At 60.1% G+C, this 48838-nt stretch carries 52 protein-coding genes and 1 pseudogene; 20 read left to right on the top strand and 33 right to left on the bottom strand.

Annotation, left to right across the window (positions count from 1 at the left end):
• Positions 1-344, top strand: a 344-nt coding sequence (locus tag AC1ECN_RS26075; protein WP_477954522.1) for an AMP-binding enzyme, incomplete at its 5' end; no start/stop codon positions are given.
• 186 nt (positions 345-530) lie between these two features.
• On the opposite strand, the gene AC1ECN_RS26070 is transcribed toward AC1ECN_RS26075, so the two are convergent.
• The 10 genes from AC1ECN_RS26070 to AC1ECN_RS26025 all read right to left on the bottom strand — a co-directional run bounded on the left by AC1ECN_RS26070 (position 531) and on the right by AC1ECN_RS26025 (position 9356).
• Positions 531-1505 (bottom strand): ABC transporter substrate-binding protein, encoded by a 975-nt coding sequence (locus AC1ECN_RS26070; RefSeq protein ID WP_245278459.1) that lies wholly within the window; start codon positions 1503-1505, stop codon positions 531-533.
• 149 nt (positions 1506-1654) lie between these two features.
• Positions 1655-1810: a hypothetical protein gene (locus tag AC1ECN_RS26065; protein WP_204329801.1), complete on the bottom strand. Its 156-nt coding sequence runs from the start codon at positions 1808-1810 to the stop codon at positions 1655-1657.
• Between the two features lie 11 nt (positions 1811-1821).
• On the bottom strand, positions 1822-2400 hold the full coding sequence (locus AC1ECN_RS26060; RefSeq protein ID WP_477954520.1) for a YceI family protein: 579 nt from the start codon (positions 2398-2400) through the stop codon (positions 1822-1824).
• Between the two features lie 44 nt (positions 2401-2444).
• On the bottom strand, positions 2445-3314 hold the full coding sequence (locus AC1ECN_RS26055) for a hypothetical protein (protein WP_163861974.1): 870 nt from the start codon (positions 3312-3314) through the stop codon (positions 2445-2447).
• 253 nt (positions 3315-3567) lie between these two features.
• A complete protein-coding gene (locus AC1ECN_RS26050) occupies positions 3568-4377 on the bottom strand; it encodes an ABC transporter permease (RefSeq protein WP_024323659.1) in 810 nt (269 codons plus the stop codon).
• Between the two features lie 9 nt (positions 4378-4386).
• Positions 4387-5592: an ABC transporter permease gene (locus tag AC1ECN_RS26045; protein ID WP_024323658.1), complete on the bottom strand. Its 1206-nt coding sequence runs from the start codon at positions 5590-5592 to the stop codon at positions 4387-4389.
• A 112-nt stretch (positions 5593-5704) separates the two neighbouring features.
• Entirely contained in the window at positions 5705-6745 is a 1041-nt protein-coding gene (locus AC1ECN_RS26040) for an ABC transporter substrate-binding protein (RefSeq protein WP_024323657.1), read from the bottom strand.
• A gap of 76 nt (positions 6746-6821) precedes the next feature.
• A complete protein-coding gene (locus AC1ECN_RS26035) occupies positions 6822-7937 on the bottom strand; it encodes an ABC transporter ATP-binding protein (RefSeq protein WP_050574289.1) in 1116 nt (371 codons plus the stop codon).
• A 112-nt stretch (positions 7938-8049) separates the two neighbouring features.
• The gene (locus AC1ECN_RS26030) at positions 8050-8433 is read right to left on the bottom strand and encodes a carboxymuconolactone decarboxylase family protein (protein ID WP_003577023.1); all 384 of its coding nucleotides are present in this window, start codon (positions 8431-8433) and stop codon (positions 8050-8052) included.
• Complete coding sequence (locus tag AC1ECN_RS26025; RefSeq protein ID WP_024323655.1) at positions 8433-9356, bottom strand: fumarylacetoacetate hydrolase family protein; 924 nt, start codon at positions 9354-9356, stop codon at positions 8433-8435. The genes AC1ECN_RS26030 and AC1ECN_RS26025 overlap by 1 nt, the downstream gene beginning before the upstream one ends.
• Positions 9357-9535: 179 nt before the next feature.
• On the opposite strand from AC1ECN_RS26025, the gene AC1ECN_RS26020 reads away from it, so the two are divergent.
• Positions 9536-10240 carry an IclR family transcriptional regulator gene (locus AC1ECN_RS26020; RefSeq protein WP_477954516.1) on the top strand — a complete coding sequence of 235 codons (705 nt, stop codon included), beginning with the start codon at positions 9536-9538 and terminating at the stop codon, positions 10238-10240.
• A 47-nt stretch (positions 10241-10287) separates the two neighbouring features.
• Here AC1ECN_RS26020 and AC1ECN_RS26015 read toward each other — a convergent pair whose 3' ends face one another.
• Entirely contained in the window at positions 10288-10875 is a 588-nt protein-coding gene (locus tag AC1ECN_RS26015; RefSeq protein WP_003577030.1) for a VOC family protein, read from the bottom strand.
• Between the two features lie 126 nt (positions 10876-11001).
• On the opposite strand from AC1ECN_RS26015, the gene AC1ECN_RS26010 reads away from it, so the two are divergent.
• Positions 11002-11565, top strand: coding sequence for an NADPH-dependent FMN reductase (locus AC1ECN_RS26010; RefSeq protein ID WP_130665047.1), 564 nt, complete (start codon positions 11002-11004; stop codon positions 11563-11565).
• Between the two features lie 91 nt (positions 11566-11656).
• On the opposite strand, the gene hpaI is transcribed toward AC1ECN_RS26010, so the two are convergent.
• The 7 genes from hpaI to AC1ECN_RS25975 all read right to left on the bottom strand — a co-directional run bounded on the left by hpaI (position 11657) and on the right by AC1ECN_RS25975 (position 18669).
• Positions 11657-12469: a 4-hydroxy-2-oxoheptanedioate aldolase gene (hpaI, locus tag AC1ECN_RS26005; RefSeq protein WP_477954514.1), complete on the bottom strand. Its 813-nt coding sequence runs from the start codon at positions 12467-12469 to the stop codon at positions 11657-11659.
• An 11-nt stretch (positions 12470-12480) separates the two neighbouring features.
• Positions 12481-13284, bottom strand: coding sequence for a 2-oxo-hept-4-ene-1,7-dioate hydratase (hpaH, locus tag AC1ECN_RS26000; protein ID WP_018073561.1), 804 nt, complete (start codon positions 13282-13284; stop codon positions 12481-12483).
• A gap of 2 nt (positions 13285-13286) precedes the next feature.
• Positions 13287-14156 (bottom strand): fumarylacetoacetate hydrolase family protein, encoded by an 870-nt coding sequence (locus tag AC1ECN_RS25995; RefSeq protein WP_130665046.1) that lies wholly within the window; start codon positions 14154-14156, stop codon positions 13287-13289.
• Between the two features lie 20 nt (positions 14157-14176).
• On the bottom strand, positions 14177-15631 hold the full coding sequence (gabD, locus tag AC1ECN_RS25990) for an NADP-dependent succinate-semialdehyde dehydrogenase (RefSeq protein WP_130665045.1): 1455 nt from the start codon (positions 15629-15631) through the stop codon (positions 14177-14179).
• 65 nt (positions 15632-15696) lie between these two features.
• Complete coding sequence (gene hpaD, locus AC1ECN_RS25985; RefSeq protein ID WP_130656140.1) at positions 15697-16677, bottom strand: 3,4-dihydroxyphenylacetate 2,3-dioxygenase; 981 nt, start codon at positions 16675-16677, stop codon at positions 15697-15699.
• A gap of 38 nt (positions 16678-16715) precedes the next feature.
• The gene (gene hpaE / locus AC1ECN_RS25980) at positions 16716-18233 is read right to left on the bottom strand and encodes a 5-carboxymethyl-2-hydroxymuconate semialdehyde dehydrogenase (RefSeq protein WP_130656139.1); all 1518 of its coding nucleotides are present in this window, start codon (positions 18231-18233) and stop codon (positions 16716-16718) included.
• Between the two features lie 43 nt (positions 18234-18276).
• Complete coding sequence (locus tag AC1ECN_RS25975) at positions 18277-18669, bottom strand: 5-carboxymethyl-2-hydroxymuconate Delta-isomerase (protein ID WP_024323647.1); 393 nt, start codon at positions 18667-18669, stop codon at positions 18277-18279.
• Between the two features lie 122 nt (positions 18670-18791).
• On the opposite strand from AC1ECN_RS25975, the gene hpaR reads away from it, so the two are divergent.
• The gene (gene hpaR / locus AC1ECN_RS25970; RefSeq protein WP_477954510.1) at positions 18792-19265 is read left to right on the top strand and encodes a homoprotocatechuate degradation operon regulator HpaR; all 474 of its coding nucleotides are present in this window, start codon (positions 18792-18794) and stop codon (positions 19263-19265) included.
• Positions 19266-19279: 14 nt separating this feature from the next.
• Here the strand turns inward: hpaR and AC1ECN_RS25965 are convergent, their stop codons facing one another.
• Genes AC1ECN_RS25965 through AC1ECN_RS25940 form a run of 6 tightly spaced genes read right to left on the bottom strand, consistent with a single transcriptional unit; the run spans position 19280 to position 25670 of the window.
• The gene (locus AC1ECN_RS25965; protein WP_477954508.1) at positions 19280-20293 is read right to left on the bottom strand and encodes a phosphotransferase enzyme family protein; all 1014 of its coding nucleotides are present in this window, start codon (positions 20291-20293) and stop codon (positions 19280-19282) included.
• 8 nt (positions 20294-20301) lie between these two features.
• Positions 20302-21585, bottom strand: coding sequence for an aspartate aminotransferase family protein (locus AC1ECN_RS25960; protein WP_163861985.1), 1284 nt, complete (start codon positions 21583-21585; stop codon positions 20302-20304).
• A 1-nt stretch (position 21586) separates the two neighbouring features.
• Positions 21587-22948, bottom strand: coding sequence for an aspartate aminotransferase family protein (locus tag AC1ECN_RS25955; RefSeq protein ID WP_024323643.1), 1362 nt, complete (start codon positions 22946-22948; stop codon positions 21587-21589).
• A 17-nt stretch (positions 22949-22965) separates the two neighbouring features.
• Positions 22966-23616, bottom strand: coding sequence for an HAD family hydrolase (locus AC1ECN_RS25950; RefSeq protein WP_024323642.1), 651 nt, complete (start codon positions 23614-23616; stop codon positions 22966-22968).
• Positions 23613-24884 carry a Tm-1-like ATP-binding domain-containing protein gene (locus tag AC1ECN_RS25945; protein ID WP_024323641.1) on the bottom strand — a complete coding sequence of 424 codons (1272 nt, stop codon included), beginning with the start codon at positions 24882-24884 and terminating at the stop codon, positions 23613-23615. Before AC1ECN_RS25945 ends, AC1ECN_RS25950 begins: the two co-directional genes overlap by 4 nt.
• Positions 24885-25670: an IclR family transcriptional regulator gene (locus AC1ECN_RS25940; RefSeq protein ID WP_024323640.1), complete on the bottom strand. Its 786-nt coding sequence runs from the start codon at positions 25668-25670 to the stop codon at positions 24885-24887. It abuts the gene before it with no gap.
• Positions 25671-25992: 322 nt separating this feature from the next.
• Between AC1ECN_RS25940 and AC1ECN_RS25935 the strand changes: the two genes are divergently transcribed.
• Positions 25993-27444: an APC family permease gene (locus AC1ECN_RS25935; RefSeq protein WP_018073574.1), complete on the top strand. Its 1452-nt coding sequence runs from the start codon at positions 25993-25995 to the stop codon at positions 27442-27444.
• A gap of 58 nt (positions 27445-27502) precedes the next feature.
• Positions 27503-28981, top strand: coding sequence for an aldehyde dehydrogenase (locus AC1ECN_RS25930; protein WP_477954504.1), 1479 nt, complete (start codon positions 27503-27505; stop codon positions 28979-28981).
• Between the two features lie 121 nt (positions 28982-29102).
• Here AC1ECN_RS25930 and AC1ECN_RS25925 read toward each other — a convergent pair whose 3' ends face one another.
• Both AC1ECN_RS25925 and AC1ECN_RS25920 read right to left on the bottom strand, forming a co-directional pair.
• On the bottom strand, positions 29103-29615 hold the full coding sequence (locus tag AC1ECN_RS25925) for a flavin reductase (RefSeq protein ID WP_018073576.1): 513 nt from the start codon (positions 29613-29615) through the stop codon (positions 29103-29105).
• 9 nt (positions 29616-29624) lie between these two features.
• The gene (locus tag AC1ECN_RS25920; protein WP_024323638.1) at positions 29625-31187 is read right to left on the bottom strand and encodes a 4-hydroxyphenylacetate 3-hydroxylase N-terminal domain-containing protein; all 1563 of its coding nucleotides are present in this window, start codon (positions 31185-31187) and stop codon (positions 29625-29627) included.
• Between the two features lie 53 nt (positions 31188-31240).
• Between AC1ECN_RS25920 and AC1ECN_RS25915 the strand changes: the two genes are divergently transcribed.
• The 11 genes from AC1ECN_RS25915 (at position 31241) to AC1ECN_RS25865 (ending at position 42835) form a co-directional block, all read left to right on the top strand.
• On the top strand, positions 31241-32176 hold the full coding sequence (locus tag AC1ECN_RS25915) for a helix-turn-helix domain-containing protein (protein ID WP_024323637.1): 936 nt from the start codon (positions 31241-31243) through the stop codon (positions 32174-32176).
• A 170-nt stretch (positions 32177-32346) separates the two neighbouring features.
• The gene (locus AC1ECN_RS25910) at positions 32347-33291 is read left to right on the top strand and encodes a helix-turn-helix domain-containing protein (protein ID WP_477954524.1); all 945 of its coding nucleotides are present in this window, start codon (positions 32347-32349) and stop codon (positions 33289-33291) included.
• Positions 33292-33417: 126 nt separating this feature from the next.
• The gene (locus AC1ECN_RS25905; protein ID WP_024323635.1) at positions 33418-34824 is read left to right on the top strand and encodes an aldehyde dehydrogenase family protein; all 1407 of its coding nucleotides are present in this window, start codon (positions 33418-33420) and stop codon (positions 34822-34824) included.
• Positions 34825-34827: 3 nt separating this feature from the next.
• Positions 34828-36423 carry a GMC family oxidoreductase gene (locus tag AC1ECN_RS25900; protein ID WP_130665037.1) on the top strand — a complete coding sequence of 532 codons (1596 nt, stop codon included), beginning with the start codon at positions 34828-34830 and terminating at the stop codon, positions 36421-36423.
• 69 nt (positions 36424-36492) lie between these two features.
• Complete coding sequence (locus AC1ECN_RS25895; RefSeq protein ID WP_477954502.1) at positions 36493-37749, top strand: ABC transporter substrate-binding protein; 1257 nt, start codon at positions 36493-36495, stop codon at positions 37747-37749.
• 84 nt (positions 37750-37833) lie between these two features.
• Entirely contained in the window at positions 37834-38700 is an 867-nt protein-coding gene (locus tag AC1ECN_RS25890; RefSeq protein WP_024323632.1) for a branched-chain amino acid ABC transporter permease, read from the top strand.
• A complete protein-coding gene (locus AC1ECN_RS25885; RefSeq protein ID WP_024323631.1) occupies positions 38697-39734 on the top strand; it encodes a branched-chain amino acid ABC transporter permease in 1038 nt (345 codons plus the stop codon). Before AC1ECN_RS25890 ends, AC1ECN_RS25885 begins: the two co-directional genes overlap by 4 nt.
• Entirely contained in the window at positions 39731-40435 is a 705-nt protein-coding gene (locus tag AC1ECN_RS25880) for an ABC transporter ATP-binding protein (RefSeq protein WP_163861992.1), read from the top strand. Before AC1ECN_RS25885 ends, AC1ECN_RS25880 begins: the two co-directional genes overlap by 4 nt.
• Positions 40435-41154 (top strand): ABC transporter ATP-binding protein, encoded by a 720-nt coding sequence (locus AC1ECN_RS25875; protein WP_024323630.1) that lies wholly within the window; start codon positions 40435-40437, stop codon positions 41152-41154. The genes AC1ECN_RS25880 and AC1ECN_RS25875 overlap by 1 nt, the downstream gene beginning before the upstream one ends.
• Before the next feature lie 15 nt (positions 41155-41169).
• Positions 41170-41886 (top strand): SDR family NAD(P)-dependent oxidoreductase, encoded by a 717-nt coding sequence (locus tag AC1ECN_RS25870; RefSeq protein ID WP_130675703.1) that lies wholly within the window; start codon positions 41170-41172, stop codon positions 41884-41886.
• A 10-nt stretch (positions 41887-41896) separates the two neighbouring features.
• Entirely contained in the window at positions 41897-42835 is a 939-nt protein-coding gene (locus AC1ECN_RS25865) for a helix-turn-helix domain-containing protein (protein ID WP_024323628.1), read from the top strand.
• A gap of 21 nt (positions 42836-42856) precedes the next feature.
• Here the strand turns inward: AC1ECN_RS25865 and AC1ECN_RS25860 are convergent, their stop codons facing one another.
• From AC1ECN_RS25860 to AC1ECN_RS25850, 3 genes are read right to left on the bottom strand one after another with little or no spacing between them, the layout of a single operon-like run.
• On the bottom strand, positions 42857-43246 hold the full coding sequence (locus tag AC1ECN_RS25860; RefSeq protein WP_024323627.1) for a nuclear transport factor 2 family protein: 390 nt from the start codon (positions 43244-43246) through the stop codon (positions 42857-42859).
• 9 nt (positions 43247-43255) lie between these two features.
• On the bottom strand, positions 43256-44035 hold the full coding sequence (locus AC1ECN_RS25855) for a MoaF C-terminal domain-containing protein (protein WP_477954498.1): 780 nt from the start codon (positions 44033-44035) through the stop codon (positions 43256-43258).
• 13 nt (positions 44036-44048) lie between these two features.
• Entirely contained in the window at positions 44049-44834 is a 786-nt protein-coding gene (locus AC1ECN_RS25850; protein WP_024323625.1) for an SDR family NAD(P)-dependent oxidoreductase, read from the bottom strand.
• Positions 44835-45282: 448 nt separating this feature from the next.
• Between AC1ECN_RS25850 and AC1ECN_RS25845 the strand changes: the two are divergent.
• Positions 45283-45630 (top strand): annotated as a pseudogene (locus AC1ECN_RS25845) (IS3 family transposase); the annotation flags it as partial.
• A gap of 124 nt (positions 45631-45754) precedes the next feature.
• Positions 45755-46288 carry a hypothetical protein gene (locus AC1ECN_RS25840; RefSeq protein ID WP_130673817.1) on the top strand — a complete coding sequence of 178 codons (534 nt, stop codon included), beginning with the start codon at positions 45755-45757 and terminating at the stop codon, positions 46286-46288.
• Positions 46289-46306: 18 nt separating this feature from the next.
• Here AC1ECN_RS25840 and AC1ECN_RS25835 read toward each other — a convergent pair whose 3' ends face one another.
• From AC1ECN_RS25835 to AC1ECN_RS25820, 4 genes are all read right to left on the bottom strand, one after another.
• A complete protein-coding gene (locus AC1ECN_RS25835) occupies positions 46307-46483 on the bottom strand; it encodes a hypothetical protein (RefSeq protein ID WP_163861996.1) in 177 nt (58 codons plus the stop codon).
• Positions 46484-46627: 144 nt separating this feature from the next.
• Positions 46628-47020: a PIN-like domain-containing protein gene (locus tag AC1ECN_RS25830; RefSeq protein ID WP_130673816.1), complete on the bottom strand. Its 393-nt coding sequence runs from the start codon at positions 47018-47020 to the stop codon at positions 46628-46630.
• The gene (locus AC1ECN_RS25825; protein WP_197727445.1) at positions 47017-47730 is read right to left on the bottom strand and encodes a hypothetical protein; all 714 of its coding nucleotides are present in this window, start codon (positions 47728-47730) and stop codon (positions 47017-47019) included. Before AC1ECN_RS25825 ends, AC1ECN_RS25830 begins: the two co-directional genes overlap by 4 nt.
• Positions 47731-48113: 383 nt before the next feature.
• Entirely contained in the window at positions 48114-48359 is a 246-nt protein-coding gene (locus tag AC1ECN_RS25820) for a helix-turn-helix domain-containing protein (RefSeq protein ID WP_130674118.1), read from the bottom strand.
• Between the two features lie 213 nt (positions 48360-48572).
• Between AC1ECN_RS25820 and AC1ECN_RS25815 the strand changes: the two genes are divergently transcribed.
• A partial coding sequence (locus AC1ECN_RS25815) for a LysR family transcriptional regulator (RefSeq protein WP_477954494.1) occupies positions 48573-48838 on the top strand: 266 nt, incomplete at its 3' end.

Below are 48838 nucleotides of genomic sequence, written 5' to 3'. Positions count from 1 at the left end.
ATCTGGTCTCGGAAGCCGCGGTCGTCGGTTACCCGCATCCGATCAAGGGTCAGGGCATTTATTGCTATGTGACGTTGATGGCCGGCCACGAGGGATCAGACGCGCTTCGCCAGGATCTGGTGAAACATGTTCGTGCTGAAATCGGCCCGATTGCTGCGCCTGACAAGATCCAGTTTGCGCCCGGCCTGCCGAAGACACGCTCCGGCAAGATCATGCGCCGCATCCTGCGCAAGATTGCCGAAGACGATTTTGGTGCTCTCGGCGACACTTCGACGCTTGCCGATCCGGCAGTGGTGGACGATCTGATCGCCAACCGGCAAAATTGGACAGGTGGCGGCGCATAACAAAGGCGATGGAGCAATGTCTGTCGGCAGGCTTCATCGCCTTAAAGTTCCATAAATTAGGATTATCCCACACGATCGGGATTGCGGGTCGTCGGTTCAGATGCGTTTCAAGGCGCTCAGCGGAGGCCTCTCGGTCCAGCGGAACGACGAGGTCGGAGGTTTGTCTCCTGATGGCGATATAGCCGTTCAGTGCGGAAGGGCTTTTTCCGGGTAGAGGCCAGGGTGGCCGGGAGAGGGTTCGCCCTTGGATTCACCGAGATAGAGACCGATCTGCGCGCGGAAGCGCTCCACGGCTCCCCGGTCTGAAAGGAAACGACCAAAGGCGGTCGGATCGCCGTTGCTATATTCCCAGATCCGCTTGTAGCCCGCCGGCGGGGCCACATCCGTGCGCACTGACCACATGTACCAGACGTTTTTCTGGGTGTCCTTGTCCAGCAGCCAGCTGAGATAAAGCTTGGCTGCCTCGGGATGCGGAGCGCCCTTCAGGATTGCGGCTTGCTGTGGCCATGCGACAAAAGGATCTTCCTTGGGCAGCACAAAACGGGAGACCGTGCCGTCGAATGGCACCAGACCGCCGTCGGTGGAGAAGGTCGCGGTTGCAGCGCCGCTTTCCACCATGTCTGCCGGAGCCTGCGTGCCACGCACATAAATCGGCTCCTGCTTCGCTAGCGCCTCGACATAATCCCAGCCGTATTTGTCGACGACCTGCTTGAACCAGAAGAGCACGGCGTCATCGTCGGTGGGATAGGTCAGAACCAGCTTGCCCTTGAATTCAGGGCGGAGGTAATCCTTGGCTTCGCGTGGCCAGGTTTTTTCATCCGGCATGAGCTTCGAATTGACCACATTCGAAAACGCATCAACAAACACGCCCGTATAGGCGCCATCCGGATCGCGGAATTTTGCATAGACCTTGTCCCAGCCGATGGGCTTGTAGGGCATCAAAATGCCTTCCGCCTTCCAGCGAGGGAAGTTCTGCAGGGTCTGGATCTGGATGACGTCGGCAACGTGCTTGCCGGTCGCGACCTGGTTGTCGATGCGGGCCTCGTGGAACTTGCTGTAGTCTACGACCACGTCCAGTGTGACGCCCGGAAAGCGTGTTTCAAAGGCCTTCTTTATGCCGTCCTGCTGGCCGGGCGTGTCGCCGCCCGCATAGACGATCACGCGGCCACCTTCCTTCAGGGCTGCCTTATAGAGGTCATCAAGACCTCGTGTCTCTGTCGCCTTGGAATTTGCCGCCTGTGAAACAGCAGCGCTGCCCGCCAGCGTTGCTGCTGTGGTGAATGCCAATACGGTTCTTCGGGTCAGTTTCATTACATGTCCTTGCTGATGTTCTTGCAGCCTTGCACGGTGTCTGGCCTGGAGAGGGGGCTGCGAAGGAGCGCCGTCATTTCCATGAATGCGGCGACCTTCGCGGGACGAAGCAGGCCGCCGGGATGCGCATCCCAGCGGCTTTCGGTAAAATCCAAGAAGAATTTCGTTACTTCTTGATGGCTTCGATATCGATGTCGAGCGCAAGGTCCGGACCGAGGCCGAAATCCGTAAGTTTCTTCAAGCCGAAATCCAGGCCGTTGAACTTGCCTGTGGCGGAGAAACCGGTCTTGACGGTCTTGGCATCCCAGGGAAGCGGAGACTCGGCATTCCAGACGACATCCAGGGTGACCGGCTTGACGGCGCCGGCAAGCGACAGGTCGCCGGTGACCATGGCGGTCTTGTCACCGGTCTTTTCGATCTTCGTGCTGGTGAAGGTGACATCGGGAAATTCCTCGACATTGAGGAAATCGGGGCTCTTCAGGTCGGAATCACGCTGATCGAAGTTCGTGTCGATGCTGTTGGCATCGAGCTTCAGCGAGATCGAGCTTTTCGCAATGTCTTCCTTGTCGAAGGAGATCGTGCCCCCAACGGTCTTGAAGATCCCGTGGGCATTCGACCAGCCGGCATGATTKATCTTGAACGAGACCCAAGCGTGAGTCGGGTCAACATCATAAGTATCTGCTGCAAAAGCAGATCCTGCAAAAAGCGCGCCGGTCAGGGCCGMGACTAGAGCTGCGAATTTCATTGGTACTCTCCTTTGATTGGGCCGGCCCGTCCTGGGTCGAATGTTCATCCCTGAAAGAGGACGGCGGCGATGGTGATGGCGATGGTGGCCGGAACCGCGGTGGCAATGCCGGCAGCAATGGGTCGAAGGAACCGCGGAAGGCGATGGAAAGCGATGCCTCCGAGAAGAATGAAAGCGCCGACGACAAGGGGGAGAACCGCGAATATGATTGCGGCGGGCGCCGCCTTCGGCGCAAAGAGTGCTGTCATAATCAAATGCACCGAGATCACGGCGGCAAAGGCAAGCCCCTCGAAACCGCGCAGTGCGAGCGCATGGTCGTCGCCCCTGAAATAGCTGATATAGTTGACCAGCAGCCAGCCGCTGGTGAGCGCCGCAAGCGCACCATCGATTTGAGCCATGCCGACGAACGCGCCTAACGCGGCCGAAAGCGCAGCCGCGATGGAAACGCTAAGCAACGCAGTCGCCAACGCCGATGGCTCCCCGCGGCGAGCACCGGCCGGCTTTGCGATCGCTGGGCCGATCGCGGCGGTCGTGACCACAAACACGGCGAGAACGACGATGGATTTGGTGGAATTGGCAACGAGCACGTTCTTGCCCAGCAACCAGCCTGACAGGGCGAGCGCGACGCCAACCAGCATCGTGCTGACCGCCACCGGAAGCGGCCTGCGCACAAGTGCCGGGATCGCAAAGATGCCGGCGCCGAAGAGCAGAATTATCGGGAGCTTCTGCTTTGCGGAAACGGGAGGAAGCACCGGCATACCTTCGAGCATCAAGTGGATGACAACAGCAGCCAGCGGGATCAGCAGGGCGATGATGAACCCGCGCCTGGCTGGAAACACCATCGAGGCCAACGCAACGGCCATGCCGAGAAAAAACGGCACGCCGACAGTCGTCAACAGAAGCTGCTTCATCATGGTTGTATTTCCCCGAAGCCGGATCAAGATTATCGGTCGGCACGCTATAAGCGCCCATTTTATTTAACAAGTGTACTATCTGTGGCGAGGCAACACAAATTCGTGATCAAATCCGAAACACAAGGCGGCAAACTGTTCAAAAATAGTGAACGAGCAAACCCGTTCTCGCCGATGCTGGGGAGGCCCAATCGACTCCCCTCGCGACTGGAACTGGGGATGAGGTAAATGCTTGAACGGGGCTCTGTCAGATCACCTATTTGTCCTTGTCGATCAGCCTGTTGCCACGCTGCTGAAGGGCGGTGAAAACCAGAAGCAGGATGACCGACAGCGTAATCAAGAGTGTTGCCACGGCCATGACCGTCGGGTCGAGGTTCTCGCGCGTGCCGCTTAGCAGTTCGCGCGGCAGGGTGCGTTGGTCGGGGCCGGTGAGCAGGATTGCTACCACCACCTCGTCAAAGGATGTGGTGAAGGCAAAGATTGCGCCCGAAACGATACCGGGCATGATCAATGGCATGGTCACGCGCCGGAAGGTCGTCAGCCCGCCGGCGCCAAGGCTGGCGGATGCCCGCAACAACACTCGGTCAAGCTGGCTCAGCGAGGCGCTGACGGTGATCACCACGAAGGGCACGGCAAGGGCTGTATGGGCGAGCACCAGTCCAGTCAGGCTGTTGGCGAGGCCAAGCCGCGAGAAGAGGAAATAGATGCCGACGGCGGTGATCACCGTCGGAACGATCATCGGCGACATGAAGCTCGCGATGAGGAAGGACTTACCGCGAAAGCTGGAGATGGACAGCCCGAGCCCTGCCAACGTGCCGAGTGGCGTGGCGATGCAGACGGTCGCGGTCCCGACAATCAGGCTGTTTTTGATGGCGATCCACCAGCGCGGGTCGGCGAAGAACTTAGCGTACCATTTGAACGAGAAGCCCTCCAGCGGATAGGCGAGAATGCTCGACGTGTTGAAGGAAAGCGGGATGATCGCAATGATCGGTGCGATCAGGAAAAGCAAGACGATGAAGCCAAATGTCCTGCCCGCTAGTTTCCACCAATATGTGCTGTCGGTCATGACGGGCTCCTATCCCAATCCGATGCGCTGGACGCCGACCAGCCGGATATAGGCCGCGTAGAGCAGGAAAGTCGCAGCCAGCAGTACGGAGCCAAGCGCGGCAGCAAGGCCCCAGTTGACGGTCTGGGTGGTGTTGAACGCGATGTAGTAGGGCAGCAACTGATCGCCCGCACCGCCGAGAAGCAGGGGGGTGATGTAGTAGCCGAGTGAAAGAATGAAGACGAGAAGTCCACCAGCGGAAATGCCCGGCAGGATTTGAGGCAGGTAGACGGAGAAGAAGGTTCTGAGCGGGCCGGCGCCAAGCGAGTTCGCCGCCAGCGTCTGGTTTCTGGGAACGTTGCGCATCGCGCCGAGGATCGGCAGAACTGCATAGGGCAGGAGAATATGGGTCAGCGCGATCAGCACGCCCGTCCGATTGTAGATCAGTTCCAGCGGCTGTCCGATCAGGCCGATGTTGATGAGCAGCGTATTGATGAGCCCATTCTTCTGCAGGATCACCATCCAGGCGGCAGAGCGCACCAGAACGGAGGTCCACAGGGGCAGCAGCAGGACGATCATCAGCAGGCTGGATACGCCGGCACCGGTCGACATCAACAGAAAAGCGGCCGGCAGGGCAAGGACGATGCAGATGACCGTGACGGTGAAGGCAATGGTGAAGGTGCGGATCAAGACATCGACATAGAGGCCGCCTTCATCCCGCGCCGCGTGGAGGCGGCCGGCGGGGTCACGGCGCAGGTCGAAGGCAGAGAGCAGATAGAAATCACTCCATGGTCCTCGTGCCCGGGCGATTGCCTGCCAAATCTCGGGCCTGCCCCAAGCCGGGTCGATGACGGGCAGTTCCGCCGCCCAGTCGGTTCCGGTGCCGGCTGTTTCCGGCAGGCTGCGCACTGTCGCGGTGATAACGGTGCGCAGCGAGGGAGTATCGTAGTTGAGCCGTCTTGCTGCGACCCCTGCGGTGCGTGTCTTCTTGGCAGCCATCAAATCCAATGCAACCGCGTCGTAGACAGCCGGTGCCGGCAGGCCGGTTCCATCCCATCGCTTTATCGCCTCCGCCGTCAAAGGCATGACGCTGGACAGGTCCCTATCCTCTATCGACAGCCGTAACATTCCTGCCAGCGGCACGAAGAACACTGCCAGCAAAAACAGAACAAGCGGCAGGACGAGGAAGAGGCCCGCAGCCTTGATGGAAAACCCGGTAGTCGTCGTCTCGCTCATGGCATCGGCTGCTTCTGTTGCAAGGGAATGGCCGGAAGGCAGCTCCGGGACAAGGAGCCTCTTTGCCGTATGGAAAGCCCCCGGGCTCTGGACGTGCCAGGGGGCCTCGCGTTTACTTCGCTGCCCAGGCGGAGAAGCGCTCGGTCAACTGGTCGATATGGTTGACCCAGAAGCCGGCATCGAGCGTGATGGAGGCTGCCAGATTTTCCGGTGCCGTCGGTAGGTTTGCTGCGAGTTCTGCAGGCACCAGCTTCTGTGCCTCGGTAACACCGACACCGTAGTTCAGCTTGGCCGGCCAATTGGCCTGCACGGCGGGCTTGGCCATGAATTCGATCAGCTTGTAGGCGCTGTCGGCATTGGGCGAGCCTTTCATGATGACCCAGCTGTCGACGTTCAGCATCGCGCCTGGCCACATGATCTTGAAGTTGCGCTTGTCTGCAGCGTTGGCTGCGGGAATGCGGCCATTGTAGGAAGTGGTCATGGACACTTCGCCCGAGCCCAGCAGTTGCATCGGCTGATTTCCAGAGGTCCACCAGACGATATTAGGCTTCAGCGCGTCGAGTTTGGCGAAGGCGCGATCGACGCCCTCAGGCGTTGCCAGCGTTTCATAGACCTTGTTTGCAGCAACGCCATCGGCCATCAGCGCGAATTCGAGATTCATCTTCGGACCGCTGCGCAGCGCGCGCTTGCCCGGAAATTTCTTCACATCCCAGAAGTCGGCCCAACTTTTCGGACCATTGGCGAACTTTTCGCCGTCATAGGCAACCGCGATGCTGAAGATGTTGGCCGGAACACCGCACTCCGATGCCGTGCCCGGAAGGTATTTCTCCGCGCCACCGAACTTTGCGGGATCGAGGACCTCGAACAGGCCCTCCTCGCAGCCTATCGTCAGCTCTTCCGCCTCTACCTCGACAAGATCCCAGGTGTTGCTGTCGCCAGCCTGGGCCTTGGAGCGCAATACGCCGACGCCACCATCCCAGCTGTCTTCTGAAAGCGGCGCCTTGGTTTCCGTCTTGAACGGCGTGAAGAACACGTCACGCTGCGCGTCTTGAAAGATCCCACCCCAGGACACAATGGTAAGGTCACGCGCAGCGGCCATCCCAGGTAAGGCAAGTGCGGCCGCCAGTGCGGCCAGATGGACTATTTGTTTCATGTTGGCATTCCCCTTGTTTTTAGGTTCGTTTTCACACTTGAGATCGCACGGCACCGGTGACCGGTTGTCGCCATGCCTATTCCTTCGGCAGGACCCGGCAGGCGCCGGCCGAGAGTTCGATGTCGATCCGCTCTCCTTGCGCGATCGGCTTTTCGCCGCCAGCACTCGTCTTGAAGACCAGCCGGCCGATGCCGTCGGCCTCGACGAGGATGCGCCTCTGGTCACCGAGATAGACGATGTCGATGACAGCGGCGGAGACGTGCTGGCCGGCATCGGCTGACGCACGGCGAATGTTTTCCGGTCGGATGCTGAGGATGATTTCGTCGCCGGACCTGCACGAAGTCTGGCACCGAGCCCGCAACAGGCCTCCGCCTGCGAAACGGATCGCAACCTCATCGCCGTCCTTGGCTTCAATACGGCCCGGCAGCATGTTGTTCTCGCCGATGAAGGAGGCGACGAAAGGTGTCGCAGGCCGTTCATAGAGAGCTTCCGGGGTGTCTATCTGCTCGATCCGTCCCTTGTTGAATACGGCGACYCGGTCGGAGAGCGTCAGGGCCTCGGATTGATCGTGGGTGACGAACACCATGGTCGTGCCGAGGTCGCGGTGGAGCGCCTTCAGTTCCGCCTGCAAGTGCTCGCGCAGATTTTTGTCGAGCGCGCCGAGCGGTTCGTCGAGAACGATCAGGCGCGGCTTGAAGATGATGGCGCGAGCAAGCGCCACGCGCTGTTGCTGTCCGCCGGACAGCTGCACCGGCTTGCGGTCGCCCAACCCTTCCAGATGCACCATGGCCAGCGCAGCATCCACCCGGCTTCGAATGTCTGCGGCCTCCACCCGGCGCACGCTGAGCGGAAAAGCCAGATTGTCGCGCACCGACATATGCGGAAAGAGCGCGTAATTTTGAAAGACAACACCAATGTTGCGTTTGTGTGCCGGCAGCCTCTCGATGCGGCGTCCATCCATCTCGATTGTGCCTTCGCTCGGCGTTTCGAACCCGGCCAGCATCATCAGCGTCGTGGTCTTGCCCGATCCCGACGGGCCTAGAAACGTGATGAACTCGCCCGGCACAATATCGAGATCGATCCCGTCGATGGCCTGGTAGATTCCATAGTTCTTGGAGACACCGCTGAAGCGGACGATCGGGCTCGCCGTTGCAATGGCCATCAGCGCGACCTCCGGCTCGCGGCAATCCATGCGGACAGCCGGCCTTCCCGCTGAACTCTGGCTTCACGCATTTTCATAGGCGGTGCCCTCTTGGGGGTTAGTGGTCTGTTCGGTCTGCCATCCGGTGCCTGGCGTCAGATGATCATTCGGCGGCCTCGATCTCGGCGAAGACTTCACGGGCCAGGCGAAATGCCTCCACACCGGCCGGTATGCCGGCATAGATGGCGAGTTGGATAAGCGTGTCCTTGATTTCGTCCCGGCTGCAGCCGTTCGTCAGCGCACCTTTCAGGTGCAGCTTGAACTCCGTGCTCCGGTTGAGCGCGCCGAGCATGACCAGGTTCAGCAGGCTTTTGTCGCGCAGACTGAGCGCGGTGCGCCCCCAGCCGGCGCCCCAGCAATACTCCGTGACGAGATTCTGGAAGTCACGGTTGAAATCATCGGCCGCGTCTAGCGATTTCTCGACATAGGCCGCGCCCAGCACCGCCTTGCGAATATCGAGGCCACGTTCGAAGACGTCCTGTCCCATTACGCAGTTCCTTCATCGATAACGGGGTTCGACAGCGTGCCGATACCGGGGATTTCAACGGTGATCCGGTCTCCATGTTTCAGAAAGATCGGTGGCTTGCGCTTGAAGCCGACACCGGCCGGCGTCCCCGTCGGGATCACATCGCCCGCTTCCAGATCGATGAAGTCGGAAATGTGCTCGAGGATCGTCGGAATGTCGTAGATCATCGTTTCGGTGTTGGCGAATTGCATCACTTCGCCGTTCAGCGTCGTGCGGATGTCAAGCTTGTGCGGATCTGCAATCTCGTCGGCCGTGACGATCACCGGACCGAAAGGTCCGGAGGCGCGGAAGTTCTTGCCCGCCGTGTATTGGGTAACCCGGAACTGATAGTCGCGCACGGTCACGTCGTTGAAGATGGAGTAGCCGAAGACGTAGTCCATGGCCTCTTCCTTTTTCAGGCGGCGACCATTGGTATTTTTGCCGATGATGATGGCCAGCTCGCCTTCCCAATCGAGATGGGTGGAGACAGACGGCACGATGACCGGGCCGCCGTCAGCGACAAAGGTGTTGGCGAAGCGCGCGAAGATGATCGGAATCGGTGAGATTTCGAGGCCGGCTTCCTTGGCGTGCTCAGCGTAATTGCGCGCTACGCAGATGATCTTGGGCGGGCGGCCGATCGGCGGCAGCAACTTCACGTCCGAACGCAGCTTCGAGATCGCATCGTTCGCAATGTGGTCCGCTTCGAAACGAGCGATGACTGCACGCGCCGATTCAGAGAAAACATCCGGCTCCTCGAAGAACGTCTCGATGCGTGAAGGGATGATTTCGATCGTCTCGTCGTCTGCGGCGTAAAGTTCACTGGCGCCGGCAAGGTCGATCACACGATCGCCACAGAGGGCGCCAAAGCGTGGGGTGCCATTTTCATCGTAACTGACGAGTTTCATTTTTTTGTTCCGTTATTTGAACATTTATGTTCGTATTTAGATCATATTGTGCGATACTCGTCAATGATCCGCTTGCTACAAAAACGGTGTCGAAGTAGTAGTCTTCTGATCATTTCCGGCCAGAAACCGGTATGACCTACGCAGCGGAACGGGCGGCTCGACCTTCACAGGAGTTGAAATTGGCGGAAATCTCATCGACGGGAGACCAGATGCTGACCGTTCTCGAAACGGTGGCGGGGCAGGGGCCCGTCAGCGCGTCCGACGTGGCGCGAATGTGCGACATCAACCGCACGGTGGCCCATCGTCTGCTCGTGACGCTGGCGCAACGCGCTTATGTCCGCCGAAGCGACGAGGGCTATATCGTCGGGCCTGCCGTCTTCAGTCTTGCACGACAGACCGGCACGGATCTGCGCAGCGTCGCCAAACCCGTCATGCAGAGACTGGCGGCGGAAATAGGCGAGACTGTCGTTCTGCACGGGCTGGACAATTGGGAGGCCGTCGTCATCGACCAGGCCGTCGGCCAGCGGCATCTGGTGCGCGTCGAACACAGTCCCGGTTCGCGCCACCCGCTCTACAAAGGAGMCAGCGGCTGGTCTATCCTGGCGTTCCAGGGCGAAAAAGCGATCACTCGTATCCTGAAGAAAACCGACGACCCGGTTGCGGCCCTTGCACGGATCGAAACGACGAAGGCCGATGGCTGCTCCATTTCTCATGACGAGCTGCAGATGGGCGTTCACGGGATCGCCGCGCCCCTTCTCGAAAAGAACGGGCGCTGCGAAGCAAGCCTTGGCGTTCTTGTGCCAAGTACGCGTGCCCATTTGCTTTTGTCGGTGCAAAAGCCGCTCCTCGAGGCGGCCGCGGAGATCATGAAAGGCCTCAACTGACCGATTGAAGATGCGCATCATCGCGTTGAGGCCCYTCTGTTCAGTTGTCAGGTGTTGAGACCGGAGCGAATGCCCTTGCGTGCCTCGGCTGCATCACGTTCGCGCCGGTCGACATAGGCTTCGAAATCGAAGTTGAGGAGGTCGATTTCCTCGATCGGGTCGTATGCGCGCGATGCGCCTTCCCAGCCGATCTTGTCGATGCCCCAGTAGAATTCCAGCAGATTGCCGTCGGGGTCGCGGGCATAGAAGCGCGGCTGGTTGCCGGGTCCGCCTTTGCGGCTGTTGACGATCTCGACGCCCCCGTCCCGCATCTTCTTGAAGAGCCCTTTCAGGTCTTCCGGCGTATTCAGCTCAAACGCGATATGGTGCAGTCCGAAACCATAGCGCGGCGCATCCGGTGCATCGGCGGCGAGAATGTCGCGGCGCATCCGGAAGATCGACATTTCATGATGAGTGACGTCACAGCGCAGGAAGGCTCCCGCGGCGACGGCCACGCCATGGCCGATCTTCTCTTCCGGATATTCGAACTTTTCCGTCAGACGCATACCCAGATACGTCGAATAGAAATCGATCGTGCGATCGATATCCCTGACTGTGAGGCCAACATGACCGAGCCTGACAACGCGAACCTCCATTCGATGATCCTCCTTTACATTATCCGTTAATTGAACATATATGTTCTTTATACGAACATCATCGTTCGCGCAAGAGGCGCGAAACAGGCAATGTCATCGCTGACAAATGAATGAAAACGAGGGAAAATGACCGATACAATCAGCATCGCGGTAATCTGCGGAAGTCTTCGCCAAGGATCGTTCAATGCGGCGATCGCGCGGGAATTTTCGACGCTTGCGCCAACCGGGATCTCTTTCCACCCGCTGGACGGCATGGAAAGTATTCCTCACTACAATGCGGATATTCAGTCTCAGGGCTGCCCCGCCATCGTACTTGACTGGGCCGAGATCATCCGGTCTTCGGATGCCGTTGTGTTCGTCACACCGGAATACAATTACTCGATCCCCGGCGTTTTGAAGAATGCGCTCGATTGGCTGTCACGGCTGTCTCCGCCGCCGTTCTCGGGCAAGCCGGTCGCTATCCAGACGGCTTCGGTCGGCATGCTCGGCGGTGCGCGGGCGCAATACCATCTGAGACAGGTGCTGCTTTATCTCGATGCACTGGTGCTGAACAAGCCGGAGATCATGATCGCAGATGCAGCCAGCAAGATCTCGCCGCAGGGCGAGCTTACTGACGACACGACACGGCGGCTGATCGCAGAACAGCTCGCCGCGCTTCAGGGGCTTATCCGGAGAGTAGCGGCGTCTTAAGCATGTGCCGCAAAACTGCGCGGCGATCACGACATGGGGACAACCAAAGACTTAAAGCGCCGGCAGCGAATCTGATAGATTGCGACGCGCGTTAGTAAACCTTTGCCGTGTCAAAACTTCCGGCGGTGGTCGCTCCAGCACTCCGAAAATCGGAAAGCTGGCGTGAAGCACCGTTTGCCAGGAGGCCGACATCGTTGCCGATGGCGACGAAGGTGGCGCCAAGTTCCACATAGCGGTTGGCAAGCGACTGGTCAGCGGTCAGGATACCGGCGGCCTTGCCGTGCGACTGGATACGGATCAGCGCCGCTTCCACCGCCTGCTGCACCTCGGCATCGCCAGGCCTGCCGAGATGGCCCATGTCGGCGGCAAGATCGGCCGGTCCGATGAAAACACCATCGACGCCGTCGGTGGTGGCGATGTCATCGAGTGCGGCCAGCCCGGCGCGGCTTTCGATCTGCAGCAGCAGGCAGACCTCGTCATTGGCGGTCTGCAGGTAGTCGGGAATACGATTGAATGCCGAAGCTCGGGCAAGCGCTGCCCCGACGCCTCGCACGCCGTGCGGCGGATAGCGCACCGCGCGCACCATGGCTCTTGCCTGGTCGCCGCTCTCGATCATCGGCACCAGCACCGTCTGCGCGCCGATATCGAGGATCTGCTTCAAGATCCAGGCCTCGCCGATCGGTGCCCGCATGATCGGATGGCTCGGCGAACCCCGGAGCGCTTGCAACTGCGCCATCATCAGAGGGATATCGTTCGGCGCATGCTCGCCATCGATCAGCAACCAGTCATAGCCCGCGCCTGCGCAGACCTCGRCCGCATAGGGGTTGGCGAGCGCCAGCCAGAGGCCGATCTGCGGACGCTTCTCCATCAAGGCCGCCTTGAATGTGTTTTTTGGCGCCGGCATGGGCATCGCTCCTATGCGAAATAGCTGCTAACGGTGCCGTAGGGTCCGAAATCGGCAACGATCGTATCGCCGCGACGTGCTTCGACCGGGCGAATGAAGGAGCCGGCAAGGACGATCTGGCCCGCCTCGATGCCGTCGCCATAATCAGCCAGCCGATTTGCAAGCCAGGCAACGCCGCGCGCCGGCTGGTTGAGAACTCCGGCACCCAGACCGGTTTCCTCGACCTCGGAGTTGCGACTAACAATTGCGCCCATCCAGCGCATGTCGACAGTGTCGGGTCGCATCATGCGTCCGCCGAGCACGATGCCGGCATTGGCCGCATTGTCGGAAATCGTGTCGACGATGGTCCGGGCCTTCTTCGTTTCCGGATCGACACGCAGGATCCGCGTATCGAGAATTTCCAGCGCCGGCGTCACATAGTCGGTGGCATTGAGCACGTCGAAGACCGTGGCGTTTGGGCCCTTCAACGGCGCCTTCATGATGAAGGCGATTTCCGCCTCGATGCGTGGCTGGATAAAACGATCCTGCGGAACCGTCTCGCCGTCCTCGAATATCATGTCGTCGAACAGGACGCCGGAATCGGGAATGTCGATATTCAGCGCATACTGCATCGCCTTGGAGGTAAGGCCAATCTTCCAGCCGATCACCTTGCGACCGGAAGCGACCTTCTTCTTGACCCAGGCCGACTGCACAGCATAGGCGTCGCCCATCGTCATGCCGGGGTACTGCAGCGACAAAAGACCGGTCTGGACGCGTGTCCGCTCTGCGATGTCAAGCCTTTCGGCCGCTTGGCGGATCTCATCGGGTGTCAACATGGTCAAACCTCGTCTGTGATCGTGTTGCGCAAGATGCCGATACCATCGGCCTCGACCTCGACGACATCGCCCGGCTTCAGCCAGATCGGCGGATCGAAGCGGGCACCGGCACCGGTTGGCGTGCCGGTGACGATCACATCGCCGGGAACCAGCGTAGTGAAGGTCGAGATGTAGTTGATGATCTTGCGAAAGGAAAAGATCATCCGGCTGGTGCGGTCGCTCTGGCGGACGTCTCCGTTGACGCGGGTTTCGAGCCTGATGTCGGCGATCTGCGCCTCGTGCGTGAACGGGATCAGCCAGGGGCCGATCGAGCCGGTGCGGTCGAAGTTCTTGCCCTGGGTGACGTTGAACTTGGCGTGGCGGACCCAGTCGCGGATCGTGCCCTCATTGCACAGAGACAGCGCCGCGATGTGGGATAGTGCCTCAGCCTCGGGAATGCGCCGGCCGGTCTTGCCGATGATGATGACGATTTCACCTTCGTAGTCGAGCTGCGGGCTTTCCGGCGGTCGGATCAGCGGCTGATCGTGGCCGGTGAAGGAGCGCGGAAAGCGAGTGAACAGGGAGGGATTGGAAGGCGCTGCCTGCCCATCCTTATATTCCTCGTTGCGGTCGGGGAAGTTCACGCCGACGCAGATGATCTTCTCCGGGGCGGGAACAGGGATTTCGTAGCGGATGTCCGACACCGGGAAATCGGGCTCCAAGCCCGCCGCTTCCTCAGCGAGCTTCAGCAGCACGCCGTCGGCAATCACCTCGCGTAGCGTTGGCCACTTCGTGCCATGGCGGGCGGAAAGGTCAATGATTCCATCTCCGGCAAGAACGCCGTATCCACTGTGGCCGTTGCGGGTAAAGCTGACAAACTTCGGGTGGGACATGGTTTTTCTTCCTATTCAGTTCAGCCGATGCCGCCGAGGCAGACATATTTGATCTCGGTGAATTCCTCGATGCCATATTTCGAGCCCTCACGGCCGAGACCCGACAGTTTGACGCCGCCAAACGGCGCTTCGGCTGTCGAGATCAGGCCGGTATTGACGCCGACCATGCCGTATTCCAGSGCCTCRGCCACACGAAATACCCGGGCGAGATCCTTGGCGTAGAAGTAAGAGGCGAGGCCGAACTCGGTGTCGTTTGCCTGCTCGATGACGTCGGCTTCGTCCTTGAAACGGAACAGCGGCGCTAACGGCCCGAAGGTTTCCTCGCGCGCCACCGCCATGTCCTTGGTGACCTCGCCCAAGATGGTCGCCTCGAAGAAGGTGCCGCCCAGCGCATGCCGTTTGCCGCCTTGCACGACGCGCGCGCCCTTGCCCACCGCGTCTGCGATATGCTCCTCGACCTTGGCTAGGGCGGCCTTGTCGATCAGCGGTCCGAGGATGACGCCTTCGTCAAAGCCGTTGCCGGTTTTCAGCTTGCCGACGGCCGCCGCCAGCTTCGCGGCGAAGGCATCATAGACGCTGTCCTGGACATAGATGCGGTTGGCGCAAACGCAGGTCTGGCCGTTGTTGCGGTATTTGGCAATCAGCGCGCCTTCGACCGCAGCATCGAGGTCGGCATCGTCAAAGACAATAAACGGCGCATTGCCGCCAAGCTCGAGGCCGAGTTTCTTAATGGTCGGGGCGCTCTGCTTGTAGAGCTCGGTGCCGATTTCGGTCGAACCGGTAAAGGTCAGCTTGCGCACCACCGGGTTCGAGGTCATCTCGGCGCCGATGGCCGCGGCCGAGCCGGTGATGACGCTGAAGAGGCCCTTCGGCAGGCCGGCGCGTTCTGCCAGGATCGCAATCGCGATCGCCGAGAACGGCGTCTGCGAGGCAGGCTTCAGCACCATGGCGCAGCCGGCGGCAAAGGCGGGACCGGCCTTGCGGGTGATCATCGCATTGGGGAAGTTCCACGGCGTGATTGCCGCGACGACGCCGATCGGCTGCTTCATCACCATGATGCGCTTGTCGGGCTGGTGGCCGGGGATCAGGTCGCCGTAGATGCGGCGGCCTTCCTCGGCAAACCATTCGATGAAGCTCGCACCATAGACGATTTCACCGGTCGCCTCCGCCAGCGGTTTGCCCTGTTCCAGGGTCAGAATACGGCCAAGATCGTCCTTGTTTTCGATCATCAGCTCGTACCATTTGCGCAGGATCGCGCAGCGTTCCTTGGCAGTGCGCCCAACCCAGCCCTTCTGGGCCACGCGGGCAGCCTCAATGGCCGTCCTGGTCTCGGCGGCGCCCAGCTTCGGCACCCGGCCGATGATCTCGCCAGTCGCCGGGTTGTTCACCTCTATCGCGTTGTTCGGATCGGCCTCGATCCAATTATCGCCGACAAGAGCGGCTTGGCGGAACAAGGAAGGATCTTGCAATTTCATGGCTGGCTCCTCACCAAGCATTAAAAAAACGGCGGACGCTTTCGCGCCCGCCCAGCTGGGGAAATTCAGGGCGCGACGATCGGCTGGGCCTTCAGCACGGAATCACGCACCTCGGTACCGGCAAAGGTGCTGCCTTCCTCGAACCAGGATTTCGGCGCCGGAGCCCCCCAAAGCGTCTGGCGCTGCGGATCCTTGAGATCCCATTTGATCGGCTCGAGATCGGGATCGACCGTCTGATAATCCGAGCAATAGATCTCGATGCGGTGGCCATCCGGATCGCGGATATAGAGGAAGAAGGCATTCGAAATACCGTGACGGCCGGGGCCGCGCTCGATATTGGGCAGCCAACCGGTGGTCGCCATCAGATCGAGCAGGTCGATGATGTTGAGCGGCGTCGGAACCCAGAACGCGGTGTGATGCAAACGCGGACCGCGACCGTTGGTAAACGCGATGTCATGGACGCCACCCTTGCGATGCGTCCATGCCGCCCAGAGCTTCCCGGTTTCCTCGTCGGCAGTGTATTCCGTCACGCGGAAGCCGATCTCATTGTAGAAGGCAACGCTTTCGTCGACATTCGGTGAGAAGCAGTTGAAGTGATCGATACGGAGCGGCTTTACGCCTCTGTAGAGGGCATATTTCTGGTGGATCGGCGGCAGGCGGTCCATTTTCGAATAGAATTCCAGCGGAATGCCATGCGGATCGCGGGTACGGAAGGTACGCGACTGGTAGGGCCGCTCGATCCATTCGACCGGCAGGCCGTTGCCCTTGAAGAAATGCTCGGCCTTATCGAGGTCCTCGTCGGAGAAGACTTTGAAGCCGAGATCGCGTGCTTCGGCGGCGGCTTCTTTTTTCAGGACGATGCAGTGATGCCCTCGTTCTTCGAGCGCACGCAGATAGATCGTGTCTGCCGTCTCGTCGGTCACCTGCAAGCCGAGCGTGTCGACGTAGAAGGCGCGCGATTTCGCAAGGTCGGTCACGGCAAGCTCGACATGGCTGAGGCGCACGATGTTGAAGGCCGGATAAAGATTGGGTGTGGGCAGGGGCATGGGGTTCTCCTCCAAATTCAATAGGGTGTCCGGTGCACTCAGCCGCCGAGTTTCTGGATCGCATGCGCCTTGGTGGCGAAAGCAACGTTCTTGGTCTCCATGTAGAAATCGAAGGACCAATCGCCGCCGTCACGGCCGATGCCGGAATTCTTGACGCCGCCGAAAGGGGTCGGCAGATGGCGGACGTTTTCCGAGTTCACCCAGATCATCCCGGCTTCCAGGGCATCGGTGAAGCGGAAGGCGCGGGTGACGTCCGAAGTCCAGAGGTAGCCGGTGAGGCCATATTGCACGTCGTTGGCAAGCGCCAGTGCATCGTCCTCGTCCTTAAAGGGGATCGCGGTCAGAACAGGTCCGAAGATTTCTTCCTGCGCAATGCGCATTTGGTTGTTGGCGCTGGTGAAGAGGGTGGGGGATACGTAGCATCCGCCACCCGGCCCTTCGAATTTCGTGCCGCCAGCGGCAACCGTCGCGCCGCCGGCTTTGCCGATCTCGATATAGTCCAGCACCTTCTTTTCGTGCACGGGGTGGATCAGCGGGCCGACCACAGTTTCTGGATCAAGGGGGTGGCCGACCTTGATGCGCTTGGCTTTCTCGGCGACCATCGCCGTGAAGCGGTCGTAGATGCTTTCCTCCACCAGCAAGCGGGAGGATGAGGTGCAGCGCTCGCCATTCAGCGAATAGATCATGAAGACGGCAGCATCGGCGGCGCGCTCAAGGTCGGCATCGGCAAAAACGATGACGGGGTTCTTGCCGCCGAGTTCGAAATGTACCCGCTTCAGCGTGTCGGCGCCCTGTTTCATGATCATCGAGCCGGTGCGGCTTTCGCCGACGAAGGCGATTGCTCTGATGGCAGGATGCTCGGTCAGCGCCTTGCCTGCGTCCTCGCCGAGCCCGTTGACGAGATTCCAGACCCCCTTCGGCAGACCAGCCTCTTCGGCGATTTCGACCAGCAGCCGCGCAGTCAGCGGCGAGAATTCCGCCGGCTTGTGTACGATCGTGCAGCCGGCAGCKAGCGCCGGTGCAATCTTCCATGTCGACAGCATGAAAGGCGTATTCCATGGCGTAATGACGCCGACCGGGCCGATCGGTGCGCGAGTAGTGATGTTGACTTGACCATCCGCACGCAGCGTTTTGCCGTCACGGGCTTCCACGGCGCGATCGGCGAAGAAGCGGAAGTTCTCTGCTCCGCGAAGGGCTGCCTTCGCCATAAATTTCAGCGATTGACCGGTGTCCATGCATTCGACGAACGCGATCTCTTCGGAACGCGCTACGATCGCATCGGCGATCTTATGGAGAAGTTTCTTGCGCACGTCGCCCGACATCGCGGCCCAGGCAGGAAAGGCGGCTTTTGCGGCTTGTGCCGCCCGGTCCACATCCGCCGCCTTGCCGTGTGCCACCTTTGCCAAAACCTTCAGGTCGACCGGAGAGATGATGTCGAACGTGGTGCCATCGGCTGCTGGCATTGCCTCGCCAGCGATATGGTTCAATACGCCGTCTTTGCGAAAGCGGGCCAAATAGGCTTCGGCCTTTGCGATGTTTTCTTCAAGTGTCGACATGCTTTTCTCCGATGTGTCCTGCTTGCGATCACTCGCTGCGGCGCTAACCGTTTGTCTTGCGCAGGCGCGGGTGGATGGCGTTTTTCTTCCAGCTCAGCGCCGGGTCGATTTCGCGGATTTCGAGGGTGAGGGCGAAGTGCGGCGTCTCGAACAGCTTGCGGAGGTGTTTCGTGACGGCGGTAAAGATCGCTTCGCCGGTGCGCCGCTTATCCTCCTGGCTACGACCTTCGCCGATGCGAAAGGACATATCGATGAAGGCATTTTCATCAAGCAGATCGGCAATCGCATAGGCTTCGCAACGGATGGCGCGCACCCGCACGGCACCGGTCTCGAACAGGCCCGTGCCGAGAATCTCGGCGTGGACGACACGGCACAGCGCGCCGAAGTCCACTTTTCCGTCGAGATTCGCCGAATAATCCATGGTGAAATGCGGCATCGTTCCTCCCCGCGCCACGACCTCAGTATATTTAACATGTTAAATATTTTGTCGGCTCTGTCAAGGGCATCGTGRCTGCCGGCCACGTTGCGCGGTTCAAGAAATTGATCCATAGAACCCTTATGACCAAACAATCCCCTGACGATAACGGCATAATGCAGGATGCCTTGCTGCCCCGCGATACACGCCGCTCGCTGCYGATTGCGTTGCTTCGGGCGCGTGAAGCGGTGATGGGGCACTTCCGGCCCATGCTGGCGCTGCATGATGTGACGGAACAGCAATGGCGCGTTATTCGCATTCTGGCGGAAGCCGGAACACTGGATGCATCGGAGATGTCGGAACGGGCCTTTATCCTTGCTCCGAGCCTGACGCGGATCATTCGGTCTCTCGAGGAGCGCGGCTTCATCACCAAGAGCAAGGATGCTGAAGACGGCCGCCGGATACTGTTGCAGATCACGGCCGCGGGACTGAAGATCATCAACGAGGTCAGTCCCGACAGCCGGACGATTTATACTGCGCTTGAGCAGCGGTTCGGCCGCGAGCGCATCGATACCTTGCTCGACATGCTCGACGAACTGGCGACGCTGAACAAATAGCACGGCCTCCGCTCCTATCTGCTGGTGCCGGTTTGGAGGGCGTCTGCCAACGCCAGAGCATCGGCTACATAGGGCTGAAGCCGCTCTGCCGCATCCGGCGCGCCAATTCGCTCACCGATCCAGCCGATATAAGTGATGCTGCGCAGAACCATGAAGAGCGGCAGGGTTTCAAGGGCGCTGTCCGGTAGCGACCGTACGCCGCGATATCCCTCGATCAACGCTGCCTTGATGAGTTCGTAGTGCGGCTCGCCGCGATTCTTGAACAAGGCTGTGGCGATGTCGAACATCCGCCAGCCGTAGCCACCATCGTCAAAGTCGATCAATTCGACATGATCGCCGTCTATGAGGACGTTTTCCCGAACGAGATCGGCATGGATGAGACCATAGTCGAGATGGCGGAGTGCATCGGTTTTCTCTCGCAGCAAGAGCCTGAGATCCGACAATCGCATCACCTGATCCGGCGATAATCCTGCACAATCCCAGAATCGACCCCAAAGCGGCTGCCCGCCAAGCAAACCATCGCCGTCCCATGCCGGGCGGCGGAAGTCGGCCGGTGGTCTCCAGGCATCGGTGGCTGTGTGCATCCGGGCTATCGCTTCACCCAGCGAGCGGAAAATAACGACGAGGCGCTCCCTGGAATGCGCAAGAAGAACACCCGATTGGCCGAGCGGGCTGCCGGTCATCCAACTGACGATGTCGGCGTATTGGTCACCGAACACAGGATCTGCCGCAAGCGCAACGATTTGGCGTCCGTCCAACGTGGAAACAGGTGCCKGAACGCGCAGGCCCGCCTCGCGTAAAGCTGCCATCCAGGAGAGTTCCGAAACCAATGCACTTTTATTGTGATAGCCGGGCCGGTGCAGCCGCAGGGCTGCAGGCTCGCCGCTCCTGAGCGTCACCCGGAATACCGCATTCTCCCGGTATTTCAGGAGCTGGGGTATCTGGACGCCGAGCTCCCAGCTGGCAAGGGCTTCGCGTGCGCGCGCACTCAGCGCCTCCATGAAAGAGGTGGTTTCATGTTCCGACATGGCCACCGTCACAATCCGGACAGAACGTCATCGAGCGTGGAAAGCATCAAATCGGCATTCTCCTTCGAAAATGGCATGGGTGGCCGGATCTTGGTCGCGCATTGATGCACCCCGATTTTGCCCATCAGAACGCCGCGCGCGCGCATGTCATTGATGACCTTTGTGGCGATGTCCGGCGCCGGGGTCTTTTTCTCACGGTCGAGAACCAGCTCCGCCCCGAAGAACAGGCCGCTGCCACGCACGTTGCCGATGACGTCATGTTTTTCGGACAGGTGTTTGAGGCCGTCTTGCGCGTAGGCGCCGACGGCACGGGCGTTTTCCATCAGCCCTTCATCTTCGATCACATCGAGAACCGCCAAGGCCGCAGCACAGGAAACCGGATTGCCGCCAAAGGTATTGAAATAGCGAAAGGCCTTGCGGAATGCGTTCAGCGTGTCGGCATTGGCGACGACGCCGCCGACCGGATGGCCGTTGGCCATCGGCTTGCCGAGCGTCACCACGTCGGGCACGAAGCCTGCGCGCTGGTGGCCCCACATATGGCCGCCAGTGCGCCCGAAACCCGGCTGCACCTCGTCGGATATGACAAGTCCTCCCGCCTTGCGCACGGCAGCGATTGCCTGGTCGAGAAAGCCCGGCGGCAGGTCGGGAAATCCCTCGTTGGCAAAGAATGGGCAGATGATGAGCGCCGAAAAGCCGTGCGGGCTGCTCTGTAGCGAGGCGATCGCCTTTTCCACCTCAGCGGCGAAAGCCTCGGCAAAGGCTTCGCCGGGCATACCACCCAGCGGCCGATAGCTGTCGGGCGCCGGCACATGGCGGACATGACCGCCGAAACCGCCGACCGGGGGCATGCGGGTAGAGAGCTGCGACACGGCCGCTGTATTGCCGTGGTAGGTATGGTTGGTCGCGATAACCCCGGTCTTTCCCGTGACCGCCTGCGCCATGCGCAACGCGATGTCGTTGGCTTCGCTGCCGGTGCAGGTCATGATCGCAGTATTGAGGCTCTTGTCGAACGTCGACGTCAGCCGCTCGACATAGTCGAGGATGCCCTCGTGCAGGTAGCGCGTGTGGGTGTTCAGTGTCGACGCTTGCCGGGTGATCGCGTCGACGACGCGTGGGTGGCAATGGCCGACATGTGGCACATTGTTGTAGCAATCGAGATATTTCCGGCCGTCCGCGTCCCACAGCCAGACACCTTCCCCACGCACCAGCTGCACCGGATCGTCATAAAAGGTGGACATGTTTCGGCCGAGAAGCCGCTCTCGGCGGGCGAGGAGTGCTGCGTTTTCCGCCATGTCATTTGCCTCCCGCGGCGGCTGTCAGACCTGTCTCGAGTGCCGCGAGGATCCGATCTACATCGGCCGTGGTGATGACAAGCGGCGGCGAGATGATGACGTTGGAGCCAGAGGTACGCACCATCACGCCGGCGTCGTAGGCCGCATCTTGCAGGCGCTGGACCATATCCTTCGGCGCGCCGGTCTTTGTCGCGCGGTCCGTCACCAGTTCCAGCGCGCACATCAGCCCCTTGCCGCGAACGTCGCCGATCAGTTCATGCTTTTCCTTCAGCCAGTTCAAACCAGCCAGCAGTTCATTGCCGCGCGCGCCTGCATTGGCGGCCACGTTGAGGCGCTTGGTTTCCTTGAGCGTCGCCAGCGCCGCCGCTGCACCCACAGGGTGGCCGGAATAGGTGTAGCCATGACCGATCGTGCCGACGGTGTTCTTGTTGGCCTCGAAGGCTTCCGCGATCTTGTCGGCGATCATCACCGCACCGAAGGGATAATAGCCGTTGGTAATCGCCTTGGCGGTCGACATCAGGTCGGGCCTGGTGCCCCACAGGCGCGATCCCGTCCAGGCACCGGTGCGGCCAAAGGCTGTGATGACCTCGTCGGCGATCAGAAGAATGCCATTCTTGTCGCAGATGGCACGCATCAGCGGCATGAAGGTTTCGTGCGGCACCATGATGCCGCCGGCGCCCAGCACCGGCTCCATGATGAAGGCGGCGATCGTATCGGCGCCCTGGAAGGCGATCTCGTCTTCGAACTGACGACCGATGGCCGCCGCGATTTCCGCCGGATCGTCGGTGCCGAAAGGATTGCGGTAGCCATAGGGAGCCGCCAGGTGCGAAACGCCCGGGAGCAGCGGCTCGTAGTTGCGACGGTTGTTGGCATTGCCGTTGACGGACGCACCGCCGAAATGGGTCCCATGATAGCCTTTCTTCAGCGCCACGAATTTGGTGCGCTCCGGCTGGCCATTGACCTTGTGGTACTGGCGGGCAAGCCGCAGGCAGGTCTCCACGGAATCCGAGCCGCCCGAGGTGAAGAAGGATCGGCTGAGGCCGTCTTCCTTGAACCACTCAGCCAGTTCGTAAGACAGTTCGATCAGCGGCGGATTGGTGGTGCCGCGAAAGGCGGAATAATAAGGGAGTTCCTCGAGCTGGTCACGGATGGCCTGTTTGATCGGATCGCAGGAATAGCCGAGGTTGACGTTCCAGAGCCCCCCGACGCCATCGAGCACCGTCTTGCCGTCGATATCGGTGATTTCAACACCGGAAGCCGCCCTGATGATGCGCGGCGGATTGGCCAACATGTCGGCCGGGTGCGCCATCGGGTGCCAGACATGACGGGCGTTGTTTTCGGTCAGAAAATTGGTTTCGCGCATATCGCAGTCCTCTTCGTTCAAAGTCCAAGCATGGAAAGGGCGCGGGCATAGCCGTCAGCGGGCCGGGTAACGTCGAAATGGACGTTGGGAAGCTTGACGACGTCGGCGCCCTCAATGTTCTTCAACTGATCGTCGACGAAGACGCAGGCTTCGCGCGGAAGCCCGACCTCGGCGATCACCTGTTCATAGGCGCGCGCATCCGGTTTCAGGATCTTGGTGTAGGTGGCATCGACGATAACGTCGAAGAAATCGATCAGCGGGAAACGCTTGCGAAATTCGACACCGTAGAAAAGATCGAGTTCATTCGAAAGGATGGCGAGCCGCAGGCCGGCGGCCTTGGCGCGGGTGATGGCGTCTGCCGCTTCCGGACGCAGCACGAGATCGGCATCGGCGCCGCGCGCCCGCTGGACGAAGGTCTTCATGTCGGTCCAATCCTCACCGACCAGCCGGCCGACTTCCGCGGTCCGTGTCATCCAGTAGTCGCGTTCGGTGATCTCACGGTTCTGCATCGATACCCAGAGTGGATCGGTCGTTGTGTCGAACGGACCGCGCCAGGTGAGTGTGCCGGCGGCAAGGCCAAGCGCCCGCTCGGTGACGTCGTGCGTTTCGAACAGCGTGCGGGTGACGACGCCGCCGAAATCGAGGATGAGTGCGCGATCACCTGTCATGGCCTGCCTTCCGGGATGATGCCCTGTGCAACCCACGCATCGAATACGGCGAGGGCTTTTGTGGAGAATTGAGGGGAATTGATGTGACCATCGACCTCATGCAGGGCGACGGATGGGGGGAGGGCCAGGCGCATCGCATCGATAAAGGCTGAAAGGCCTACCGGATCATGCAACGGTTCACCCGGCTGGTCCCATTCCTGTATGCCTTCGAGCGGCAGGATCAGGGCGACCGGCGCCTGCGCGCCGCCAAGCTTTTCTCCGATCAGGGCAGCCGTTGCCCGGCGTCCTTCAGGCGAGGTGGTGACCGAGCCGATCAGCCGGTTGTGTGCGTGATAAGGTCGGTCGGCAAGTGCTGCCGGCAGCGGCTGCCATGCGGGCAGGTCCACCATATCGACCGCGCCGGGCGCGACGATCTGCGGTATGCCGGAGCGGCCCGCATTTTCCATGCGGTCAGGACCGGAGGTGACCACGGTGCCATTCTGGTGGTTGACGACTTCCTGCATGCAGAAGTCGAACACCGCGGCAAAGCCTTTCTGCGCGGCAATCGCCTCGAAGGCCCGTCCGCCCATGCCGGTCGAGTGGAATACTGCGACCTCATAGCCGCGCTTTTCGAGCTCCGGCTTCAGGTGTTTCATGTATTTGAGGCAGGTGGAACCGAGGGAGGTCATTCCGATCAACGGCCGGTCCGCCTTGGGCTTCCTGCTGGAGCGGGCAGCCCCGACGACGGCGCCGCAGGCCTGGGAAAGCACGGCGCGGCAGATATCATTCAATCCGTAAAGTCCGCCGGCCCAGAGTATCATCATCAGGTCCGGGGCGATRCGCTCCGGCGGCACGAGATGCGAATAGGCAATCGTCGAGACCACGAATTTGGGAACGCCGAGCGGCAGGGCGGCCGCCACGTCAAGCGCAAGGTCCGTACCCATGGAGCCGCCGAGAACAATGATGCCATCCGCCTTTCCGGTCGCATGCAACGTTCCGACGAGAGCCGCAGCGCCGGTCGACATCAGCGCCATTGCTGAATTTTCGTCGCCGCTGTTAATGATCGCTTCGATCGAGGTTCCCGCCGACTTGGCGATGTCGTGCCGGGAATAGTCAGGTGTGTAAGGCGGATCTGACAAGATACTGACGTCGACCATGACCGGTTCTGCGCCGGCATCGCGGATGATGCCTGCCATGAACTGAAGCTCGTCGGATTTGGTGTCGCCGGTTCCAATCAGAAGGATGCTGAGTGGACGTGATTGTTCTGGCGACGGCTCTGCTGGGCTCATTCAACCGGTCCTCTTTGTTTGCATTTTTGTTCCCGAAGGCCGCTCCGGCCCGTAGTATTTTTCTGAGATGCGTTTGGCTGTGTCGACGACGGCTGCGCCGAAGTTTGCCAGTGTGGCGGCGCGCGCGCGCGCCAGCGGCGCCGCGATGGTGATGGAGCCGATCGGTTGACCGGCCGGCGAAAGAATGGGAGCTCCGGTGCTGACGACGCCGACCTCGAGACCCTGGCTGCTGATCGAAAATCCGCGCGCGACCGTTTCGTCTATCATTTTGCGGACGGCGGCCGGATCGGTCACGGTGTGCTCGGTAAAAGCGTCCAGTGGCTGCGACAGGGCCGACTCGATGTATTTCTTATCTGAGAAAGCCAGATAGGCGAGGCCCGACGCCGTAGCGTGGAAAGGCAGGCGCGTGCCGATCTCGACGATGACCCGGTGCGCGCGCGGTGAGTCCTCGACGTGGATCGTTGAAAGTGTGCTGCCGCTGAATTCGGCGAGATGAACAGTTTCCTCAGACTTTTCAGCGAGCTCCCTTACGAAGGGGATGGCGACCCGCAGGAACGGATAACGCGCCTCGCGAATCCGCGCCAGGCGAACCGGCGCTGAACCGATCCGGTATCTGCGCGTGTCCGGATCCTGCTCAACGAAGCCATGCTTTTCCAATTCGACAAGCAGGCGGCGGGCCGTCGCCTTGTCGAGGTCGCAGAGACGGGCGATATCCGTCAATCCCGCTTCGTGGTTGAGTTGCGACAGGCTGTCCAGCAAGGACAGTGCTTTTCCGACGGTGCTCATGCGGTCTCCTCTTTTTGTCCGGTCGCCGTTCGATACCGGTTGGTGTTACGGGCACCTGTCTGGGTCATCATCGTCGATGTCCGGTCCTCCATGCCGGCCAAACTACTTAACATGCGAAATAACTTGACAGGTGTAGCCGTTATTTGCAAGTCTATATTTGAAGCAATGGTTCAATATATGAACCATATGCGCTGACCTGCGCGCGGCCAAGAGCAAAAGAAAAAACGCGGCAGATTAGTCCGGTTCGAAATGACGGCGATTTGGGAGGACGCGTTTTCCCGGAGCGCAATCGGATAGTTGCAACAAGGGGAACTTGAGCAAAATGGACAATCAATTCTCAACAGGCGCAGGTGAAAACCAGCTGCGCAAGAACAGTCTCGGCGTCGGCGCCGTGACATTTCTGGTGGTTTCGGCCGCAGCGCCGCTGACGGCGGTCGCTGGCGGCGTGCCTCTGTCGATGATGCTCGGCAATGGGCCGGGCATCCCGCTGACCTTTCTGCTGGTCACGGCGATCCTCGTACTGTTTGCGGTCGGCTACGTCGCCATGGCGCGCCACATCCGCAATGCCGGTGCCTTTTATGCCTATACCGCCCAGGGTCTCGGCGGCATGATGGGCGGTGCAGCCGCCCTCATTGCCATCCTTGCCTACAATGCCATGCAGATTGGCGTTTTCGGTCTCTTCGGTGCGGCAACCGCAGGGTTCTTCGCGGGCATCGGCCTTGAATTGCCATGGTGGGTCTGGACCTATATCGGCATCGCCGTCGTCGCGGTCTTCGGCTATCGGCGCGTTGACCTGTCGGCTAAGATATTGACGGTCCTCGTCATTCTTGAATATGTCGTCGTGCTGGTCATCGACGCCGCTATCTTGCTCAAGGGCGGTGACAGCGGCATCTCGGCCGTACCCTTCACGCCCGCCGCCTTCATGAGCGGAACGCCGGCAATCGGCATTCTCTTCTGCTTTGCAGCGTTCATCGGCTTCGAAGCAACCACGATATACAGCGAGGAAGCCCGCGAGCCGCACAAGACCGTGCCGCGCGCGACCTATATCTCTGTCCTTATTATCGGCCTCTTCTACATGCTGACCTCGTGGCTGATGGTCAACGGCGCCGGCGCCGATAAGCTCGTTCCCGAACTGCAGGGCCTCGCCGATCCTACGACCTTCCTCTTCGGCCTTGCCGAACGCTATGTCGGTCACTGGATCGTCCCGGTCATGAACGTACTCTTCATCACCAGCCTGTTTGCCGGCGTGCTCGCCTTCCACAATGGCGTCGCCCGCTACATGTATGTCGCCGGCCGCGAAGGTCTGCTGCCGAAGTCTGTTGGGGTCACCCACCCTGTCTTCCAGAGCCCGCATGTCGGTTCGGTGATCCAGACGATTGTTGCCGCTCTCGTCATCGCGCTCTTCGCCTTTACGGGGCAGGATCCCGTGCTTGCCCTCTTTTCGTGGCTCACTAATGTCGGCACGCTTGCCATCATTCTGCTGATGGCCTTCACCGCATTCGCCATCGTCGCCTTCTTCAGCCGCAATCCCGGCCTCGAGGGCAATGTTCTCGTGACCAAGATCTTGCCGGTGATCACCGGCATCATCCTGCTGGGTCTAGTCTACTATATCACGGTGAATTTCGGCGCGATCGCCGGCGCAAGCGGTGTGCTCGCCGTGCTTCTGCCGGGGCTGGTGGTGATTGCCGCCATTGTCGGCTTGATGGCAGCTGCCCGTCTGAAGTCGGAAGATGCTGCCGGTTTTGCCCGGCTCGGCGCCGGACAGGAAGCCTGACATATCTGGATCATGATGGCGGACGCCGGTCCGCCATCTCTTTCGTAAGGAGATTGAGATGCAGGACAAGATCGACCAACTCCGCTCGAGCGTCGTCTCGCCGCAATCGCTGTTCATTGGCGGCGAGTGGCGTACACCTTTAAGCGGCGCGACAATGGATGTCATCTCGCCGATCGAGGGATCGAAATTGACAACTATCGGCGATGCCGGGGCGGCGGATGTCGATCTCGCCGTTAGGGCTGCGCGCACCGCTTTCGAGAAGGGCGCGTGGTCGAAGGCAGCGCCCGGCGAGCGCAAGAAAATCCTGTTCCGGATCGCCGAACTGATCGAGCGTGATGCGCTGGAATTGGCGGTTCTCGGCGTGCGCGACAACGGTACGGAAATCAGCATGGCACTGAAAGCCGAGCCCGGCAGCGCCGCCGCCACCTTCCGCTATTACGCCGAAGCCCTCGACAAGGTCTACGGCGAAATTGCACCCACCTCCGAAAGCGTTCTCGGCCTCATTCACCGCGAGCCCGTCGGCGTCGTCGCCGCTATCGTGCCGTGGAATTTCCCGATGATGATCGGCGCCTGGAAGATCGCGCCGGCGCTGGCAGCCGGCAACTCGGTGGTGCTGAAGCCCGCCGAAGGCGCATCGCTCAGCCTTCTGAAACTGGCGGCGCTGTGTGCTGAAGCCGGCTTGCCGGAGGGAGTGCTCAATGTTGTCACCGGCCGCGGCACGGTCGCCGGAGAGGCGATCGGCCTGCATGGCGATATCGATGTTCTCGTCTTCACCGGCTCCGGCGGCGTCGGCCGCCGGCTGCTCGAATATTCGGCGCGCTCCAACCTGAAGCGGGTCTATCTCGAACTGGGCGGCAAATCGCCCAACATCGTCTTCGCCGATGCGCCGGACCTCGAACTGGCCGCCAAGGTCTCGGCATTCGGCATCTTCAGAAACTCGGGACAGGTCTGCGTTGCCGGGTCGAGACTCCTGGTCGAGCGGTCGATCCACGAAGCCTTCGCAGAACGGATCTCAGCCATTGCCGAAAAGATAAAGGTTGGCGATCCGCTGTTGCTCTCGACCGAATCCGGCGCCATCTCCAGCGAGATCCAACTCGAGAAGGACCTCGGTTTCGCCGCCCAGGCGCTGTCCGAAGGTGCAAGACTGAGGACCGGCGGCGGCCGTATTCTTCAGGACACCGGCGGTTTCTACATGCAGCCGACCGTTTTCGACGTGACGCCGCAGATGACGCTGGCCAGAGAGGAGGTTTTCGGACCGATCCTCTCCATCATTCCCTTCGATGACGATGCAGAGGCAATCAGCATTGCCAATGCCACGCCTTATGGCCTCGCTTCAGCCGTGTGGACCAGCAACCTGTCTCGCGCCCATCGCATGGTGCGGGGGGTCAAGGCCGGCGTCGTCCACGTCAATACCTATGGCGGCGCCGACAACACCGTGCCGCTCGGCGGCATCCGCCAGTCGGGCAACGGCCACGACAAGTCGCTACACGCCATGGAAAAGTATCACAATCTGAAAACGGCATGGATCCAGCTCTAGCTTGGTCGAACACTTTGCCGAGAGCAGGGGTCGCAGTTGAAATGTCGGACGCATCTGAAGTTGAAGCTTCCGCGCGCAGCCCATTCGCTGTCAGCTGCAACGTGGCTGACAGCGAATACCTTCAACCTCCGAAGCTGCCAAGTTGCGTCGGGACATGAACATAATTCCGGTCAAAATACAGTAATGCGTTGCCGTCGGGACGGGATCGGATGCCGGCGATCCGCCCGATGAAAATGTGATGGCTGCCGACAAGTCTTGCCTCGGACAGCTCGCAATCAAATGAGACGATCGCATCCGCGAGAGCATCCGTACCTGAAGGCATTGCGACCCAATCCGCAGAGGCGTAGCGCGCCTCCATATCGGCGGTTGCTCCGGCGAATTTCCCGGCTAGCTCTCTGTGGTCGTGACTTAATACGTTCACGCAGAACCGGTGGTTTTCCAGAAACAGTGCAGTTTGGGCGGATCGGCTATTCATGCAGACGAGCAGCGTCGGCGGCTCATCCGTCACGCTGCACATGGCCGTGGCGGTGAACCCGCCGCGACCGGCGGGACCATTGGTGGTGATGACGTTGACCGGCGCGCAAACGCGCGCCATGGCGTTGCGGAACTCGGTTTTGGAAAAGGCCTCCTCCATGGTCGCCTCCTATTCAGCAGCGGACTTGAACTGGTCTGCATTGCCGATCGGCGGCAACCAGGTGTCACCGGTCCAGCCGTTTTCGTCGTAGTCGCTCATGCAGGTATCGACCAAGGCCTCCATTTCGCGCAACCGTCCGCCACGCTCGGCCCCCTTCAACACTTGAAGCCGGACTTCTTCCGGCGCTCCGGCATAGTTCAATTCGTAGAGCGCATGCCGTCCGCCGAACTCGGTTCCGGTTGCGTCCCACAACAGCTTCATGATCTTGATGCGTTCGATATGGCCCATGTCGTTGGAGCCGCGCACATACTGGCCGAGATAGCGGTCGATCTCCGGATTGCCGAAATCCTTGGCCGAGGACGGCAGGTAGATCAGTCCCGAGGCGACGACCTTGCGGACCGTCTCGATGACGCGGGGATAGGCTTCCGACATGAAAGTGCGATAGGCGAGAGCCGCCTCCAGATTGGGCAGCACTGCGCCGTTCGCCCAGTGGATCGGATTGTAGGCCATGGCGTTGGAGAAGCTCCAGAACATGTGGCGCAACGCGATGACTTCACCAAGTGCGGCCTGATTGCCGCGGAAGGCATCGCCGCCGGTCGCCCGCAATGCCTTGGCGAGCAGGCCCGCCAGGAAGTCGAGTTTGACGGCGAAACGCGTGCAGCCCTGGAAGCAGTAGCCGTGCATGAAGCCGGAAGCGGGATGGAAGGACAGGATCTTCGGCGCATCGCGCAGGACCAGCACGTCCTCCCAGGGGATGAAGACGTTGTCCAGAACCAGGATGGCATCGTTCTCATCGAAGCGGGAAGAGAGCGGGTAGTCGAACGGCGTGCCGACACGATTTGCCGTTTCCTCATAGGAGACGCGGCAGAACATCTTGATGCCGGGCGCATTCATCGGGACGATGAACATCACCGACAGCGACGGGTCTTCCGTGACCGTCGCCGAGCTCTGTGCCAGGAAATTGTAGTGCGTCAAAGCAGAGGACGTCGCCACAACCTTGGCGCCCGAGACGTAGATGCCGGCGTCGGTTTCCTTGGTGATATGAACGAATACGTCTTTTACGGCATCCGCCGGCTTGTGGCGGTCGATCGGCGGGTTGACGATCGCGTGGTTCATGAAGAGAGCCGCTTCCTGGGCACGCTTGTGCCAGGCGAGTGCATTGTCCTTGAAGGGACCGTACCAGTCGGCATTGGCGCCCAGCGTATTCATCAATGCTGCTTTGTAGTCGGCGGTTCGGCCCATCCATCCATAGGACATGCGGGCCCAGTCGGCGATCGCACCCTGTTGAGCGACGAGATCGGCGGAGGACTTTGCGACACGGAAATATTTGTGGGTGTAGCCCCCAGAGCCGGTGTCGGTCGGCGATGTCAACCGTTCCTTGGTCTTTTCCGCATGCAGCGCATCGTAAAGCCTGGCGAGCGAGCGGGCGGAATTGCGCATCGAGGGATGCGCGGTCACGTCCTTGACACGCTCACCATTGATGTAGACCTCCCGCCCGTCACGCAGGGATGCCAGATATTCCTCACCGGTGAAGGGCCGCTTGGTATCGGCCCGGAAATCTTCTGATCGCATGTCGTCCTCCCTTGATGTGAGACAAATGCTAGTCCTTGCGTTCGCCTTCCACCATGGACAGAATAGGGAAATCACTTGTACTTTTTACGGCGGCCAGCATGAACGACATCGTCCCAAGTTTCTTTGTCTACGGCGAACCGGATCGCCCTTTGGAGATCGGATTTCTTCATGTCGAAACGGTGATGGCGCGAGCAAATCTCCATTCCGGCCAGGTTCGGGCCCATAAACATGATCGGATGATGCAGGTCACGTTCTGGACCAGCGGCAGCGGATCCTATTTCATAGAAGATCAACGTTTGGACTTTTTGGCGCCTGCCGTCAGCTTCGTGCCGAGCGGCGTCATCCACGGCTTCAACGTCGATCCGCTTGTTTCAGACGCGGTCGTCGTGTCGATCGCAGACAGTCTGCTGCCGTCGATCGCCGGTCAGACGACGCTGCCGCTGGATCGCCCGGTGATGGTGACGGGGCAGGGCGCGGAAGCGTTCTGGGAGAGACTTCGGCGGACCATGCAACTAATTCTGGAGGAGTACTCCGAGGGGAGAGGCCAGGCCGATACGATCCTTTCACCATTGGTTGCCGCCATGCTGACCCAGATCCGACGCCTGGCGTCCGACGCGCCGACGCTGGCACAATCGCCACAACGCCTGCTTGCTGGTGACCTTCGACGGCTGATCGACCGGCATTTTCGCGAGAACTGGCCGGTTGCGCGCTACGTTTCGAGCCTCGGCACCACGCCGCATCTTCTTGCCAAGGCCGGGCACATGGCATTCGGCCAGGGCGTCAAGGACATGATCGCCGAGCGTCGCCTGCTCGAGGCCAAGCGGCTGTTGCTTTTCACCATCCGATCGCTCGAGGACATAGCCTACGAGGTGGGCTTGAAGGATGCCGCTTATTTTTCGCGCTTTTTCCGCGCGCGGACCGGTATGCCGCCCAGTGAATGGCGGCGGCAAAACATAGCTGGTGAGAAGAGTCGGGATGACGGACTCTAGTTAACATGTGAAATATATTGACAGGGCGATCGATCTTCGACACTCTTTCAGTTTACCGGTCTCAGGTGTTGCCGCCTTTTTGCGCTTGTGGGAGAGTCGCGCGAGACGGACATGTCGTTGACTGACACTGTTGGGAGGCAGAGTTGGAGCTCTTGAACAATCAGGCCCTGATGCAACACGCATGGGCAACCGTTCCCTATGATCAATGGACCAGTGATCTCCAATCGATCTGCGGCAACTTCAATCCGAAAGCAATGGAGAGCGGCAAGGCCGTAACGGGGGCAGCCCGGCGTATCGATGTCTGCGGTATGGAGTTCGCCCATGTTTCCAATGATCTCGATCGCGTCCATCGAGATTGGGATGACATTCGCCGCGACGCCAACGAACACCTTTTTCTCATCATGCAGCTCGAAGGGTCCTGTGGTCTCGAGCACGTCGGCCTCCAGGCAGTCCTGGATGTCGGTGATTGCATTCTCGTCGACTCGACCCGGCCCACGACATTCCATTTCGGTGGACAGTTCAGCAATCATCTGTCGCTGCATTTGCCACGCCAGATCATGTATGCCGAAAGCCCGATCGATTTCGACATCGCCCGCAAACTCGAGGCCTTTGACCCGATGGCAATGATGCTGCGTGCGCTGGTGGCGAAGATCATGTCCAATTCGGCATCGGATGCCGCGTCCGCCAATCTGCGGCACCTGATGTTCAATGCGACGCGACAGGCCTTCGTCTCAAACGGCGACGCCATGTCCGCTCTCAACGACAGCGCTTCGCGGCGGCTGGAAATGGTCGACATACTGATCGACCGACACCTGACCGAGAGCGATCTCAGCGCCAAGTGGCTGGCGACACGGATCGGGGTATCCATCCGCACGTTGCAGCAGGATTTTCAAGGTATCGGCATGACCTGCACCACGGTCATCCGTGACAAGCGGTTGCGCCTTGTGCGTGAAAAGATTGCGCAGATCAAAGATCAAAGAAGCCCAAGGACGATCGCGGAAGTCGCCTATTCGGCCGGCTTCAATGATATTTCCTATTTCAATCGCAGCTTCAAGGATCTGTTCGACTGCGCGCCGACCGATCTGCTCAGGCCGGYGACATCAACCGCACAATAGTGCGGTTTGAATACTTGATGAGCCGACGGCCTGTTGCGTTTCAAACCAAGTCGCGGCGCGCTCCTGCCCAAGACGGCTTTCTTCTGCCCCGTCATACTCCTTCCAAAGCTCAGGGAGGAGCCAATCGTGAAGCAGTACAGTCTGTTCATCGGCGGAGCACGCATCGAGACCGCAACCTATGCCGACGTTCGCAACCCATCGACCGGCGAAGTCGTCGGTCAGATGCCGCTGGCGACGGCGGCGGATCTCGACCTTGCCGTTGCCGCCGCCTCAGTCGCCTTTCGCACTTGGAGCCAGGCGTCGGAAGAAGAGCGCCAGGCCGCCTGTCGCGCCATTGCCGAAAAGATCGCAGCCAATGGCGAGGAACTTGCACGCCTTTTGACGCTGGAGCAGGGCAAGCCTCTCAATGGTCTCGGTTCCCGGTTTGAAATAGGTGGTGCACTTGCGTGGACACGCCATACGGCAGAGCTGAATCTGCCCATCGAAATTCTGCAGGACGACAATGAAGGACGTGTCGAATTGCATCGCAAGCCGATTGGCGTCGTCGGTTCGATCACACCCTGGAACTGGCCGGTGATGATCGCTTGCTGGCATATCGTGCCAGCGGTGCGAGCCGGCAATACGGTCATCATCAAGCCCTCGCCGCTGACACCACTTTCGACGATCCGTCTTGTCGAGATCATGAATGAAGTGCTGCCGCCCGGCGTCGTCAATGTCATCACCGGCGAAAACAGCATTGGTGCAGCACTTTCCGCCCATGACGGCATCGCCAAGATGACCTTCACAGGCTCGACCGAGACCGGCAAGAAGGTCATGGCTTCGGCTGTCGCGACGTTGAAGCGCCTGACGCTCGAGCTTGGCGGCAATGATGCCGGTATCGTTCTTCCCGATGCCGACCCTGCACAGATCGCCGAGGGCCTGTTCTGGGGAGCCTTCATCAACAACGGCCAGACCTGCGCAGCGCTGAAGCGCCTTTATGTGCACGACAGCATTTATGAAGACGTCTGCGCACGGCTTGCCGACTACGCCGGCAGGATCGTGATCGGCGACGGCCTTGACGAAACCAGCATTCTTGGCCCGGTCCAGAACGAAATGCAGTTCAACAAAGTTCGCGAACTTGTCGATGATGCGCGCGCCAATGGCGGCCGAATTCTCGCCGGCGGCACGCCGATCGATCGGCCGGGTTACTTCTATCCGATCACGCTTGTTGCCGACGTCGACCATGGTGTTCGTCTCGTCGACGAAGAGCAGTTCGGGCCGGCACTGCCGATCATTCGTTACACCGATATCGATGAGGTCATCGCCCGCGCCAACACCAATCCCGCCGGGCTTGGCGGCTCTGTCTGGTCGGCAGACGCCGAAAAAGCTAAGCGCTACGCAATGCAGCTCGAATGCGGCTCGGTCTGGATCAACAAGCACGGCACGATCCAGCCGAACGCGCCCTTCGGCGGCGTCAAACAATCGGGCATCGGTGTCGAGTTCGGCTCCGAAGGGCTGAAGGAATTCACCACGATCCAGACGGTGTTGAGCTGAGCCATGGCGAACTTCGACTATATCATCGTCGGTGGCGGATCGTCCGGCTGTGTGCTGGCAAACCGGCTCTCCGAGAACCCGGAAAACAAGGTCCTGCTGATCGAATCCGGTCGGCGTGACACCGATCGCTGGATCCATGTTCCAGCGACCTTCTTTAAGGTTCTCGGCAAGGGTGTCGACATTCACCCCTATGCCTCCGAGCCGGAGAAGGGCCTCAACGGCCGCCCTTGCATTACCCCGCAGGGAAACGTGCTCGGCGGTGGCAGTTCCGTCAATGCGATGATCTACATCCGTGGCCACAGGAACGACTACGATACGTGGTCGCAGATGGGGTGTCACGGCTGGTCCTACGACGATGTGCTGCCGGCTTTCCGATCGCTTGAGAATAACGAGAGCCTCAGTGGCGAATTTCATGGCCGCAGCGGCGGCCTGCACGTCTCGAACCCTCGTCACCGCCATCCGCTGAGCGAAGCCTTCATTCAGGCAGCCACGGAAGTCGGCATTCCGTATAATCCCGACTTCAACGGTGCAGACCAGGAAGGCGTCGGGTTCTATCAGAGTACGACTTACCGGGGGCGTCGTTGGAGTTCCGCGCAGGCGTTCCTGCGCGACGCGGAGATAAGGCCGAACGTCACGATCCTGACCGAACGCAAGGTCGCCCGCATCCTGTTCGAAGGTCGGCGGGCGACGGGTGTCGCGTTGCAGGATGGCACCATATTCACCGCTACCAAGGAAATCGCCCTGACGGCGGGTGCGATCGCGACACCCAAGATCCTGCAGCTTTCGGGCATTGGCGAGGCCGAGCATCTCCGCTCTCACGGCATCAATGTGGTGGCCGACCTGCCGGGCGTCGGCGCAAACTATCAGGATCATCTCGAAGCGCCGGTTCAAGGCGAAACGCACGAGCCGATCTCCATCCTCGGGCATGACAGTGGGATTCGCGCCGCCGGACACATGGCGCGCTACCTGCTGTCGCATCGTGGCCTGCTTTCATCGAACGTCGTCGAATGCGGTGGTTTCGTCGATACGGCGGGCACCGGCCAGCCGGATGTTCAGTTCCATGTCCTGCCGGTTCTTGTGGGCTTCGTCGACCGCGATCCCGAACCCGGTCATGGTCTCAGTATCGGCCCCTGTTACCTTCGGCCGCGCTCGCGCGGCACCATTCGTCTCAGAAGCGCCGACCCGAATGACAGGGCGGAGTTCAACGCCAATCTCCTCTCGGACCCGGCCGACCTCGATACGTTGGTGCGCGGTGTCGAGACAGCGATCCGCATTCTGGATGCGCCAGCACTTGCGAAGCTTATCAAGCGACGCGTCCTGCCGAAACCGGGGGTCGAAAGTGATCCCGCGGCATTGCGAGACTACATCCGCCAGACCGCCAAGACCGTTTTCCATCCGGCGGGCACGGCGCGCATGGGGCGAGCTGACGATCCGATGGCGGTTGTCGGGGCCGATCTGAAAGTGCGCGGCGTCGAGGGTCTGAGGGTATGCGACGCGTCGGTGATGCCGACGCTGGTATCGGGCAACACCAATGCTCCGGTGATGATGATTGCGGCGCGCGCGTCCGCCTTCATGACAGGCAAGGCGATCGCCGGCTGAGGCAGAGATTCCACGATGGAAGACGTTCGCGGGGAGTGCGGACAATAACGGAAACTGGAGGAGGAAACGATGAGAATAGATATGAGGGGGCTGGTGGTCGGCCTCGGCCTGATGCTGCTTTCGGCATTCAGTGCTCATGCCGCTGCGTCCTGCGGCGACAATACCGGCAAAGCCGCGACCGGTGAACCGATTGTCATCGGTGCGATCACCGGCAAAACCGGTCCGGACGATTTTTCGAATTCAACCAGGGCGGCCAAGGCCTATTTCGACTGCTTGAACGCCAATGGCGGGATCAAGGGGCGGCCGGTCAAATATCTGGTCGAAGACGATCAGTGGAATCCTGAGACGGCCGCTCAGCTGGCCGCCAAGCTCGTCAACGACGAGAAGGCAGTGCTGATGGTCGGCAATTCGAGCTTTGTCGAATGTGGCGCAAACGCGGATTTCTACAAGAAGTCCGGCATTCTCGTCGTCGCTGGCGTCGGCGTTCCTCGCGAGTGCTTCTTTGCCGAAAACTACGCCGCGACGAATGCCGGACCGCGCGTCTCCACGCTGGGCGCCATGGGCTACGCATTGGATCAGCTCAAGGCAAAGTCGGTCGTTTGCATCGGTCCGAACATCCCGAACGTCGGTACATGGTCCTGCGACGGCATTAAGTCCCTAGCCAAGGAAAAAGGCTTCACGGCGGAAACGATCCTGATGGATCCCGGTACGGCCGACTCGACCTCGATCATCCTGCAGGCGGCGGCTTCCAAGCCTGATGTCATTATCCTCGGCCTTCCCAAGGGCGTCACAATCCCGCTTCTGACCGCGGCCGAAGAACAGKGGCTCAACCAGACCATCAACTTCCTGAGCGCGGCATCGGCTTATGACCTTTCGGTGCCCGGTACAATTGGCGCAGGCTGGGATGGTAATTTCTATGTCAACATGGAGTTCAACGATCTCGAGGCCGCGACGCCCGACAATCAGAACTGGCTTGCCGTCATGGACAAATATGGTCAGCCGTCCGATCCGCGCGACACGTTCGCCCAGGCCGGATATCTTGCCGCCCGGATTGCCGAGAAGGCACTGATGTCACTTGATCCCAAGGACATCACCCGCGAAAGCACCAGTGCCGCCATCCGGCAGGTCAAGGGCTTTGCCAGCGATATTTTCTGCGCGCCTTGGTATTTCGGCGATGGTCAGCCGCGCCACAATGCAAATTCAACGACGCGCATGGCAGTCAGCGAAGGCGGCAAGTGGAAGGTGATTTCCGATTGCGCGCCATCGCCCGATCCGGAGTTGGCCGACATCCGCGCCTTTGAAAAGAGCGCCGGAATAGCTCCATAAATTGAGGCATCACGCATCATCCCGTGGTCCGGGCCACGGGATACGCTGCCCGCCGTCTCTTCGGCCGCACATCGGAATCCGCTCATGACCTTTTTACCATTTCTGATATCGGGTCTCGGAATTGGGGCCGTCTATGCCCTCTCAGGCGTCGGCCTTGTCATCCTCTTTCGGGCAACCGGGGTCCTTAACTTCGCCTTCGGCGCGTTTGGTGCTATCGGCGCGCATTGCGCCTGGCAGCTTCTCGAATGGAAAATGCCGCTTTCCGTGGCCATCCTCGCGGCCGTCGTCGTGTCCACGGCGATCAGCTTTCTCTACGGGCGGATCTTTGCGCCTATGCTATCGCATCGCGATACGGTCGTGCGCGCCGTCGGGACCTTGGCGCCGGCCTTGGTGCTGATCGCCCTGATGGGAATTATCTGGGGTGAGCTGCCGCGTCGCCTGCAGTTTCCGACCGACCAGATGTTCATTTCCCTCTTCGGTGTTCGCCTGACCTATACGCGCATCATCGCCATCCTGCTTGCTGTGGTGATGGTTGGCTCGATCACACTGCTGCTCAATCGGACGCGCCTCGGCCTTGACATGCGAGCCTTGGCCAACGACCGCGACCTGAGCGCAATTCTCGGTGTTCGCATTCTCTACACAGAAACGGCGGCATGGGTCATTACCGGCATTTTTTCCGGTTTCGCCGGCCTGCTGCTTGCCGACCTCGTCCGCCTCCAGGGCACGTTCCTGACTTTGCTGGTGATCCCAGCGATCGCGGCGGCAATTCTCGGCCAACTGCGCTCGCTTTGGGAAACGGCTGTCGCTGGGCTTCTGATCGGCATTGCCGAAGCTGCGCTCACCCCGGTCGGCTGGATCTCACCCTATCGCGCCGCCGCACCTTTCATTATCGCGCTCGTCGCGGTGACGATCTTGGGGAGTACGGCCAAGGCCGTATTGAAGGACCGATGATGACTTCGCAACAGACGATACAGGCATTACCGGAGCGCGTTCCGGTGGCCCGCTTTCCCAAACAGCTTCTTCAAGTYCCCGCGACGATGGCTCTGTTTGCTGCCGTGGTCACGTGTCTTGCCAATTCCTACTGGCTGTCGGCCGCAACGTCGGCGGTGGCGCTGTCGCTCTCGGTGGCGGGGCTGGCGATCCTCTATGGGCAGCTCGGCCTGGTCTCGCTCTGCCAATTCGCGCTCGTTGGGGTTGGCGGGTGGGTAACGCTTCGTGTCGGCCACGCCTTTCACCCGCCGTTCGAATTCAGCCTTCTGGCCGGAGGCATCGTCGCTTCCGTGGTCGGCCTTGCCTTCGGCTTGCCGGCGCTGCGCTTGAGGGGGCTTTATCTTGCCCTGGTCACGCTGATGCTCGCGGGGGCGTTTCAGATCATCATCAGCGCCTGGGGCTTTCCCGACGGCGGCAGCGGTTTTCTCGGCCGCGCCGACGGTTCCGGCCGTGCCATGCTCCCCCGGCCTGAAATCGCCGAGGGAGCCGTCGGCTATTTCCTCTATGTTTGCCTTGCCGCGACGATCGCTCTGCTGATCGCCCAATGGCACAAACTGGGACGACCCGGCCGCGCCTGGGCTCTGATCCGCAAGGGCGAGACGGTCGCCATTGCAAGCGGCGTCAATGTGCTGACCTACAAGGCATGGGCATTCGCGCTCAGCGGCTTCCTCGCGGGCGTTTCTGGTGCACTGCTTGCCGGAAATGTCGGACAGCTCGATGGTCGTGCGTTTGGCGCCTTCGAAAGCCTGAACCTCTTCGCCCTGGCGATCGTCGGAGGCGTCTACAACTGGTACGGAGCGCTGATTGCCGGGCTGCTGCTGCGGGCGGTGCCGGCACTGCTGACCGATCTCGGGATCGATGGATATGTGACCATCGGTATTTTCGGCGTCGCTCTGTTCCAGGCATTGGCGACGGCACCATCCGGCATCGCCGGACAGATCGCCTCGCTGATCGCCCGGCTGCGATTCGGTTCGGCAAAGGAGAGGGCGCGATGATCGCCATCGACAACCTTGTCGTCCAGTTCGGCGGCGTCAAGCCGATCAATGAATTGACGGCGACGCTTGCTGCGCCAATCGCCGGTCTGATTGGCCCGAACGGTGCGGGTAAGACAACCCTGCTCAATGTTCTCTCAGGTTTCGTTAGGCCGGCTCGTGGCAGCGTCGCACTGAATGGCGAACAACTGCTCGACCTTGCACCGCTGCAGCGCGTGCGCGCCGGCCTCCGGCGGTCTTTCCAGACAGAGCAGGTCGTCGAGGATCTGACGGTGTCGGGCAATCTCGCCGCGATCGCAGATCATGTAGTGGCGCCGCTAAATCGCGCCGCGGCCATCGATGCCGCTCTTGCTTTTGTCGGCCTCCGACCGGTGACCGATAAGCTCGGCCAGTCGCTCAATCTGTTCCAGCGCCGTCTGGTCGAGCTCGGCAAATGCGTGATCGGCAATCCCAGGCTCATCCTGCTCGATGAACCTGCCGCCGGCCTGACGGAAGAGGAGGGCGGCATGTTTCGCGAACTCGTTTTGCGCATCCCCGCCGAAGTCGGAGCGCAAGTGTTGGTGATCGATCACGACGTCGAGCTCATTCGGGCGATGTGCAGCGAGACGATGGTGCTCGATTATGGAAAGCTGCTGGCGCTGGGGCCGACGGAAGCGGTGCTTGCCGACCCGAACGTGCGTTGCGCCTATCTGGGGGAATTCTGATGGCAGCGATCTCATCCGTGGTCGTTAAAAACCTCGCCGTCGAGCGCGGTGGCAAACGGGTCATCCACGATGTCTCCTTTGCCATCAAAAGCGGAGAAATCACCGCTTTGCTGGGTGCCAACGGCGCCGGTAAGTCGAGCACCGTTATGGCGCTTGCTGGCGTCCTGCCTATCGCTGGCGGCAGAATGCGGCTCGACGCGACGTCGCTCACCGGGCTTTCTCCCGATCGCATCCGCCGGGCCGGCCTGGCGCTGGTGCCGGAGGGCCATCGGGTGCTGGGCCAGCTGTCGGTGGAAGACAACATTCTCGTTGCTGCCTTCGATGGATCGCCTTCCGCCCGTCGGGAGGGACTCGAAAGAGCCTATGAAATATTTCCCGAACTTGCCCAGCGCAAACGCCAGCTGGCTTCCGATCTCTCGGGGGGCCAGAAGCAGATGGTCGCGATGGCGCAGGCGTTTATCGCCAAGCCAGGCTTCATGGTGGTCGATGAGCTTTCGCTTGGGCTGGCGCCGGCTGTGGTCAAGCGGCTGGCGGAAGCACTAAAGATAGCAGCCCAAAACGGCATCGGCGTGCTCCTGATCGAACAGTTCGCCAACCTTGCTCTCGATCTGGCCGATCACGCGATGGTCATGGAGCGCGGCCGGCTGGTCTATGACGGTGCTTCCACGACGTTGAGGGCCAATCCCGAAATCCTGCATGGCGCCTATCTCGCCAGCTGATCTCAAGGAGAGACGATGACCTTTGCCAACGATCTTTTTACCGGCCGAACCGTCGTTATCCCCGGCGGAACATCGGGCATTGGGGCTGCGACGGCTGAGCGTTTTGCTGCGCTCGGTGCCCGGGTCGTCTGCTGCGGCCTTGGCGCCGCCGGCGGACCACGCAGCGAGCGGATCGAGAGCCGGGACATCAACGTCCTTCAGCCCGGCGCTCTCGACGATTTCTTCGCGAGCCTCAATCAGATTGATGTGCTCGTGAATTGCACCGGCGTCAGCCGCGATCGCGACGAATGGAAGAAAGAGAAGTTCGATGAGGTCATAGCAATCAACCTGACGTCCGTCATGGATTGTTGTCGCTTGGGCCGCAGCCGGATGACATCCGGTTCGTCCATCATCAACATTGCGTCCATGTATTCGACGTTCGGCGCCGCAGATCGGCCAGGTTATTCGGCCAGCAAGGGAGCGATCGTACAACTGACAAAGTCGTTGGCGCAGGAGTTTGCGGCGGAGAATATCCGCGTCAATGCCGTCGCGCCGGGCTGGATCGTAACGCCGCTGAGCCGGGCATTGTTTGCCGATGAAGTCGTTTCGGCGCCGATCAGAAACCGCATACCGGCGGGACGATGGGGCGAGGCGGCGGAAGTCGCCGACGCGATCGTCTTCCTGTCGTCCGAGGCAGCACGCTACATAACCGGCGTCTGCCTGCCGGTCGACGGCGGCTACCTGACCTCATGAGGAAGACAGCATGGAACCGGTTTTCTCATCCGTTAAAGTTGCAGGGGGAAGGGATTTTCCGAGCGTTGCCCGCAGCTTGTTCGGCAATGTGCGGCTCGATTTTCAATCGGGTGACGAAGATCAAAGCCGGCTGTTGTCGGCAATGCTCGGCACCTGCCGCCTGACGCTGCTGGAAGCCGATACGCACACGGTTTTTGGCGAGCACGTGACCCTCGGCTCGGACTCTCCCGATGCCATCAAATTGGTTTTCCAGACACATGGCTTTTCGTCCCTCAACCAAAATGGCCGTAGCGTTCCAGTCGGCGCCGGCGCGAGCATCATGTATGATCCAAGCCGTCCCTATGTGCTGACCAACAGAACGGCTGTCCGCCTGCTTCTCCTGCAATTGCCCCGTCGCGCGCTTCCAGTTCAAGCGGTCAACCGGCTGATGGAGCCGTTTGTCGCCATGCCCGAACATGCGGGGATGCAGCGCATCCTGCTTTCGCTGATGGATTCGACAATCCGGGAGATCGGCAGGTTGGACGACACGGTGCGTGCCAGCCTCGGCCAGACGATGATCGAGCTCGTTCGCACCATGATCGGCGATCCGCAGCGGGAACGATCAAGCGCCCATTCCCTTGACCTGCTGCGACGGCGTGTGAAGGACTTTGTCTCGGACCACATCTCGCGGCCCGATCTCGATGTCGGCATGATCGCGCGCCGTATGGGTTGTTCCATTCGCTACGTCTATCGTGCATTTGAGGCCGAGGGCACGACGCCGGCCGACTATATCTGGAGCCTGCGGCTGGAAAGAGCCGCATCCCGACTACGGGACGCTGCATGCCGCCCGGGCGAAATATCGGAGATTGCCTTTGCGCTTGGGTTTTCTTCGAGCGCGCATTTCTCCCGGGCGTTTCGTGGCCGCTATGCGCTTTCGCCCTCCGATTGGAGAAAGGGCGGCCCGGCGTGAATCCGCGAGGCCGCCACGCGTTTATCGCATTGCGTCCGCTACACGCAGCGTGTCGGTGAATTGTTCGAAGCGCCGGATCTTGTCGTCTGCGACGCTCCAGACGTGAACGACACGCGCCTTGAAGGACTTGCCGGTCTGTCTGTAAGTCCCGGCATAATCACCGATTCCGATCACGTCGCTGCCTGCATCCAGCAGCCGTTCCAGGGCGAACGTGTAGCCGTCGAAGGCTTCTCCGAGTGCGAAAAAAACGTTTTTGAGAACCTCTTGCGGACCGACATAGGTGCCGGCACAGGGAAAGCCATCCATTTCCGTCCATCGGCAATCGGCGGCGATGTCGGCAAGCATGCCGTCCATATCCCGGCGCGCGTTGGCGTCGTAGTGTGCCTTCACGATTTCATAGGCTGTGCGCATCGTTCTGCCTCAAACTGGTTCCTGCCCGGGGAGATAGTAGGTCATCGACGCCTTGCGGATGAAGGCGCCCGCCGGGCTGTTCTGGATATGGCCATCACCAGTGATGCCAAGGAATTTGCCTGTTGAACGCATATCCTTGAAATTGTAGAAGAATGTCGAGGCGACAGCGATCTTGAATTCGCGGAAGGTGAAGATGTACTGATCATCGTCGAACTTGTAGGTGGTCGTCAGGTCGACGTCACCGTGCCCGCGTTGCACGCCGACAAGGCATTGCCATGCATAGCGTTGCGACKACAGATAGGTATGTTCGTAGACGTGGTTCGGGCTATAGGTGAAATGCGCCCTTAGCCCGATCAGATCCCGGCTTTCGGCGGGCACCGGTCCGCTGACCGCGCCGCCTTCGAGAATACCGGGTCGGAAAATCTGCGCCACCTGCGGCTCTCCGACGGATTGCTCCTTTTCGCGAACAATCGAATAGATCGAGAGAACGCGGCGGCTGGAAACGTTCAGGATCAAGGTCTCGGCTTCTTTGGGTCGACCCGCGAAAATGACTTCGACGAAGAAGGTGTCGGGCGCAACCTCGATGACTTCGACCTTGTCGGTTGCGCTGTCATCGCCGTCCGACCATTGCACATTGTCATCGTGGAAGGTGAGTTGAAGCTTGCGTCCGTCGTCAAAGGCGATCGCGTGGGATGAGCCGGAAAGGGCATTCGTCGCCGGCAGTCGGTTCGCGTCGATCCCGTATGCGAACTGATCGTAGGTTTTCCAGTCTTTCGGATTCTGGTTCATTATTGTCTCCTCCTCAGGTGAATGCGAGCGTGGGCAGATCGACAGTCCCGGCTCCGCCGTCGACGGTCAGGATGGCGCCGTTGACCATTGCGGCTTCCGCCGAGGCCAGGAAGCAGACTGCATTGGCGACATCTTCAGGCGTTGCGGGACGGCCAAGCGGCACGTCCTTCGTCACCAGGGCATAAGCGTCCTCGATGCTCTTCAGCTTGAATTTTTCCATGATGAATTCCATCTGCTCGTCGGCCATCGCCGTCGTCACCCAGCCGGGGCAAACGGTGTTGGTCCTCACGCCGAGGCGGCCGTAGTCCCGAGCCAGCGACTTTGCCAGGCCGATGCAAGCATGTTTCATGGTGACGTAGCCTGCGGCATCCGGACCGGCAAAAAGCCCCGCTATCGAGGCAAGCACGACGATGTTGCCCTTACTCTCGATCAGATGCGGCAACGTTTCGCGCGCACTGACGAAGGCCGTGTTGAGGTTGAGCCTGATGGCCAGATCCCAGGTCTCGTCCGACATGCTGACCGTGGGGCCGACACCGTGACCCCCGGCATTGGCCACGAGAATATCCAGGCTGCCGAACTGCTCGGCGACGGCAAGAGCGGCAGCCTTCATGCTGGCGCCGTCGGCTGCATCGGCGACAACGACCGCGGCTCCGATCTCTTCGGCAACGGCGTGAAGTGGGTCCGGACGCCGCCCCACGAGCGCAACATTGCCACCCTCCAACCGAATGCGGCGCGCGACCGCCGCACCGATTCCCGTTCCCCCGCCCGTAATCAAGGCGGTCTTGTTCTTAAAGCGCATGATGTCTCCTCTCACCTTGAGGAATATCATGGCCCAAAGCGGCGGAGCCGTCGTGTCCACTTCTGCAGTAAGTTTTGACTGAGAGTGCACAGACCACGGTGAGCAGACGATGTCGATTGGCCTGCCTGCGCCGAGGCCACCATATGCGTTCCATATATAGGCGTTACGCCTCAGAGATATCCTCGAATCTCGACCAATTTTACAAGTCTCTGTGCGATCAGGCCCCCGCAACCAAACTCAGGTAGTTAGCCTAGATGAGCTGCCTCGCGGGCAAGGGAATCCGGCGTGTTTCCGGAACTCGGTTATAACAAGAACTTTGGCCTTGATATATGCGGCAAGACCGAGGTTCAAAGCATTAGGTGAAAATCACCGAGCGCCCGACACGGTCGGCCGCCAGCAACACGCGCCCAAATCCCTAGCCGAGGTAGTACCTCCCGATGGCTCTCAGATGAGGGCAATGGGTCTTCAGGGCATCGTCCGTGGCAAGCCGATCCGCACGACGATTAACGACAAGGCCGCTCCATGCCCGCTCGACCGCGTGAACCGGCAGTGACGGGCGAGCCGGACCGCCCATGCGAGTTTCGTCTTCGATCCCTTGGACCAGGCGCTTCATGATCGACGGGCCATCCATCGCGGCGGCCTCATCCATCATTCCGACAAGGACGTACAAGAGGTGTCAATTCGGTTTTCCGAGCGGCTGGCAGAGGCGGGCATCGAGCTCTCCGTCGGAAGTGTTGGCGACAGTTATGACTATGCTCTCGCCGAAACGATCAACGGCCTTTACAAGGCTGAGGTCACGCCCTTGTTATTCGGACTAGTCTCGGTTGGTGACTCCCCAACCCTATCCATCTGGTGAAGGGGGATTTGGTGTCGACTAGCGAAATGCCCCATCTTTGATTACGAAGAAGCACACGACTGAAATGGGTGTACTGCAATTGCTTCTTTCAAACTGGCATTTCCCACCAGTGCCTGTACTTTTGCTGCTCGGCGGCCTGTGGATTCTGTTTCGTGAGAAGCCAAGAACTCCGTTGACAGGGCTGGCAACTCTTCCGATCTTGGCTTTCGCTTATGCCAATGTTTTCCCGATCTACTTTATTCGGACAGGGTTTTCTATCGCCTCGACGGTCGCAGCGACGAGCTTACCTTGCCTGTTTTTGACGATAGTTTTACAGAGACTGTTGAGTGTGAAAATTGCCGGCAGAGCTGAATACTCTGATGCGAAAACCACTAAAGACGCCCTTCTAGCATTCGTGAGCGCGACAGCCATAGTCCTCGTCACAGCATACACCCCCGATCATTGCTTCACAGCGAAATGCAAACTTGGCGCGATTTTAATCGGGTCTAGCCCCTTCGCCAATTTTTGGTTCGCCAGCTTCTTCGGCGGGTTAACAACGTTAGGGTCTCTGTTAGCTCTCTACCTCGTCGTCAATCGGCGCAGTGCGCTCCGGGGATGACGAGAGCGGTTGGCCAAGTCACAAAAAGCGTGGCATCTGGCACAGATCGTCCAACGCGCTTTGTGTCTGCATGAAGCCACCCTGGAGAGCGTTTCTCTGGTCACGGTCTTCAATCGCGTGTGACGCCATTTCGATCAGTCGGAGTTGGTCCCGCACGTGGTTGGCTTTGTCGATCAGATCTACTCGATAGCTCATGGCCGTCTCCCGAAAAGATCAGCTAGTTCGGAGGCGGTGGCTCATCACACCAGCGGCGCTCGTGAATATCAAGCCACGCGCGTTGGTATCGCGCCGCACCATAGTCGAGGGAGGCAATCGGGTTTCTAGCGTGGGCGATCCGTCCTACAGCTGCTTGACCCTCGTGCTCGTCATTGGCAGCTCGAACATCGCACCGCCCTGTACGAGCCCCGCCTGCGTTTCGATCGTCTGCCAAAGCGCAAGGATGCGCTCCATCTGCTTAATGAGCGGCGACTTGTAGAGACCCTTGGAGAGGAAGAACCCTACCAAGTGAGAGCTTCTGAAGGCGTTGTATTCGGCTTTGTTACGAGTGATCCGCCGATCGCCGGAGATTACAATCCATCGCCCCTCGGCACTGAGCTCCCCGATCCATTGCACGTCCTTCACGGCGGGACCAAACCGCTCCCGAACATGGATGATTTCGTGCTTTCCAGAAAACAATGCGTGTAGGGAGCGGGCGAGCGCAGGCGGAAGGTTTTCGTCCACCAAAACCTTCACGCAGCTCTCTTTAATCCATGTTCAAACTGCATCGCGTCGCGAACCACGCTGACCGACACCTCGAATATTCGCGCGACATCCTCGACCGATCCCTCTGCCTCGACAGCTTCAGCAAGCGCAATAGTTGGAACGCCAGACTGTGCGGCAACCGGCTGACCGAATGCGCGACCGGGATCAATCACGATCGACTGCTTGCCGTTGAAAGGACGCCACCGGGCAACGGCATCGTCCTCGATATCGAGGTCTTTGAACGTGCGCTCAACGACCTGCTGGAACACGTACTGTCGGCGTTTTAAATCGAGAAGCTTCGGCTCTAAGGATCGCTCGATGCTCTGTAGGAAGATAGTGCGGCCGTCCGTCTGAAAGCGACGCGTGGAGAACGGTCGCTCGTCGTTCGCGAATGTGCGCGCAAAGTCGAGGCAGTTGCGTATCGCCAATAGGCCGACGCCAGCGTCTATGAATTCCTTCACGAACCGAAGCTCGATGAGATCGCGGAAGCCGATTTCCAGATGCTCCTCGATCTCCGCATGCTGGGTTGTCCAGAGCGGCGGCATGTGGTGCTCTTTGCCCGAACTCCGGAAGGTGTAGCCGCGAAGCCAGCGGTTCACGTTGAGAGCGGACGTTTTCAAAAGCCTAGCGGCCTCCGGCGCGGTGTACGAACCTACGCCGATCGCATCAACAATCGATGAGTGTCCTTGCGTCGAAACCATGTACGGCAACCTACTGATATCCACACGGCCCGCAAGATGGATAGTCCAAGTGCGGAAGGTTTATTTTGAAACCTTGAGGGAGACACAGCCGGTGAACCGTCGACGCGTTCCCAAGCGGGGACATCTGAGCATAATTCCCCACCTTTCGGGGTCTTGAGGTGTTGTGAAGTGATATCGGGCCGTGATCTTCGCGCTTCGGTCCGGCAACACTAGCCCGGTATGTGCAAGCTGCGGTGCAAGCGGTGTTCAGCCACTGTCCGAAAATGTCGCAATTTCAGCTATTTATTCAAATGAAATGGCGGAGAGGGTGGAATTTGAACCCACGAGACCCTTGCAGGTATGCCGCATTTCGAGTGCGGTACATTCAACCACTCTGCTTCCTCTCACTTCGGGTCTTTAAACCTAACGCCCACTCCTCCACCGTTCCTGGTGATGAACTGAATCCCGGCATTTTCCAGTGTCATTCGGATTAATTTCGAATTTGCAGCTGTGATCGATGGCGGACCGTCCTCCGCTTCTGCACGCCGTATCGTCGACAACCCTACGCTGGCCGACTCTGCAAGATCTTCAGCCGTCCATCGGAGTAGAGCCCTCGCCGCCCGAATCTGAGCCCCGGTTATTTCGCTCATTATTTTCGATTTCTCATTGAAACTTTTTAGTTCATGTGCAATGTTTTGGTTCAGATCAGCCGTATTCGGTGTTTGAGCCACCGAATACGGCCTGACCACAACCTAAGCTGTCAGGAGCTCGGATCATGGCTGATTCCGACAATAGCAGAACTTTGTCTGCCGTCACGCTGGGTGACCTCCATTACGCGGTTGCGGCATAGGGGAGGCGTCATCGTGGAACTACGCCAGCTCTCCTACTTCGTTGCCGTCGCCGAGGAACTGCATTTCGGCCGGGCGGCAGCCAAGGTSCGCATCGCCCAGCCGGCGCTCAGCAATCATGTGCAGGCGCTGGAGCGGGAACTCGGTTGTCCGCTGTTCATTCGCTCGACCCGGCGGGTGGAACTGACGCGGGCAGGGGAGATCTTCCACGAACGCTGCGTCGGGATCCTGAGCGAGGTCGATCTTTCCGCCGAGATCACCAGGGCGGTGGCCGGCAAGAC

This window comes from Rhizobium sp. 01N447_2 (assembly GCF_056399245.1).
This window is presented reverse-complemented; position numbering and strand designations above follow the sequence as displayed.

Excerpts from the sequence above, each read along its gene's own strand:
- AC1ECN_RS25860 (WP_024323627.1), bottom strand. The coding sequence starts at position 43,246 with ATGCGCACAGCCTATGAAATCGTGAAGGCACACTACGACGCCAACGCG.
- AC1ECN_RS25835 (WP_163861996.1), bottom strand. The coding sequence starts at position 46,483 with ATGAGCTATCGAGTAGATCTGATCGACAAAGCCAACCACGTGCGGGAC.
- AC1ECN_RS26025 (WP_024323655.1), bottom strand. The coding sequence starts at position 9,356 with ATGAAACTCGTCAGTTACGATGAAAATGGCACCCCACGCTTTGGCGCC.
- hpaH (WP_018073561.1), bottom strand. The coding sequence starts at position 13,284 with ATGTTGACACCCGATGAGATCCGCCAAGCGGCCGAAAGGCTTGACATC.
- AC1ECN_RS25975 (WP_024323647.1), bottom strand. The coding sequence starts at position 18,669 with ATGCCGCATTTCACCATGGATTATTCGGCGAATCTCGACGGAAAAGTG.
- AC1ECN_RS26045 (WP_024323658.1), bottom strand. The coding sequence starts at position 5,592 with ATGAGCGAGACGACGACTACCGGGTTTTCCATCAAGGCTGCGGGCCTC.
- AC1ECN_RS25925 (WP_018073576.1), bottom strand. The coding sequence starts at position 29,615 with ATGGAGGAGGCCTTTTCCAAAACCGAGTTCCGCAACGCCATGGCGCGC.
- AC1ECN_RS26010 (WP_130665047.1), top strand. The coding sequence starts at position 11,002 with ATGACCGATACAATCAGCATCGCGGTAATCTGCGGAAGTCTTCGCCAA.
- AC1ECN_RS25940 (WP_024323640.1), bottom strand. The coding sequence starts at position 25,670 with ATGAGCACCGTCGGAAAAGCACTGTCCTTGCTGGACAGCCTGTCGCAA.
- AC1ECN_RS25875 (WP_024323630.1), top strand. The coding sequence starts at position 40,435 with ATGGCAGCGATCTCATCCGTGGTCGTTAAAAACCTCGCCGTCGAGCGC.
- AC1ECN_RS25900 (WP_130665037.1), top strand. The coding sequence starts at position 34,828 with ATGGCGAACTTCGACTATATCATCGTCGGTGGCGGATCGTCCGGCTGT.
- AC1ECN_RS26040 (WP_024323657.1), bottom strand. The coding sequence starts at position 6,745 with ATGAAACAAATAGTCCATCTGGCCGCACTGGCGGCCGCACTTGCCTTA.
- AC1ECN_RS25840 (WP_130673817.1), top strand. The coding sequence starts at position 45,755 with ATGGGTGTACTGCAATTGCTTCTTTCAAACTGGCATTTCCCACCAGTG.
- AC1ECN_RS26015 (WP_003577030.1), bottom strand. The coding sequence starts at position 10,875 with ATGGAGGTTCGCGTTGTCAGGCTCGGTCATGTTGGCCTCACAGTCAGG.
- AC1ECN_RS25995 (WP_130665046.1), bottom strand. The coding sequence starts at position 14,156 with ATGTCCCACCCGAAGTTTGTCAGCTTTACCCGCAACGGCCACAGTGGA.
- AC1ECN_RS25865 (WP_024323628.1), top strand. The coding sequence starts at position 41,897 with ATGGAACCGGTTTTCTCATCCGTTAAAGTTGCAGGGGGAAGGGATTTT.
- AC1ECN_RS25880 (WP_163861992.1), top strand. The coding sequence starts at position 39,731 with ATGATCGCCATCGACAACCTTGTCGTCCAGTTCGGCGGCGTCAAGCCG.
- AC1ECN_RS25890 (WP_024323632.1), top strand. The coding sequence starts at position 37,834 with ATGACCTTTTTACCATTTCTGATATCGGGTCTCGGAATTGGGGCCGTC.
- AC1ECN_RS26055 (WP_163861974.1), bottom strand. The coding sequence starts at position 3,314 with ATGATGAAGCAGCTTCTGTTGACGACTGTCGGCGTGCCGTTTTTTCTC.
- AC1ECN_RS25920 (WP_024323638.1), bottom strand. The coding sequence starts at position 31,187 with ATGCGATCAGAAGATTTCCGGGCCGATACCAAGCGGCCCTTCACCGGT.
- AC1ECN_RS25915 (WP_024323637.1), top strand. The coding sequence starts at position 31,241 with ATGGACAGAATAGGGAAATCACTTGTACTTTTTACGGCGGCCAGCATG.
- AC1ECN_RS25850 (WP_024323625.1), bottom strand. The coding sequence starts at position 44,834 with ATGCGCTTTAAGAACAAGACCGCCTTGATTACGGGCGGGGGAACGGGA.
- AC1ECN_RS25820 (WP_130674118.1), bottom strand. The coding sequence starts at position 48,359 with ATGAGCGAAATAACCGGGGCTCAGATTCGGGCGGCGAGGGCTCTACTC.
- AC1ECN_RS25930 (WP_477954504.1), top strand. The coding sequence starts at position 27,503 with ATGCAGGACAAGATCGACCAACTCCGCTCGAGCGTCGTCTCGCCGCAA.
- AC1ECN_RS25955 (WP_024323643.1), bottom strand. The coding sequence starts at position 22,948 with ATGCGCGAAACCAATTTTCTGACCGAAAACAACGCCCGTCATGTCTGG.
- AC1ECN_RS25870 (WP_130675703.1), top strand. The coding sequence starts at position 41,170 with ATGACCTTTGCCAACGATCTTTTTACCGGCCGAACCGTCGTTATCCCC.
- AC1ECN_RS25960 (WP_163861985.1), bottom strand. The coding sequence starts at position 21,585 with ATGGCGGAAAACGCAGCACTCCTCGCCCGCCGAGAGCGGCTTCTCGGC.
- AC1ECN_RS25935 (WP_018073574.1), top strand. The coding sequence starts at position 25,993 with ATGGACAATCAATTCTCAACAGGCGCAGGTGAAAACCAGCTGCGCAAG.
- AC1ECN_RS26050 (WP_024323659.1), bottom strand. The coding sequence starts at position 4,377 with ATGACCGACAGCACATATTGGTGGAAACTAGCGGGCAGGACATTTGGC.
- AC1ECN_RS25950 (WP_024323642.1), bottom strand. The coding sequence starts at position 23,616 with ATGACAGGTGATCGCGCACTCATCCTCGATTTCGGCGGCGTCGTCACC.
- hpaD (WP_130656140.1), bottom strand. The coding sequence starts at position 16,677 with ATGCCCCTGCCCACACCCAATCTTTATCCGGCCTTCAACATCGTGCGC.
- AC1ECN_RS25825 (WP_197727445.1), bottom strand. The coding sequence starts at position 47,730 with ATGGTTTCGACGCAAGGACACTCATCGATTGTTGATGCGATCGGCGTA.
- AC1ECN_RS26030 (WP_003577023.1), bottom strand. The coding sequence starts at position 8,433 with ATGGGACAGGACGTCTTCGAACGTGGCCTCGATATTCGCAAGGCGGTG.